The 57,671-nt window shown below is 44.8% G+C and carries 54 protein-coding genes and 1 pseudogene (1 of these 55 only partly in view); 48 read left to right on the top strand and 7 right to left on the bottom strand.

Annotated elements, in window-relative coordinates:
- The first annotated feature begins 505 nt into the window (after positions 1-505).
- The 6 genes from UQ64_RS06875 to UQ64_RS06900 all read left to right on the top strand — a co-directional run bounded on the left by UQ64_RS06875 (position 506) and on the right by UQ64_RS06900 (position 5,086).
- A complete protein-coding gene (locus UQ64_RS06875; RefSeq protein ID WP_060622721.1) occupies positions 506-925 on the top strand; it encodes a DUF2487 family protein in 420 nt (139 codons plus the stop codon).
- Between the two features lie 239 nt (positions 926-1,164).
- Complete coding sequence (locus UQ64_RS06880) at positions 1,165-1,719, top strand: QcrA and Rieske domain-containing protein (RefSeq protein ID WP_060622722.1); 555 nt, start codon at positions 1,165-1,167, stop codon at positions 1,717-1,719.
- Positions 1,720-1,725: 6 nt separating this feature from the next.
- Complete coding sequence (gene qcrB, locus UQ64_RS06885; protein WP_060622723.1) at positions 1,726-2,397, top strand: menaquinol-cytochrome c reductase cytochrome b subunit; 672 nt, start codon at positions 1,726-1,728, stop codon at positions 2,395-2,397.
- A gap of 26 nt (positions 2,398-2,423) precedes the next feature.
- The gene (locus UQ64_RS06890; protein ID WP_060622724.1) at positions 2,424-3,296 is read left to right on the top strand and encodes a menaquinol-cytochrome c reductase cytochrome b/c subunit; all 873 of its coding nucleotides are present in this window, start codon (positions 2,424-2,426) and stop codon (positions 3,294-3,296) included.
- Between the two features lie 93 nt (positions 3,297-3,389).
- Positions 3,390-4,031, top strand: a complete 642-nt coding sequence (locus tag UQ64_RS06895; protein WP_245237872.1) for a DUF1405 domain-containing protein — start codon at positions 3,390-3,392, stop codon at positions 4,029-4,031.
- A 155-nt stretch (positions 4,032-4,186) separates the two neighbouring features.
- Positions 4,187-5,086 (top strand): sporulation protein YpjB, encoded by a 900-nt coding sequence (locus UQ64_RS06900; RefSeq protein ID WP_060622726.1) that lies wholly within the window; start codon positions 4,187-4,189, stop codon positions 5,084-5,086.
- A gap of 57 nt (positions 5,087-5,143) precedes the next feature.
- On the opposite strand, the gene UQ64_RS06905 is transcribed toward UQ64_RS06900, so the two are convergent.
- Positions 5,144-6,013 carry a YitT family protein gene (locus UQ64_RS06905; RefSeq protein ID WP_060622727.1) on the bottom strand — a complete coding sequence of 290 codons (870 nt, stop codon included), beginning with the start codon at positions 6,011-6,013 and terminating at the stop codon, positions 5,144-5,146.
- 167 nt (positions 6,014-6,180) lie between these two features.
- On the opposite strand from UQ64_RS06905, the gene UQ64_RS06910 reads away from it, so the two are divergent.
- From UQ64_RS06910 to UQ64_RS07035, 26 genes are all read left to right on the top strand, one after another.
- The gene (locus UQ64_RS06910; RefSeq protein WP_036676271.1) at positions 6,181-6,510 is read left to right on the top strand and encodes a nucleotide pyrophosphohydrolase; all 330 of its coding nucleotides are present in this window, start codon (positions 6,181-6,183) and stop codon (positions 6,508-6,510) included.
- A gap of 59 nt (positions 6,511-6,569) precedes the next feature.
- Positions 6,570-7,091, top strand: coding sequence for a tetratricopeptide repeat protein (locus UQ64_RS06915; protein WP_060622728.1), 522 nt, complete (start codon positions 6,570-6,572; stop codon positions 7,089-7,091).
- Positions 7,092-7,124: 33 nt separating this feature from the next.
- Entirely contained in the window at positions 7,125-7,928 is an 804-nt protein-coding gene (gene dapB, locus UQ64_RS06920; RefSeq protein WP_060622729.1) for a 4-hydroxy-tetrahydrodipicolinate reductase, read from the top strand.
- Positions 7,929-7,943: 15 nt separating this feature from the next.
- Positions 7,944-8,366: a methylglyoxal synthase gene (locus UQ64_RS06925; protein ID WP_042129517.1), complete on the top strand. Its 423-nt coding sequence runs from the start codon at positions 7,944-7,946 to the stop codon at positions 8,364-8,366.
- On the top strand, positions 8,363-9,073 hold the full coding sequence (gene bshB1 / locus UQ64_RS06930) for a bacillithiol biosynthesis deacetylase BshB1 (protein WP_060622730.1): 711 nt from the start codon (positions 8,363-8,365) through the stop codon (positions 9,071-9,073). Before UQ64_RS06925 ends, bshB1 begins: the two co-directional genes overlap by 4 nt.
- A 20-nt stretch (positions 9,074-9,093) precedes the next feature.
- The gene (bshA, locus tag UQ64_RS06935) at positions 9,094-10,251 is read left to right on the top strand and encodes an N-acetyl-alpha-D-glucosaminyl L-malate synthase BshA (RefSeq protein WP_060622731.1); all 1,158 of its coding nucleotides are present in this window, start codon (positions 9,094-9,096) and stop codon (positions 10,249-10,251) included.
- 37 nt (positions 10,252-10,288) lie between these two features.
- On the top strand, positions 10,289-11,578 hold the full coding sequence (locus tag UQ64_RS06940; protein WP_342447582.1) for a CCA tRNA nucleotidyltransferase: 1,290 nt from the start codon (positions 10,289-10,291) through the stop codon (positions 11,576-11,578).
- Positions 11,568-12,368, top strand: a complete 801-nt coding sequence (locus UQ64_RS06945; RefSeq protein WP_060622733.1) for a biotin--[acetyl-CoA-carboxylase] ligase — start codon at positions 11,568-11,570, stop codon at positions 12,366-12,368. The genes UQ64_RS06940 and UQ64_RS06945 overlap by 11 nt, the downstream gene beginning before the upstream one ends.
- Positions 12,369-12,726: 358 nt before the next feature.
- Complete coding sequence (panB, locus tag UQ64_RS06950) at positions 12,727-13,593, top strand: 3-methyl-2-oxobutanoate hydroxymethyltransferase (RefSeq protein WP_060622734.1); 867 nt, start codon at positions 12,727-12,729, stop codon at positions 13,591-13,593.
- Between the two features lies 1 nt (position 13,594).
- Positions 13,595-14,485, top strand: coding sequence for a pantoate--beta-alanine ligase (gene panC / locus UQ64_RS06955; protein ID WP_060622735.1), 891 nt, complete (start codon positions 13,595-13,597; stop codon positions 14,483-14,485).
- On the top strand, positions 14,478-14,861 hold the full coding sequence (gene panD / locus UQ64_RS06960) for an aspartate 1-decarboxylase (protein WP_060622736.1): 384 nt from the start codon (positions 14,478-14,480) through the stop codon (positions 14,859-14,861). Before panC ends, panD begins: the two co-directional genes overlap by 8 nt.
- 111 nt (positions 14,862-14,972) lie before the next feature.
- The gene (locus UQ64_RS06965) at positions 14,973-15,614 is read left to right on the top strand and encodes a tetratricopeptide repeat protein (protein WP_060622737.1); all 642 of its coding nucleotides are present in this window, start codon (positions 14,973-14,975) and stop codon (positions 15,612-15,614) included.
- 136 nt (positions 15,615-15,750) lie between these two features.
- The gene (gene dinG / locus UQ64_RS06970; RefSeq protein WP_060622738.1) at positions 15,751-18,612 is read left to right on the top strand and encodes an ATP-dependent DNA helicase DinG; all 2,862 of its coding nucleotides are present in this window, start codon (positions 15,751-15,753) and stop codon (positions 18,610-18,612) included.
- A 131-nt stretch (positions 18,613-18,743) separates the two neighbouring features.
- Positions 18,744-19,397 carry a redox-sensing transcriptional repressor Rex gene (locus UQ64_RS06975; RefSeq protein WP_060622739.1) on the top strand — a complete coding sequence of 218 codons (654 nt, stop codon included), beginning with the start codon at positions 18,744-18,746 and terminating at the stop codon, positions 19,395-19,397.
- On the top strand, positions 19,384-20,685 hold the full coding sequence (locus UQ64_RS06980; protein ID WP_060622740.1) for an amidohydrolase: 1,302 nt from the start codon (positions 19,384-19,386) through the stop codon (positions 20,683-20,685). The genes UQ64_RS06975 and UQ64_RS06980 overlap by 14 nt, the downstream gene beginning before the upstream one ends.
- Before the next feature lie 169 nt (positions 20,686-20,854).
- Positions 20,855-21,373 (top strand): cell wall elongation regulator TseB-like domain-containing protein, encoded by a 519-nt coding sequence (locus tag UQ64_RS06985; RefSeq protein ID WP_060622741.1) that lies wholly within the window; start codon positions 20,855-20,857, stop codon positions 21,371-21,373.
- Positions 21,374-21,780: 407 nt separating this feature from the next.
- Positions 21,781-22,323, top strand: coding sequence for a hypothetical protein (locus UQ64_RS06990; protein ID WP_060622742.1), 543 nt, complete (start codon positions 21,781-21,783; stop codon positions 22,321-22,323).
- Positions 22,316-23,818, top strand: a complete 1,503-nt coding sequence (locus tag UQ64_RS06995; RefSeq protein WP_060622743.1) for an AAA family ATPase — start codon at positions 22,316-22,318, stop codon at positions 23,816-23,818. Before UQ64_RS06990 ends, UQ64_RS06995 begins: the two co-directional genes overlap by 8 nt.
- Before the next feature lie 133 nt (positions 23,819-23,951).
- Positions 23,952-24,824 (top strand): 3-hydroxyacyl-CoA dehydrogenase family protein, encoded by an 873-nt coding sequence (locus tag UQ64_RS07000; RefSeq protein WP_060622744.1) that lies wholly within the window; start codon positions 23,952-23,954, stop codon positions 24,822-24,824.
- Entirely contained in the window at positions 24,821-26,029 is a 1,209-nt protein-coding gene (locus UQ64_RS07005; RefSeq protein WP_060622745.1) for an acetate/propionate family kinase, read from the top strand. The genes UQ64_RS07000 and UQ64_RS07005 overlap by 4 nt, the downstream gene beginning before the upstream one ends.
- 21 nt (positions 26,030-26,050) lie before the next feature.
- Positions 26,051-27,349, top strand: coding sequence for an asparagine--tRNA ligase (gene asnS, locus UQ64_RS07010; RefSeq protein ID WP_060622746.1), 1,299 nt, complete (start codon positions 26,051-26,053; stop codon positions 27,347-27,349).
- 26 nt (positions 27,350-27,375) lie between these two features.
- The gene (locus UQ64_RS07015; protein WP_060622747.1) at positions 27,376-28,128 is read left to right on the top strand and encodes a DnaD domain-containing protein; all 753 of its coding nucleotides are present in this window, start codon (positions 27,376-27,378) and stop codon (positions 28,126-28,128) included.
- Positions 28,129-28,288: 160 nt separating this feature from the next.
- Positions 28,289-28,810, top strand: coding sequence for an RNA polymerase sigma factor (locus UQ64_RS07020; RefSeq protein ID WP_245237906.1), 522 nt, complete (start codon positions 28,289-28,291; stop codon positions 28,808-28,810).
- Positions 28,807-29,289 (top strand): hypothetical protein, encoded by a 483-nt coding sequence (locus UQ64_RS07025; protein WP_060622749.1) that lies wholly within the window; start codon positions 28,807-28,809, stop codon positions 29,287-29,289. The genes UQ64_RS07020 and UQ64_RS07025 overlap by 4 nt, the downstream gene beginning before the upstream one ends.
- 21 nt (positions 29,290-29,310) lie before the next feature.
- Positions 29,311-30,414, top strand: a complete 1,104-nt coding sequence (locus UQ64_RS07030) for a hypothetical protein (protein ID WP_060622750.1) — start codon at positions 29,311-29,313, stop codon at positions 30,412-30,414.
- Positions 30,411-31,136, top strand: a complete 726-nt coding sequence (locus tag UQ64_RS07035) for a hypothetical protein (RefSeq protein ID WP_060622751.1) — start codon at positions 30,411-30,413, stop codon at positions 31,134-31,136. Before UQ64_RS07030 ends, UQ64_RS07035 begins: the two co-directional genes overlap by 4 nt.
- 68 nt (positions 31,137-31,204) lie before the next feature.
- Here UQ64_RS07035 and proC read toward each other — a convergent pair whose 3' ends face one another.
- From proC to proB, 3 genes are read right to left on the bottom strand one after another with little or no spacing between them, the layout of a single operon-like run.
- The gene (gene proC / locus UQ64_RS07040) at positions 31,205-32,074 is read right to left on the bottom strand and encodes a pyrroline-5-carboxylate reductase (RefSeq protein WP_060622752.1); all 870 of its coding nucleotides are present in this window, start codon (positions 32,072-32,074) and stop codon (positions 31,205-31,207) included.
- A 49-nt stretch (positions 32,075-32,123) separates the two neighbouring features.
- Positions 32,124-33,371 (bottom strand): glutamate-5-semialdehyde dehydrogenase, encoded by a 1,248-nt coding sequence (locus UQ64_RS07045; RefSeq protein ID WP_060622753.1) that lies wholly within the window; start codon positions 33,369-33,371, stop codon positions 32,124-32,126.
- 36 nt (positions 33,372-33,407) lie between these two features.
- On the bottom strand, positions 33,408-34,511 hold the full coding sequence (gene proB / locus UQ64_RS07050) for a glutamate 5-kinase (RefSeq protein ID WP_060622754.1): 1,104 nt from the start codon (positions 34,509-34,511) through the stop codon (positions 33,408-33,410).
- Between the two features lie 433 nt (positions 34,512-34,944).
- On the opposite strand from proB, the gene UQ64_RS07055 reads away from it, so the two are divergent.
- Positions 34,945-35,142: a hypothetical protein gene (locus UQ64_RS07055; protein ID WP_060622755.1), complete on the top strand. Its 198-nt coding sequence runs from the start codon at positions 34,945-34,947 to the stop codon at positions 35,140-35,142.
- 83 nt (positions 35,143-35,225) lie between these two features.
- On the opposite strand, the gene UQ64_RS07060 is transcribed toward UQ64_RS07055, so the two are convergent.
- Together UQ64_RS07060 and UQ64_RS32795 are read right to left on the bottom strand one after the other, a co-directional pair.
- Complete coding sequence (locus tag UQ64_RS07060; RefSeq protein ID WP_060622756.1) at positions 35,226-36,137, bottom strand: LysR family transcriptional regulator; 912 nt, start codon at positions 36,135-36,137, stop codon at positions 35,226-35,228.
- A gap of 201 nt (positions 36,138-36,338) precedes the next feature.
- Entirely contained in the window at positions 36,339-36,533 is a 195-nt protein-coding gene (locus UQ64_RS32795) for a BBE domain-containing protein (protein WP_425339575.1), read from the bottom strand.
- Here UQ64_RS32795 and UQ64_RS32800 point away from each other — a divergent pair.
- Positions 36,486-36,704, top strand: coding sequence for a hypothetical protein (locus UQ64_RS32800; protein ID WP_060622757.1), 219 nt, complete (start codon positions 36,486-36,488; stop codon positions 36,702-36,704). The genes UQ64_RS32795 and UQ64_RS32800 overlap by 48 nt on opposite strands.
- Here the strand turns inward: UQ64_RS32800 and UQ64_RS32805 are convergent.
- Positions 36,669-37,057, bottom strand: a pseudogene (locus UQ64_RS32805) (FAD-binding oxidoreductase). The gene UQ64_RS32800 and the pseudogene UQ64_RS32805 overlap by 36 nt on opposite strands.
- A 394-nt stretch (positions 37,058-37,451) precedes the next feature.
- Here UQ64_RS32805 and leuC point away from each other — a divergent pair.
- The 14 genes from leuC to UQ64_RS07140 form a co-directional block, all read left to right on the top strand.
- Entirely contained in the window at positions 37,452-38,876 is a 1,425-nt protein-coding gene (leuC, locus tag UQ64_RS07075) for a 3-isopropylmalate dehydratase large subunit (protein ID WP_060622759.1), read from the top strand.
- A gap of 29 nt (positions 38,877-38,905) precedes the next feature.
- Positions 38,906-39,508 carry a 3-isopropylmalate dehydratase small subunit gene (leuD, locus tag UQ64_RS07080; protein WP_060622760.1) on the top strand — a complete coding sequence of 201 codons (603 nt, stop codon included), beginning with the start codon at positions 38,906-38,908 and terminating at the stop codon, positions 39,506-39,508.
- Between the two features lie 186 nt (positions 39,509-39,694).
- Positions 39,695-41,257 carry an N-acetylmuramoyl-L-alanine amidase family protein gene (locus UQ64_RS07085; RefSeq protein ID WP_060622761.1) on the top strand — a complete coding sequence of 521 codons (1,563 nt, stop codon included), beginning with the start codon at positions 39,695-39,697 and terminating at the stop codon, positions 41,255-41,257.
- Positions 41,258-41,404: 147 nt separating this feature from the next.
- Complete coding sequence (locus UQ64_RS07090; protein ID WP_060622762.1) at positions 41,405-42,844, top strand: N-acetylmuramoyl-L-alanine amidase family protein; 1,440 nt, start codon at positions 41,405-41,407, stop codon at positions 42,842-42,844.
- Between the two features lie 114 nt (positions 42,845-42,958).
- Positions 42,959-43,618: a GerMN domain-containing protein gene (locus UQ64_RS07095; protein WP_082651009.1), complete on the top strand. Its 660-nt coding sequence runs from the start codon at positions 42,959-42,961 to the stop codon at positions 43,616-43,618.
- Between the two features lie 87 nt (positions 43,619-43,705).
- On the top strand, positions 43,706-46,438 hold the full coding sequence (locus UQ64_RS07100; protein ID WP_060622763.1) for an S-layer homology domain-containing protein: 2,733 nt from the start codon (positions 43,706-43,708) through the stop codon (positions 46,436-46,438).
- A gap of 219 nt (positions 46,439-46,657) precedes the next feature.
- Positions 46,658-47,338, top strand: a complete 681-nt coding sequence (gene nth / locus UQ64_RS07105; protein ID WP_060622764.1) for an endonuclease III — start codon at positions 46,658-46,660, stop codon at positions 47,336-47,338.
- Positions 47,339-47,363: 25 nt separating this feature from the next.
- Entirely contained in the window at positions 47,364-47,630 is a 267-nt protein-coding gene (locus tag UQ64_RS07110; protein WP_042129455.1) for a hypothetical protein, read from the top strand.
- 310 nt (positions 47,631-47,940) lie between these two features.
- Positions 47,941-51,627 carry a dynamin family protein gene (locus UQ64_RS07115; RefSeq protein WP_060622765.1) on the top strand — a complete coding sequence of 1,229 codons (3,687 nt, stop codon included), beginning with the start codon at positions 47,941-47,943 and terminating at the stop codon, positions 51,625-51,627.
- A gap of 149 nt (positions 51,628-51,776) precedes the next feature.
- Positions 51,777-52,967: a formate-dependent phosphoribosylglycinamide formyltransferase gene (gene purT, locus UQ64_RS07120; protein WP_060622766.1), complete on the top strand. Its 1,191-nt coding sequence runs from the start codon at positions 51,777-51,779 to the stop codon at positions 52,965-52,967.
- Entirely contained in the window at positions 52,957-53,421 is a 465-nt protein-coding gene (locus tag UQ64_RS07125) for a GNAT family N-acetyltransferase (protein WP_231573317.1), read from the top strand. The genes purT and UQ64_RS07125 overlap by 11 nt, the downstream gene beginning before the upstream one ends.
- Before the next feature lie 639 nt (positions 53,422-54,060).
- Positions 54,061-55,713, top strand: a complete 1,653-nt coding sequence (locus UQ64_RS07130; protein WP_060622767.1) for a response regulator — start codon at positions 54,061-54,063, stop codon at positions 55,711-55,713.
- A gap of 2 nt (positions 55,714-55,715) precedes the next feature.
- Positions 55,716-57,545 (top strand): sensor histidine kinase, encoded by a 1,830-nt coding sequence (locus tag UQ64_RS07135; RefSeq protein ID WP_082651010.1) that lies wholly within the window; start codon positions 55,716-55,718, stop codon positions 57,543-57,545.
- Positions 57,542-57,671, top strand: partial view of a substrate-binding domain-containing protein gene (locus UQ64_RS07140; RefSeq protein WP_060622768.1) — the start only. It continues 893 nt past the right edge of the window; the window shows 130 of its 1,023 coding nt (coding positions 1-130); it begins with the start codon at positions 57,542-57,544; the stop codon falls past the right edge of the window. Before UQ64_RS07135 ends, UQ64_RS07140 begins: the two co-directional genes overlap by 4 nt.

The following is a 57,671-nucleotide window of genomic DNA, read 5'->3' on the forward strand; positions in this document are numbered from 1 at the left end:
GATGGTAACGTAAACGAGCCAAATGTATGCGAAAAATCGAACACAATGTGCCGATGGTAACGTAAACGAGCCAGCGCCGTTATCCGCCCTGAATCACCCGGGAAGGGGCTTGTTATTAGGGAGTAAGTGCAATAGCAATACGGTCCGTAAGCGGAACCTCACTACGAAGGTGTATATGAATACGAGTACGGAATTACGGAATTACGGATGTACTCAACTTGTAACTCTACCTCCAAGGACGCCGTCAGGCGTTTTTCTTGTTTATATGCTGTGAATTTTCTAATGGAGCAATGAAGCTCTCAAAGTAGGAATCCTACCTGTATAAATATGGAATTAGACAGGTGGGTACATGAAGCTCTCTGTATATTTGCGTGTGAAGGAAGACAAGCGAAAATCTAAATCTAGACGTTTATCCCCCTCTTTCAATATAATGGGGTTTATAACTTCGGGCAAATTTGTGAAAAGTGTAAGCGACGAAGGATCGTATATAGGGAGATGGACATAAATGAAATTCAGTGATTTTGAAGTTGAGAAATGGAAAGAAAATCGAAAGTTCTATGATACATGTCTCATACCTTTTACAGGATTAAGTGGGTCCGAGAGTCCTCCTGAGACGGTTCAAGCATTAGAAAGGTTACGTGATTTCATGGATTTGGTGGAAATACCGTTTAAGGGACGTATTGTAACTTACCCAGCGATTCAGTATGGAGGGGAAGGATATGTCGGTTTAATTAATGAGGTTTGCCGAAAAGTCAAATCCAGTGGTTTCCAGTATGCCGTGGTGTTGACAGCAGATATAGCACTTCAGGAACAAGAAATTATTGAAAGCGATTTAGTACTCTCTCTGCCTATCATTGAGGGCTCTCTGGAAGGTAAGATTAATAGTAATATTGGTATGAAAATTCAAGAGATGTGGCGACGGTGAGTCTCTTTTAAATGTGACAGAAAATCAACAATTCTAATGAAAAATCACTTTTTGGCCTGTCACAAATTAGACAATATTCTTGACGGGTTTTGGTGCCTAAGCTATTATTAGGTTGAATCGAAATGGTATGTGATGTATTTCATTGAAAAGATTTGAAAACGGATTATTTATAGTAAGGCATCTCTGATCGGACACCTTAGATACTTTCTTATATCTTGAGAAGGGGGTTATATAACAGTATGAGCAGCCATAATGATCAACAGGATATTTGGCCTGAACAACCACCCAGCCGTAAAGAGATGTCGCGCAGGCAATTTTTGACCTACACGCTAGGTGGCGCTACTGCTTTTATGGGGGCAGGTACAATTCTCCCAATGGTCCGTTTTGTCGTGGACCCAATATTACATAAGAAGGGCGCAGGGGATTTTATAAAGGTTGCTGAAATAAGTAAAATCACCGAAGAGCCCCAAGAGTTTACGTTTGAATTGAAACAGAAAGACGGATGGTACGACAGCACAGCGACGCTGACTGCGTGGATCCGTAAAGACGCAAAGGGTGATATTTATGCGCTTTCACCCATTTGTAAACATTTAGGATGCACGGTCGGATGGAACAATAATAAGGCGCATCCGGACGAGTATCACTGCCCTTGCCACGGTGCACGTTATACCAAACTCGGCAAAAATCTCGAAGTAGCTCCAAAACCGCTTGATCAGTATAAAACGAAATTTGATAACGGGTGGGTTCTTTTGGGTGATATTGTGCCTAATACAGTTGCTAGTGAGGAGGCGTAGGTTCTAATGTTTAAAAATATCTATAACTGGATTGACGAACGTTTGGATGTTACGCCAATTTGGAGAGACGTGGCCGATCACGAGGTTCCTGAGCATGTTAACCCGGCCCATCACTTCTCTGCGTTTGTGTATTGTTTTGGCGGGCTGACCTTTTTTATTACAGTGATTCAGATTCTATCGGGTATGTTCTTAACGATGTATTATGTTCCAGATATTATCAATGCTTATGCAAGTGTTGAATATTTACAATCTAGTGTTGCCTTTGGACAAATTGTTCGCGGAATGCATCACTGGGGTGCCAGTCTAGTCATTGTTATGATGTTCCTTCATACGATGCGTGTCTTCTTTACAGGCTCTTACAAAGCTCCGCGTGAGATGAACTGGGTAGTTGGAATGCTCATCTTCTTCGTAATGTTGGGGCTCGGTTTAACAGGTTACTTATTGCCTTGGGACAATAAAGCTTACTTTGCGACAAAGGTAACCCTCGAAATTGCCAACTCTGTTCCAGTGATGGGACCTGTACTGAAAGAGCTTATGCAAGGTGGTACGATTGTAGGTGCAGAAACGTTGACTCGGTTTTTCGCACTACATGTATTCTTTCTCCCAGCGGTGCTTCTTAGTCTGCTCGTAGGACACTTTATTATGATCCGCAGACAAGGGATTTCTGGACCGTTGTAAGTTAATCTGAGAGAGGAGGAATACGGATGGCACATGGAAATAATTCTAAGGAAAAGGTTGTATATGTCGGTGATACCAGAGTTCGTAAAGGCAATGGATTTATCACACCTCCAGACTATTCAGCCTATCCTGGTAAATCGGAAGCCTTTATCCCTAACTTTCTACTGAAAGAATGGATGGTTGGTGTCGTTGTGCTTGTAGGAATATTAGTGCTTACTATTTCAGAGCCTGCGCCGCTAGGGTTTCCAGCGAATGCGAGTGCAACGGTTATCCCAATTCCTGACTGGTATTTCTTGTTTCTCTATCAGTATTTGAAGCTTCCTTATGCTTCTGGTGATTATATCGTTCTGGGAACATTAGGAGTGACAGGTGTAGCTTTTGGTGCACTTCTGCTAGCTCCTTTTCTTGACACGGGCAGAGAACGTCGCTTCTACCGTAGACCGATCGCTTCATCTTTGATGTTCTTATCACTAGCGGCGATTGTGTACCTAACAAATACCGCTTGGACGGAATACAAACATGAAATGGCTGAAACTGGTCAAATTCCTGAAGATGTTCAACGGGAAGAGAAGGCGGCAGAGAATAGGGCGAAGGGGCTTCCAACCTCGAGTGCAGTTAAGGCAAAGGAAGTAGCGATTATAGATAAGGATGATCCAGCTATGGGGCTCTTTAAGCAAGCTACTTGCATCTCTTGTCATGCGGCGGATTTGAAAGGGGCAGGTGGACCTTCACTTCGCGGCGTTGGGGACACCCATGATAAAGAAGCAATCCTTACTATTATAAAAGAGGGTCAAGGGCAGATGCCGAAGATGTATGATACTGCTCTGGGAGCGGGGCTTTCGGATCAAGACATTGATGCCTTGGCAGACTGGCTTGCCAAACAAAAAAGCGAACAGTAAAATAATAATAACGCAAAACCTGATCGAAACTGCGGTCAGGTTTTTGTATGTCTAAATGTAAAGTTTCCACTACTTGGGAGGTTAATGATCTGTATGTCAGTTCTTGATAAACTGTTTAAGCACCGAGGAATCATTTGGTTGTTATTTATTGTGAATCTTCTCGGTACCCTTTATGGCTACATATGGTATGGCAATCAATTGGAGTTCACGGCGGCTAACTTTCCGCTTTGGTTGCTCCCGTTTGTACCAGATAGTCCAACCGCGAGCTTGTTCTTTACCTTGGCGTTGTTGCTAATGCTATTTCCTCCTAAAAGCTATACGGGAAACAACGTAAGGGAACTTATTGAGGCGTTAGCGGTAGTGACGTCTGTGAAGTATGGGATTTGGGCAGTAAGTATGATTTTTGCTGGAGGTTATCAAGGAGATATTCTAGTCTGGAAAGACTGGATGCTGGTGATCTCTCATTTGGGGATGGCGATAGAAGCTTTGATCTATGCACGATTCTTTTCTTTCCGCAAAATGATTCCGCTAGCGCTGTTCTGGACCCTTGCTAACGATATGCTGGACTATTCCTATGGAATATACCCATGGTTACCTTCTGTACTAAATGATGATATCACCCAGGTGCAATACTTCACGATGGGGCTTACGGTGTTTAGTGTAATTGCTGCTTGGTTGTTTAGTAGTAGACAAAGACCAGTAGACTCTATCTATCAGTTTAAGAACAGGTTCTAGTAAGCAGTTCTAACCCTTGTCCCCCTGCCATACATTTAGAATTATAAGAAGTATAAGTTTTATACTATACTTTATCCTTATAATTTTACGAGAAACGAATATCGTCTTTAAAAGATGACAACGTCGTTTCTTCTTAGGTAGGAGGGGGATGTCTTATGCTCCGAGGGAGATATTATGTGTTGGTTATTCTAGTATTCTGCTGGTTACTGACCAGCATGAGTGTTGAAAAAGCTTCAGCAGCGCAAGGGAATGCTGGTGAAGGTTCTGGCAAGGTTTCGAAGCAAAGCGCCGACGTTAGTTCGGGCAACGGTTTGGCAGTGATGAGCGGAAAGACTGGAGCACAGCAGCTAGAACAAGCCGCTGAGGCATTGTATGGGTATGTCTTGGAAGGGGATGTGATGAAGGTCCGACAAGAGACCGAACAGATCTCTAGGATCTTAGTGTCCTCTTCTTTTGAAGGAATGACCTCTGTAGAGGGCATTAATGCGTTATCAGGGGTCATTATGGACCTGAAGGCTGCTGTGGCAAGCGCAAAAGTATCGCAGCAGCAATTGGAGGCTACAGCCGCCAAATTACGGTTAGCAGCCAACAGTCTGAATCAACCCGGACAGCCCATTTGGCTTCAGTATTATAAGCTAATCCGCGAGGATTTAAATGCGATGGAGCAGAGTGGTGCTACAAATGATCTGGCAGGATGGAAAAAGGCTGTTGAGAGGCTACAGAGCAGGTACGAAAATATCCGGCCAGCGGTGATCGTCTCCCGGCAACCTGAAGTAGTAAATGCTTTTGATTCGTGGCTCTCTTATGCAGCAGGCATTCCTTCTTCCTCACAAAAGATCGAACGGACCCGGTTACTTGAAATTGTGTCTTACGGTCAGGATACGGTGCGGGTAATGTTCGGAAAAGAGAAGGATGAGCCAGCTTTGTCATTACCCCTGGCATCACAAGAATTTGGGATTTGGGGAGGGCTAGCCGCAAGCTTTATTATTGCAGTATTAGCTTATGCGGGCTACCGTAAGTATCGTGGAGAAAATCAGAAATTCAAGCCAATTTAGCGAAATTGGTTTAATGAATAACAAAAAGGAGCGGGGAAGAGTCCCCGCTCCTTTTTGTTATGTTTCTCTGAATCCCTCGCCTTGTACGTCGTGCACATCGCTAATAATTACGAACGCACGCGGATCAACCGATTTGACTAATAAACTAAGACGGCGAATCTCCTGCCTTGAGACTACACAGTACACCATATGTTTTGCTTGCTTAGAATAAGCACCGATTGCAGGAATGAGTGTTACCCCTCGTTCTAGTTCAGCGGTTATTAGATCAGCAATTTGGGGTGCCTCATCACTAATGATTGTAAAAGCTTTGGCGGCATAAGCGCCTTCCTGGATAAAATCGATGACACGCGAGGCGATGAACACTGCAACGAGTGTGTATAGAATTTTTTCTTTGGGAATATAGAAGATAGAAGAGCCGATAATGAAAATGTCGATGGCCAGAATAATCTGCCCCATGCTCCAGCCGAAATTCCGTCCCAGAATTCTTGCCACAATGTCTACGCCACCTGTAGTGCCACCAAAACGGAATACAATCCCAAGCCCCGTTCCAAGTGTTACCCCTGCGTATAGCGCAGCAAGAATAAAGTCATGTTCGGTACTGAAAGGAATAATCCATCCAGCAGAGATCAATCTTTCGAAGATCCACAAGAAAAGGGACAAGGATCCAATTCCTACACCTGTGTATACAATTTGGCGGCCGCCTAGGACTTTCCACCCCAGCAGAAACAATGGGAGATTGATTAGCAGTGTTGTTAAAAAGATTGGAATGTCAAAGGCATAATTAAGCAGCAGCGTGATTCCCGTAACGCCGCCTTCCATTAGTTGACTGGGAATGATGAAATACAGTAGTCCGAATGCATATACTGCGGTTCCGAGCATGATGGGGGCAACTGTTTTGCTGATTGAAATTACCTTGTTTGAATTCATGGAATCCCTCGTTAGGCCTTGTTAGGCAGTTTTTCTTTTCCTATAATAAGTATACCTTTTCTTGCAGGTGTTAAAATATTCAAAAAAGATTTGTCTTCAAAACGTCTTTACGATAACATAGGGGCAAACAGAAGGCAAGATATACAGAGGGGGCAAAGATACATTTTATGGATAAAAGTCTTGGTGACATTCAGCGTGAAGTAGACGCTTATATATCGCAATTCAAAGAAGGATACTTCAGTCCGCTGTCTATGTTAGCCCGCATGTCCGAGGAAGTCGGAGAGTTGGCGCGGGAAGTCAATCATGAATTCGGTGAGAAGCCGAAGAAATCCGATGAAGCAGAGAATTCTATAGAGCTTGAACTCGGAGATATTTTGTTTATTACCGTTTGTTTTGCAAATTCTCTTGGGATTGATCTGACTGAAGCACATAATAAGGTCATGCATAAGTTTAATACCCGAGACGCTGGGCGTTGGACACCAAAAGACACCGATTAGGCCTCTATAACATATGCTGTACCAAACGAACGGGATTTAGCCGTGAGGATGGTGAGTATATGGATCAAAGGGATTATGTAAGAGAAGCCTACCGCTCTATATTGCGTAGTGACTTTGCAGAAGCAATTGTTTGCTTTGAAGCCGCGATTGCAGCAAGTCCGGCTGATGCTGAAGTCAGATATCGTTGTTCCATAACGTATGCCCGCAGTGGTATGCTAGATAAAGCTTTAGTTCATGCTCAGGCGGCTATGAAGTTAGATGGCAGCAAACCTGAGTATAGTCTACATCTACAGCATCTTCAAGCTATGATGCATGTACAGGAAGCCAAGCGGTTGATAGAAGATGAAGATAACAAAACTCGTAACCCGTATCATCCGATTACGATACTTAAAGAGGCCATCACCCTGGATCCGTTATACGGGGATGCTTATGTATGGCTTGCCATCGCACATAGTCGGGTGAATGAACATATGCAGGCTATGGCTGCCTTGAAAGAAGTGATTTCTTTACATCCGGATGATTCTGGCTTGCGAGAATTGATGGTAGACCTTCAGAAATCCATACAATCGTATATGCAGTAACTATATAACTAGTGAAAGCGAGGATGAAAAGATATGAGCAACAAGATCAGAGTTATCGTATCCGGCGCAGGCGGGAGAATGGGTAAAGAGGTTGTTAAACTTGTGCTGCAGGACGAAGAGTTGGAGCTAGCTGCTGCGGTAGATCGTTCAACGATGGATATAGACGCAGGTCGTCTAGTAGGTATGGAAGACTCAGGAATTATTGTAACTTCAGATCTTGAGGCTGCCCTCGCGGGAAGCAACGGAGATGTTGTGGTCGATTTCACTACACCGCAATCAGCGTATACGAATACAGCGCTAGCCATTAAATATGGAGTGCGTCCGGTTATCGGTACAACCGGATTCACACCGGAGCAAATTTTGGAACTGGACAAGCAGTGTAAAGACCAGGGGATAGGTGGACTTATTGCTCCGAACTTCTCCATAGGGGCTATACTGTTGATGAAATTTGCGGCTCAAGCTTCAAAGTACTTTCCGCATCTGGAGATTATCGAGTATCACGGGGACCAGAAACTGGATGCTCCATCCGGAACTGCAATCAAAACAGCAGAGATGATTTCAGAAGTACGGGAAGAGCTTCGTCAAGGAAACCCTAAAGAAGAAGAAACGATTGAGGGTGCGCGTGGGGGTTACTATAACGGATTCCGGATACATAGTGTCCGTCTTCCTGGTGTGTTTGCCCAAGAAGAAGTGATTTTTGGTGGGTTCGGACAATCCTTGAAAATCCGGCATGATTCTTATGAGCGAGCAGGATATATGCCAGGCGTTAAGATGGGTATTCAAAAGGTAATGGGATACACTGGCTTGATCTATGGATTTGAGCACTTTATAGAATAGACAGGGGAGAACACCATGTTAAAGATCGCATTTATTGCACATGATCGTAAAAAAGATGAAATCGTAAACTTTGTATTAGCCTATGAGCATGTATTTGTAGGTCATGAACTGTTTTCTACGGGGACTACTGGCCAACGGATCATGGATGTGACTAGCTTGAAGATTCATCGCTATATGTCAGGACCATTAGGTGGAGATCAGCAAATTGGGGCAATGGTAGCACAGGATGAATTGGATCTTATTATCTTCTTGCGCGACCCATTAATGGCACAGCCACATGAACCAGATATTACAGCTTTACTTCGTCTATGTGACGTATATGGTATCCCTGTAGCAACGAATATCGCAACAGCTGAGGTGCTTGTGAAGGCGATTGATCGTGGTGACTTTGCCTGGCGTGAACTAGTCCATAAATACAAACCAGGTGTTGATGAATGAAGCTGGACATCCTTGTATTTGGAGCTCATGCTGACGATGCAGAAATCGGAATGGCAGGTACGATTGCAAAGCATACCGCTGCAGGACTTAAAGTGGGTTTATGCGATTTAACGGCTGCAGAAATGTCCTCGAACGGTACTGTAGAGCTACGCAAGGAAGAGGCGCAGCAAGCTGCTAATCTGCTTGGCGTATCGGTGCGGACGAATTTAGGTCTATCTGATAGAGGGCTTTTTATTACGGAAGATCATGTGGCCGCTGTGACAGCAGAAATTCGCCGGTTTGCTCCTGCGATTGTTTTTGCTCCTTATTGGGAAGATCGTCATCCGGATCATATTGCGTGCAGTAAGCTGGTAGAAGAGGCTGTTTTTAATGCTAAACTACGTAAATATATGTCGGACAAGCCGGCAATTTCGGCTCCACAGCTGTTTTTTTATTTTATAAATGATCTAGGCCGTACGGATCTAATTGTAGATGTTACTAAACAATATGGGGTGAAGGAGCAGGCGTTGTCCTGCTATCGCTCCCAGTTCACAAAGCCGCAGGGTGCCGATGCTGTATCCACACCGTTAACGGAAGGCTACATCGAGCGTGTCCGCTCCAGAGACATGTTGCTTGGACAGCGGAGACTCATTCCCTATGCGGAAGGGTTTGCAACAAAAGTTCCTTATGCAGTAGATCTGTTTACTCCGGGGGATCAAACTTTATAAAGTATAGAAGGGGACGGAATATGGATCGTTTGAAAATAGGCATCACTTGTTATCCGTCTCTTGGCGGCTCAGGCGTAGTAGCGACTGAATTAGGAAAGCTCTTGGCCGAGAAGGGACACGAAGTTCATTTTATTACACACAGTATTCCGTTTCGGTTAGGAAAATTTCAGAAAAATATATTTTACCATGAGGTTGAGGTTAACGATTATTACGTATTTAAATATCCTCCTTATGATTTAGCACTTGCTACGAAGATGGCTCAGGTTGCCAAAATGCAGAATTTGGATCTGTTCCATGTTCATTATGCCGTTCCGCACGCTGTTTGTGCTTTCCTTGCTAAGCAGATGCTTGGTAATGATATAAAAGTTGTAACGACCTTGCATGGTACTGATATTACGGTACTTGGACAGGATGAATCTCTAAAAGATCTAATCCGTCTTGGAATTAATGAAAGCGACGCTGTAACAGCTGTATCGAAGGATCTCATTAGAGAGACACGAGAAGTGCTGGATATCACGCGGGAGATCGACCTCACGTATAACTTCGTTGATCATCGTGTCTATTACCCGCGGGATGTATCGAATCTGCGGGATGATTTTGCTTCTCCTCAGGAGAAGATCCTGATGCACATCAGTAACTTCCGCCCAGTTAAAAGAGTCAGTGATGTTGTGGATATCTTTGCTAAAGTGAATCTTGAAATACCTTCACGACTGTTGCTTGTCGGCGAAGGGCCAGATCTTCCCAAGATTCAAGCTAAGATCAGTGAAATGGGACTGGAAGATAAAGTCCGCTTCTTAGGAAGACAGGATGAGATCGCTCAGGTCATTTCGTTGGCTGATCTGCTACTGTTACCGTCAGAAAAGGAAAGCTTTGGTCTGGTTGCGCTGGAAGCGATGGCCTGTGGCGTACCGACTATAGGTTCTCAAACCGGAGGCATTCCGGAGTTAATTGAGCATGGCAAGACAGGATTTATTGCTCCGATTGGTGATACAGAAACTATGGCGAAATATGCAATCAAACTGCTGTCGGATGATCGCATGGTGCAGCAGTTCAGTCAAGCTTGTCTGGAAACGGCCTGCAAAGATTTCTGTAAGGATTCGATTACAAGTCAGTATGAGGATATATATTACCGAGTGCTCGGGCGCAAGGTACCTAGACTGGATACAGTCAGGGGGTAAGGAGTTCGTAATGAAATGGAAAATGGCGCCATCTGCTATGGCTCTTGCGGCGGAAAATGTAATTTCTGAGCTAACTCAAAACGGCCATGAGGCTTTTTGGGTCGGAGGCTGCATTCGCGATGAGCTATTGGGTAGGCCAGTGCATGATATGGATATTACAACTTCAGCAGTGCCGGAGGAAGTGATAGCTATCTTCGCACGCAGTATTCCGACAGGGCTAGCACATGGGACGGTCACCGTGCTTCAGGATGGGCAAGGGTTTGAGGTGACGACATACCGAACTGAAAGTGGTTATGTCGATCATCGCCGTCCGGACCATGTTGAATTTGTTAGCGATGTGAAGGAAGATCTTCGTCGTCGTGATTTTACGATTAATGCGATATGCTGCGGGCTGGGTGGAGATTTGATTGATCCCTTCGGAGGCGAGAAGGATCTGGCTCTCCGTGTGATCCGCTGTGTGGGTGATGCAGAGGAACGGTTCGATGAGGATGCGCTTCGCATGCTTCGCTGCGTTCGTTTCGCATCGGTGTTAGATTTCTCCATCGCCAAGAATACGTGGAGGGGGCTACTGCGCCAGCGAGATAAGCTGGCGCATATTGCTGTGGAGCGTGTCCGCGCGGAGCTGGACCGCATCGTAGAGGGGCCGCATCCTCGGCGCGGCCTTGCTATGCTAGCGCGCTGCGAGCTGCTCGCTCGCGGCAAAGCCCCGTTCCCCTGGACCGGAACCGATCTGGCGACTGCTGCCGCCTTAACGGCCGGGATAGGGGAACTGGAGAGCGCCCACTTGCGGTGGGCGCTTCTCCTCCATGCCCTGAAGCAATCGGCCAAGGAGGCCGATGAACTGCTGCGGGCATGGACGTTCTCTGGGACGACGCGCATCTGCGTCGTCCAGGTGCTGCGGGTCCGCGAAGCTTGGACCGCTGCCCTGGAGGCAGTGCCGCAGGGGGAACCGGGCGGCACGGAAGCACTGCGGCGGCAATGGATCGCCGCAGTGTTGGCCTTCGGCGTGGAAGCCGCCGAAGGGTGGCTCTCGCTGCTGGCGATCCTGCCGGCAGCTGCCCTTTCCGCTGCGCACCCGCCAGCGGACTCGGAAGTTTCGGCCGCTGTCACAACCCCAGCGGCGTGGATCGCACAGATGCCGCTGAAGAGCCTGTCGGAGCTTGCTGTTACAGGCAATGAGCTGGCGGAGGCGCTTGGGAAACGTCCAGGTCCTTGGCTTGGCGATATGCTGAGTGCCCTTCTGCAGGCGACTGCTTCAGGAGATCTTCTTAACAATAAACAAGTATTGCTGCTTGAAGCAAAAAGGATGGATGGACATGAGCTATGATAAGGCACTGTCGCTAACCGGATTGAAGCAGGAAGCTTCCGATTCGAATTGGCTAGACAGAGTTCAGCTCCTGGAGTCTGTCGTATCTACTCAGGAGGAAGCCAAACGATTGGCAGAAAGCGGTGCGCCAGAAGGAACAACCGTAATCGCTGAAGAACAAACCGGTGCTAGGGGACGGATGGGTAGAAAATGGTTTTCTCCTCGTGGCAAAGGGATTTGGATGAGTATAGTATTGCGGCCGAAATTACCCTTGTTACAGACTCCTCAGTTAACACTCCTTGCTGGGGTTGCTGTCTGTAAGGCAATTCGCCGTGTAACCGGAGTAGACGCCGGCATTAAATGGCCAAATGATTTGCTTGCGGGCGGTCGAAAAATATGTGGAATTTTGCTCGAGTCATCACTAAGAGAAGGAAAGCTTCATTATTGCATCGCAGGGATTGGGATTTCTGCGAACTTGACTGAAGACGATTATCCTGATCATCTGAAAGAAGTAGCGACTTCTCTGCGGATTCAGCGGGGCGGTGTCCCTATTGACCGTTCGGAGCTGGTTAGAGCAGTGTTCGATGAGCTGGAGATGCATTACAATCTATATATGAAACAAGGTTTTAAGCCTATCAAAGAGCTGTGGGAGTCGATGTCAGTTACTGTGGATCGCCAAATCGCTCTGAATAGCCCTCAGGGACGCTCTGAAGGTGTTGTAGTAGGTCTGGATGACTTAGGCGGACTACTCCTTAAAAACAGCTCAGGAGAGATTTCTAGCGTATGCTCAGGTGAAATCGAGCTTTTATAAGTCTTTTGTTTATCTTCTAAAAGTCTTTTTAATATGGCAGGGGTATCATCCCTTGTCATATTTTTTTCGTGTAATTCCGTGTCCTTTTTGTTATACTATGGGTCGGAGGCGGTATCGTTTTACGAACTGTACTCTGGATCTAATGAATTTATAATGTTTTTGTTATTGGAATTACCTTCATAACTGCGTTAGACGGTTACGTTGGATTCTGCTCTGAGCCGTAAGGACCGAGACAGAAGGGACGATCGCGAGTGACTCTTTTTTGCCCTTCGGACCTTTTTAGCAAATCGTTGCTAAAGGGTTTTTTTGTTGCGATTTTTACGGGGATGTAATTTCAAAAAGGAGGACGAAGAGAGAAATGGCAAACAAACAAGCACTTAATATTGTAAAAATGAAAAAAATGAAAGCAGATGGTGAACGGTTGAGTATGTTGACCGCTTATGATTACCCATCGGCTCTACTTGCTGAAGAAGCCGGTATCGAACTTATTCTGGTGGGTGACTCCCTGGGAAATGTGGTACTTGGATATGATACAACTTTACCCGTTACAATTGACGATATGGTCTACCACACTCGTTCAGTAACTCGGGGCGCACAGAATACGTTCATTGTGGCAGATATGCCATTTATGACCTATCACGGAAGTATAGATGAAACCCTGCGAGGTGTGCGCAGATTGATGCAGGAAGGGCGGGCTCAAGCCGTCAAAATGGAAGGCGGTCTCGAGATTTGTGAGACAGTCGCTGCAGTTGTAGCTGCGGGAGTTCCTGTGCTTGGGCATATTGGACTTACACCACAATCGGTAAATATGATTGGTGGCTACCGTATTCAAGGTAAGGATGTCAAAGATGCAAAACGTCTGATGGATGAGGCTAAGGCCCTTGAAGCAGCTGGTGCTTTTGCAGTGGTACTCGAGCTGGTGACAGAAGAAGTAGCACAAGCGATTTCTGAGGCGCTGAGCATTCCGACCATTGGGATTGGTGCAGGTCGTTATTGTGACGGACAGGTATTGGTTTTCCATGATTTGCTGCGTTATGCCTCACCATACCGTGAGAAACGTTTTGTCAAAACCTATGCGGATGTGGGTAATGTAATTCGTGAGGGCATCAGCCAATATGTGCAAGAAGTGAAAGACCGCTCGTTCCCGGATGAAGGCCATGTTTTTAAGGCAGATGAAACCGTTCTGGAATCTTTATACGGCGGCGCCGGAAAGGATGGGGAATAAGATGAGAGTCGTCAGAAGCATTGAGCAGCTGCGCGAAGCTTTGGAATATATGAGGCAAGGTGGGCATGCCCCGATTGGGTTTGTTCCAACCATGGGATACCTGCATGAAGGACATGCCAGTCTGCTTCGGCGGGCAGGAGAAATGAGCAACACGGTCGTTATGAGCATATTTGTGAACCCGCTGCAGTTCGGACCGAATGAGGATTATGATTCCTATCCGCGCGATGAAGAGCGTGATTTGGAGCTGGCGGAACGCGAAGGCGTCGATATTGTATTTATCCCCAGCGTGGAAGAAATGTATCCGCAGCCTACCCGGACTACTGTCTCGGTATCAGAGCTTACCACTCGACTTTGTGGGGCTTCGCGCCCAGGGCATTTTAATGGCGTAACCACAGTCGTTAACAAACTATTCAATATCGTGCAGCCACATTATGCTTTCTTCGGGCTAAAGGATGCTCAGCAAGTAGCTGTGCTCCGCCGAATGGTGTCCGATTTGAATATGAATGTTGAAATTGTGCCTTGCCCTATCGTTCGTGAAGGAGATGGACTTGCACTTAGCTCACGTAACGTATTCTTGTCTCCGGAGGAACGTAGTCAGGCACTGGTATTATCTCGTTCCTTACGTGAAGCACGTCAGTCCATTGAAGAAGGAAAAGCAAGAACCGTTGCTGAAGTGCGGGAATTGTTGACATCGGTTATTTCGAGCTCTCCGTTGGCGGTCATAGATTATGCGGAAATACTGACATTCCCTAATCTGGAAGGCTTAGAGAACGAAGTTTTATTAACGGATGTAGATGGGGAAATTATTATAGCGCTTGCCGTGAAGTTTGGCAGAACACGCTTAATTGACAATAATGTATTTATTCCAAAGGAGGTTGCCGCAGTTGTTTAGACATATGATGAAATCCAAAATTCACCGCGCGACGGTGACAGAAGCGAATTTGAATTATGTGGGGAGCATTACCATTGATGAGAACTTAATGGAAGCGGCAGATATTCTTGAGAATGAAAAAGTACAGATCGTGGATAACAATAATGGTTCACGGTTAGAAACCTATGTTATTCCTGGGCCTCGCGGCAGTGGAGTGATCTGCCTGAATGGTGCAGCCGCACGTCTTGTTCAACCGGGAGATACAGTAATTATTATTTCGTATGCGATGTTGTCTTCGGAAGAACTGGAGTCGCATAAGCCAACGGTGGTATTCGTGGATGAGAACAACAGTCCCGTGAAGCTGGCTGATCATGAATTGCATGCTACAATCGCTTAAATACTGGACTTACGCCATGTAATGAATGGCAGGGATGAAAGACCCCGTTCTCGCAGAAAATGAAGTCAGGCAAACTGAACTGATTTCATCTTCAGTAAGGGGGGATAGCCCATGTTTCAACATTTGTTTGCTGAAATGAACAAGGTGCTTCAGGAGATCGTAACAGATTACCCTACAGCGGAGGGTGCCCGCCGGAATGAGCTTTTATGTAATTATAATATGCTGCATCGTCTTAGTGATAAAGTAATGGATGAATGGCTGGCCTTTGCAGAGAAGTTAAGTCACTTTCGTGAAAGTGTAGATTTTACGACTGTGGTCGAAGAGGAAGTGCCGGAGCAGGAAGCACCCGAGCTGTGCATGGATACTTTTGTTAGAGGTCAGGGGTATTATAAGCTGCTGATGTATGGGAAATGTATTGAGCAGTTTAAGGAAGTTATTGTGCAATATCCGGATAGCTTGGCTGCTCGGTTATATTTAGCAATCTCTTACCTGCAGGAAGGGGATGGAGAAGCTGCTTGGAGTCATCTGAACCATATGCTCGGCTTGATACGTGAAACCAAGTTGAAGGCAATGGTTTATAACGCTTTAGGCTGTATCCGGGCCTCTCAAGAACGTTTCAATGAAGCGCAGGAGCTGTTTGGCCTTTCTTTACAGCTTGACCCGGCACTTCCTGAACCAACCGTTAATTTGGAGGTTTGCCGCCGCCGTGGAGGTAAGCTTCATTTCGGAAATCAGCTTGTTTCATTATTGTAAATTATTACGTTTACGGTTTATTATTCTGCATTTTCATTCAAGCGATGCATCCCCTGAACCAGTGGTGTGCATCGCCTTTTTTCGCAACTTCTGTTATGCTGATTAAGAGTCTCAATTGAAAGGGAATAGAATTATAATGAAATTTGCCGTGCTTGATTTTGAAACAACGGGAACCCAATCCGTGGGTGAAATTATCCAGGTTGGCCTTGCAATTATAGAAGAAGACCGGTCCATCTCCCGGGTATATGGTTCCTACGTCAAGCCCGGAACGCCGATTCCTCCTTTTATAACTGGTCTGACGGGGATTACTGACGATGATGTAAAGGATGCACCTGAGCTGGATGAGATGATGATGGAGCTTGTCCCACTCTTGGATGATGTTGTGCTTGTAGGGCATAATGTCGCATTCGACTTCCATTTTTTACAAAATGCTTTAGACCGATGTGGGTATTTACCATTTCAAGGACGGATTTTAGATACGATTGATTTTCTGAAAATCTGCTTTCCTTCCCTCACATCCTATCAGCTAGGATCAGTTAGTGCGCATTTTGGAGTGACGCACGATCGTCCGCATCAGGCAGACAGTGATGCACTCGCAACTGCTCTTGTATTGTTGAAATGTCTGGAGGAGCTCTACGATTTGCCTCTGCTGACGATCCAGAGACTCTGTGAGCTGTTTACGGAAGAAGATAGTGATCTTGGTTGGTATTTTGATGGTCTGCTGCGTGAACGGGAAGCGGAGACGCTTCAGCCCGAAGGTGATCTGACTTTCTATCGTCAATTAGCGCTTGCTGTAGGAGACTGGAACGAATTAGCTCCACCTCGAGACGAGCATGCTGAGAATCCGCTACAGAATTTATCTTTTACAGATTATATGGATGAAGTAACGAAACGGCTTAAAGACACTTTGCCACAGTATGAAAGCCGAGAAGCTCAGGATATTATGATCAATGAAGTGATGACGGCACTTGCCGAAGACAAGCATCTATTGATCGAAGCAGGCACAGGAACCGGTAAGTCCCTTGGATATTTATTGCCTGCCATATACCAAAGCGTACGCACTAATGAAAAAGTTATGGTCAGCACTCATACTATTAACCTGCAGGATCAATTACGTGAGCGTGATATTCCTTTGTTAACGCAGGTAGTTCCTTTTCCATTTAAAGCTGCAATTTTTAAGGGCAGAGGGCATTATTTGTGTCTTCGTAAGTTTGAACATAAAATTAATAAAAAAGACTTTATAAGTCCGAGGGAAGATGCGCTTACTGCGGCTCAGATGATCGTTTGGCTGACACAAAGTGAGTCAGGAGATGACGAAGAGCTCAATTTAAGCGGGCGTGGCGGAGATTTCTGGGAGACGGTGGCAAGTGATACCGATTCTTGTCTGGGTCGTTCCTGCCCTTGGTTCCGTAAGTGTTATTACCACCGGGCAAAACATGAAGCTGGTATTGCTGACGTGGTCATTACGAACCACTCTAAGCTTTTCGCGGATGTTAAGGCTGGTCATCAGCTACTTCCAGCCTATGAGCATCTTGTAATTGATGAGGCCCATCATCTGGAAGACGTAGCTGGCAAGCATCTAGGTATGCATATGAAGCATTTCACGGTGGCGCACACGCTGTCACGATTATACAAGGATAGCCGAAACGGTCAACTCCCTACGCTTCGCCAAATGCTACAGTCATCAGGCAGTGAGGAAGCTTCTGAATGGAGCGGAGTGATCGATAGAATCTATCCGGATCTGCTTACCGTAAAAGAAACCTGGGATCTGCTTAGTGATAAACTATTCAGTCTCTTGCCGGAACGCAGTGATGCAGCGGCGGGAGAAGCTGGACAATTAGTCATGCGGTTACTTCCTGCCCGTAAACCGAAAGATTGGGATGAATTGGTTGCTTTAGATAATACTATGAATCTGACATTAAGCGAAATTATCCGTAAGGGTGATAAAATGCTTAATGAGATGCGTGATCAAGAAGGTCAATCATCCTCAGATAGTCTAGTTACCGATATTAGCGGCTTATTTAAGGATTTAGCTTCTATACGTGAGCAAGTACGTTTTTTTATGGGATTAAACGACGAGAATGTAGTATATTGGCTGGAGGCGAATGGAAATTATCGCAGTAAATCTCTGCAGCTGTATGCCGTCCCTGTTGATGTCAGTACTCAGCTTAAGGAGCTGTTTTTCGACAAGAAGAAAAGTATCGTGCTAACCTCGGCGACACTCTCTGTTGATAAATCATTCCAGTTTATGATTGATAATCTTGGATTAAATGAGGCTGCCGAAGAAGGAAGATTGATGACATCACTCCTTCCTTCACCTTTTAAGTATAGGGAGCAGGCACTGTTGGTTATTCCGCGGGATTTCCCTAGTGTGAAGGGCAGCGTGGGAGATGCACGTTTTGTGGATACTCTCGTGCAGTCGCTAGCAGAAGCAGCTATTACAACACGTGGGCGGATGCTTGTCCTGTTTACTTCTTACAAGATGCTGCGCCAGGTTTATGATCCTCTGAAGGAGGCTCTGGCCTCACAAGAGATCACAGTACTAGGTCAAGGCGTAGAAGGTGGCAGCCGCAGTAAGCTGATCCGCCGTTTTCAGGACAGTGCAGCCTCTGTTCTGTTAGGAACAAGCAGCTTCTGGGAGGGTGTAGATATTCCGGGTGAAGCATTAACATGCTTGGCCATCGTGAGGCTCCCATTTCAACCGCCGAATCATCCCCTTGCGGAAGCGAAGTCTGAGCTATTGCAAGCCCAGAAGAAGAATCCGTTCATGAAGTTATCTGTTCCTCAGGCGGTTATACGCTTCAAGCAAGGATTTGGAAGACTGGTACGGACAGCGCAGGATCGGGGTATTGTTATTGTATATGATACAAGGGTTATTGAATCTCATTATGGGAAGTATTTCCTTTATTCGTTGCCTGGCCCCAAAATGGAGCATATGCTTACGGATCAAATGGTTCCTCGTATAGCGGAATGGTTGGAAGATGGAGGCGTTTCTTGAAAAGGACGTCTCCAGTCTTATTAATCACTCTACAATGAAGGGCGGTATATGAATACCGCTCTTCATTGAGACGAGGTACAGGAATTTCGATAGGATTTGAACAGAATCTTACTTAAACTAGGAGGTAAATTATGAAATCGGATAAAATATCAGAGGCCGTCGTTCGCAGACTTCCAGTGTACTTGCGTTTCTTGAATGATCTCCAGAAACGTGAAATATTAACCGTTTCCTCGCAAGAACTAGGACAAAAACTAGATTTGAATCCCGCTCAAATCCGTAAAGATTTAGCGTATTTTGGAGACTTTGGCAGAAAAGGCATTGGGTATGATGTAACCTATCTTATTGAGAAAATCCGTCATATTCTGAAGCTGGATCAACAACTGAATGTAGCTTTAGTAGGTGCCGGTAACCTTGGACATGCATTATCAAATTACAATGCTTACCTGAAAGATACTATGAAGATTACCGCTATATTTGATTCCTATGCACCTAAGGTAGGGCGGAAAATCAACTCTCTTACCGTGCAACCGATGGAAGAGCTAGGTCAGACGGTTCGTGAACAAGGTATTCGTATTGGGATTATAACAGTGCCTGATTCAGAAGCGCAGAATGTTGCAGATATTCTCATTGAATCTGGCATTGAGGCGATTTTGAATTTTGCACCGATGATTCTAAAAACACCATCGAATATCCGGGTTCATGCTGCCGATTTTACAACGGATTTGCAAAGCCTTGCTTATTATTTGAAAGACGGAAAGGAAGAAAGCGGAAATGAAGAGCAGTAAAACGATTATTAAGGGCGGGCGTTTTCTTATTCCGGGAACGGATGAACCGGTTCTGAGTGGATATATGACTATTGAAGATGATTTGATCACTTACATAGGAAAAGAAGAGCCTTTAGCGGAAGATGGTGTGTTGGTTGTTGATGGCAGTCGTTTGCTGTTTATGCCAGGTCTGGTAAACACACATGGTCATGCCGCAATGTCATTGCTTCGTGGTTATGGAGATGATTTAGCACTTCAGGTGTGGCTTCAAGAGAAGATGTGGCCGATGGAAGAGAAGTTTACCGGAGAGGATGTATATTGGGGAACCTCCTTGTCGGTACTGGAAATGCTGAAAGGTGGGACTACAACCTTCTTGGATATGTATGATCATATGGACCGAGTAGCCGAGGTAGTCGAATTATCAGGCATCCGTTCCGTACTGATGAGAGGCGTAATAGGTCTATGTCCAGAGGAAGTACAGAATCACAAGCTTGCGGAAGCGATTTCTTTTGCACGCAATTGGCATGGTAAGGCTGACGGCAGAATTACGACGATGATCTCACCACACGCTCCATATACCTGCCCACCGGACTTCTTCGTTAAGTTTGTACAGGCGGCACATGATTTGGATTTACCGATGCATACCCATATGTCCGAGACAAAACGTGAAGTGGAGCAGAATGTGGTCGATTACGGAATGCGGCCTGTAGCACATTTAGAGAAGCTTGGAATGTTCACACGGCCGTCTATTGTTGCACATGGCGTTCATTTGACTGATGAAGAGATCGAGATACTGGCCCGCCATGATGTAGGTGTGTCTCATAACCCAGGAAGCAATCTGAAACTGGCTAGTGGAGTGGCTCGGGTTACGGATCTTCTAAAGGCTGGAGTAAAGGTGTCACTGGGTACAGATGGTGCGGCAAGTAATAATAACCTGGATATGTTTGAAGAAATGCGTCTTACAGCCCTCATCCATAAAGGTGTAAGTGGTGATCCGACGGCTGTTCCTGCTCCGGAAGCGCTGCGTATAGCTACGGAGTATGGCGCAAAGTCTATCTTTTTAAATGATGTGGGTAGACTCGCTGTAGGCATGAAAGCTGACTTTATCGCCATTGATATAGACCAGCCGCATTTACTCCCACACACAGACCTGTTGTCCCATGCTGTATACTCTGCCAGTGCCAAGGATGTTGAGCATGTATGGGTAAATGGTAAACAGGTTGTAAAACATGGACAATGTGTAACGCTAGATGAGGAAGCTATCCGTCGTAAGGCGCAAGAATCCTTTGATGGGCTGCTCAAGCGCTAGTCTAAGATCATAACGAATAACTGAAAGGCTGTGACTTTCTGCGTTTGCAAAGTTACGGCCTTTTGTGTTTCAGATAATTAGATCATTGAATTGGATATGAAACTTTGGATAAACACACGGGTGTGTTATATAATCAAAAAAGATATATTACTAGAAAGGGAGCTGCACCTTGAAGAAAAGGAAAAAATGGATCCTCCTGGGGTCAGTTCTGATTCTGCTCCTTCTGTTTGGACTTATCCAGTTCTATGCTTATATTATGAAAGATCAATGGAACGAGCGAGATATCGCTAAGGATGTCGCCAAAACCAACGCTGGTCTGACAGAGGTAACCAAAGCGCAGAAATCCGTGTGGGATGAAAATGCGGTGTACTGGGTCTTAACAGGGAAGAATGAAGCCGGGACCGAGTTAATGGTATGGGTACGTTTTACTGTAGACGGGAAGTTTGCTGAGGGCACCGACGCAGTATATGCTGAGGAACTAAGTAAAGGGATCTCTGAAGCGAAAATGCGTAGCCTTATAAAAGCGGATCTTCCGGACATCAGCATTGAGCGGTTGTTGCCAGGAGTATATAACGGAGAGTATGCTTGGCAGCTTTTCTATAAACAAAGCGGTCGGTATTATTATCAATTTTATCGGTTCTCAGATGGGGCCAGAATGGGTGAAGGATACAGTTTACCGAGCCGCTAAATAGACAAAAACACTATAGGAGAAACAAGCGGACCACTTATGGTTCGCTTGTTTCTCGTTCAAATGACATGCTTTATTGATATACAAAAAGTATACGAAATATGATATACTATAAGAGTGATTTTAATACATTATATTTAAATATACATGTGAAATAAGCCTGTTAATTAGGATTAACAGCCCTTTTTTTGTCGGAATAAATCAATATATTTAATAAAATGGAAATAAAAAAAATAAAATTTTAAATATCTTCACACTTTTTTAAAATTTGGTATATACACCTGTGATATACTACTGTTTGTGATTAGAACAGTATTAGTAGAACGTTAGGCTCTGATGAGCTCTTAACAGCTATGATTTTGGATCATACTGTTTACATTTTGTCATCTTTGAGAGGAGGACGTTTCTTGAAATTACGTCTTGTACCTGTACTGATAACGTCTCTACTGTCCGCTACGCTATTATTCGGAGGATTCTTTTTATATCATCAATTTGCTTTACAGGAACCGCTCCAAAAGATTGTATCCGGATTTGAGGGAGTAAATGATTCACATATTAGTATTAACCGCGATGAGGTCACATTGAAACTTGATTTGCAGCCGGGCACGAATTTACGTGATCTGGTAACGTATGTTTCCAAAGAAGGAAAATCCGTGATTGATGGACGTAAGCTGAAACTGGATGTGGAGCAAAATTCAAGTGAACTATTGGATGATTATTGGGATAAAGCGATGTTCTCTGTAGCTGAAGCCATGGAGAGCCGTAAATATACGATTATACCTACTGAACTTGATAGATTGAAAGTGCAAAATCCGGAATATAAAGATGTGATAGCATCTACTGAAATAGACGACAACAATGTGTACGTAAGCTTGAGTAATGGGAAAGAAAGTAAATTTATTATTTTGCCGCGAAAACCTGCGACCTTGGGGGTATGGAATAATGCCTAAGTATCTTAAAGAAATTTTGCTCGGATTTATTCCTGTGCTGTTTATTTTCATGGCTTTTTTAGGTATTAATATATTCCCAATTGTTATAGCAGCTGGAATGCTTACTGCATTACTTATAATTGCTCATTTACGTGGCGGGCTTACGGTGAACGCTGGTGCTGATAAGAAACGCAAAAAGGTAGGACCTTCAAAGCTCACTTTTGAAGAAATTGGTGGGCAAGACAATGCGAAGCAAGAACTTCGTGAGGCACTGGATTTTTTGATCCGGCATGAAGAAATCAGTAAATTTGGGATTCGTCCTTTGAAAGGGATTCTGCTCACTGGCCCTCCAGGAACAGGTAAGACCCTTATGGCAAGAGCCGCGGCACATTATACAAACTCTGTATTCGTGGCAGCATCAGGTAGTGAATTTGTAGAAATGTATGTTGGTGTCGGGGCCGGGCGGATCCGCGATTTGTTCAAGGATGCTCGTAACCGTGCGGTTAAGGAAAACAAACAAAGTGCTATTATTTTTATTGATGAAATTGATGTAATTGGCGGTAAACGTGAAGGCGGCCAGCAGCGTGAATATGATCAGACCTTAAATCAGTTGTTGACTGAGATGGATGGTATTTATAATAACGAAACACCGCGTATTCTACTGGTTGCTGCAACAAACCGGAAAGAAATGCTTGATTCGGCATTGCTGCGTCCTGGACGCTTCGACCGTCATATTCAAGTGGACATGCCTGACAAAAAGGGCCGCAAATCGATTCTCGAATTGCATGCGAAGAATAAACCTCTTCATCCAGATGTGAGTCTCGACAAAATTGCTGAAGAAGCCTATGGCTTTTCCGGTGCTCAGCTTGAAAGTGTCATGAATGAAGCCGCGATTTATATGATGCGTGAGGACTTGACGAAAGTTGAGCAGCGGCATCTGTCGATGGCGATTGACAAGGTAATGATGGGTGAAAAAACGGATAGAGAAACAAATCACGAAGAGAAAAAGAGAGTCGCTATTCATGAATTGGGACATGCCATCATGGCAGAGCTCCTTCGTCCCGGAAGCGTTAGTCAGGTTACGCTCACTCCACGTGGACAAGCCCTTGGATATGTGCGACACAATCCTCAGCAAGAGCAGTATTTGTACACCAAAGATTATTTGGAAGATCAGATTATGATTGCACTTGGTGGAGCGGCGGCTGAAGAAATGTATTATGGTGGACGAAGCACAGGTTCACGCGGTGATTTCGATCAGGCGCTGAATATCGTGGAAACGATGATGAAGTCTGGTTTAACTTCGCTGGGTATCGCCAAACTGGAAATGGTTACCACTGAAGAGCTTATGAAGGAAAATAGTAAGATATTGGATGAGTTGGTGACGCGCACTCGTGAGCACCTTGAAAAGCAACGAAATGTATTTGATTACTCTCTTGACATTTTAATGAAGGAAGAAGTACTCTCTGGAGAGCAATTTCGATGTCAATTTCGTGACAGCGTCCTTTTACCAGCATAAATATTTATGCTGGTTATTTTTTTTTACTTTTCAGGCATGCTAAGATATCATTATATGTCGGGCTTTATAAATTTTTGCGACAGACAAGGTACAATACAAAAGTATAGATACCTGAAAGGATGGAGACTTTTTTATGAATTTCAAAAAAATAGGTGTCATCGGCGGTGGCACAATGGGACAAGGTATTGCTGAAATGTTAGCAGCCAAAGGCCTGGATGTATTACTGGTGGAGAAAACCGCAGAGAAACTGGACTACTCTTACGAAATGATCGAGACAAGTCTAGATAAGCAACTGGAGAAATGGGCGATCACTCAAGCAGAGAAGAAGCTGATTCTTAGCCGCATTCAAAAAGTGACACATTTCGCGGAGCTCAGTTCTTGTGACATGGTTATCGAAACAATCGTTGAGGATTTGGAAGAAAAGAAAAAAATATTAAATCAACTGGATCAAGTATGTCCAAACCACATTATTCTTGCCAGTAATACGTCAACACTTAGCTTGACTGAACTTGCAAGTTCTACAATATATCCGGAACGCGTTATCGGCATGCATTTCATATATCCTGTAGCTAAAGTAGATCTTGTTGAAATTGTACGTGGTCTGAAAACTTCAGATGCTACTTTTGAAGATACAAAATCCTTTGTTGATGAGATTGTTGAGAAAAAAGGTGTAATGATTTATGAATCCCCAGGATTTGTAACATCACGCCTCATTTGCTTGTTTATCAATGAAGCTATGCATGTGCTGCAAGAGGGCGTTGCCTCCGCACAGGATATTGACGATGCTATGCGTATTGGTTATCAATTCCAATATGGACCGCTTGAAATGGCTGACAGATTTGGCCTGGATTCGGTACTAGCCGCACTCGAAAATATGTTCCGTGAATACGGAGAACTGAAATACCGTCCTTCTACAATTCTTAAGAAGATGGTACGTGCAGGACAACTGGGCATGAAATCAGGAGAAGGCTTCTTCAAGTACGACAAGGATGGTGACCGTGTATGAATATTTTAGTTATTAACTCAGGTAGTTCTTCTTTGAAATATCAGCTGTATAACATGACAGATGAATCGGTTTTGGCTAAAGGTTTGGTTGAACGTATTGGAATGGATTCCTCCATTCTGAATCATAAACCGACTGGCAAAGCGGAAGTGACAGAAGTAAGCGAAATTCTGGAACATAATACTGCGATCCGCAAAGTCCTTGCTTGTCTTACAGACAAAGAGCATGGTGTAATTGAATCTATTAAAGAAATTGATGCTGTAGGTCACCGCGTAGTACATGGTGGTGAGTTCTTCAAAGCCTCTGCACTTGTGGATGCTGACGCAAAGACGAAAATTCGTCAATTGTTTGACCTTGCACCACTGCATAACCCAGCAGCAATGATGGGGATTACGGCTTCTGAAGTAAACATGCCGGGTGTACCGCAGGTTGTTGTATTCGATACTGCATTCCACCAAACCATGCCTGAAAAAGCTTATATGTACGCTATTCCTAGAGTACTGTACAATAAATATAAAGTTCGTCGTTATGGCGCACACGGTACATCACATGACTTCGTAAGCAAGGCTGCTGCGGAGTACTTGGAGCGTCCGCTGGAAGATCTGAAGATCATTACTTGTCATATCGGTAACGGCGGTAGTGTAACTGCAGTTCAAGGTGGAGTGTCCGTGGATACTTCCATGGGTATGACCCCTCTGGAAGGTTTGATGATGGGTACTCGTAGTGGTGACCTTGACCCAGCAATTGTCCCTTACGTGATGAACAAGGAAGAATTGTCCGTAGGCGAAGTTAACTCCATGTTGAATAAACATAGTGGTCTCTTAGCAATTTCGGGCGTAAGCAGTGACATGCGTGATATTATTGAGGGTATGGAAAAAGGTGAGCCTAATTCCACGCTGGCTTTTGAAATGTATGAGTACCGTTTGCGCAAGTATATCGGTTCATATACGGCTGCCATGAACGGTGTAGATGCGATCGTATTTACTGCCGGTGTTGGTGAAAATGCTTCATTGCTTCGTGAGAAACTGCTAAATAACCTTACTTTCTTGGGTATTGAGTTGGATGCTGAGGCTAACAAAGTTCGTTCCGGCGATCCACGTCGTATCTCTACGGTAGATTCCAAGGTACAAGTGCTAGTAGTTCCGACAAACGAAGAACTTGTCATTGCACGTGATACACACCGTATTGTGCAAGGAATTAACGGCTAAATTAGAGGAGAGATTGAAGGCATGGCTAACAAGAGTGTAATTAAGAACGTGAATGAACATGTTGGAGAGAGTGTTGTTATCGGTTGTTGGGTAAACAACAAGCGCTCCAGTGGTAAAATTCAGTTCCTGCAGCTTCGCGATGGTACAGGTTATATTCAGGGAGTTGTAGTGAAATCAGAAGTGCCTGAAGAGGTATGGGATGCAGCTAAGAGCCTCACACAGGAAAGCTCTTTGTATGTGACCGGAATTATTCGCGAGGAACCTCGCAGTCAATCTGGTTTTGAAATGACTGTAACTGGAATTGAAGTCCTGCATCTTACAGAGAATTATCCGATTACTCCGAAAGAGCATGGCGTAGATTTCTTGATGGATCACCGTCACCTCTGGCTGCGCGCCTCGAAGCAACGGGCTGTTCTGGTAATTCGTGCGGAGATTATTCGTGCAATCCAACAGTTCTTCAACGAGAGTGGATTTACAAAGGTGGATCCTCCGATTCTGACGCCAACGTCAGCAGAAGGAACTACTAACTTGTTCCACACGAAGTACTTCGATGAGGATGCCTATCTAACACAAAGCGGACAGTTGTATATGGAAGCAGCGGCAATGGCACTAGGCCGTGTATATTCCTTTGGACCAACCTTCCGTGCAGAGAAATCTAAGACTCGTCGCCACTTAATTGAGTTCTGGATGATTGAGCCAGAGATGGCCTTTACAGATCACGAAGAAAGCTTGAAGGTTCAAGAAGAGTTTATTAGCTTCGTAGTGCAATCCGTGTTGAAGAATTGCCGTGCGGAATTAGAAGCGGTGGGTCGCGATATTTCCAAGCTGGAGAATATCAAAGCTCCATTCCCACGCATTTCTTATGACGATGCGATTAAGTTCTTGAATGATAAAGGCTTTGAAGATATTGCTTGGGGTGATGATTTCGGTGCACCTCATGAAACGGCAATCGCAGAAGCATACGATAAACCTGTATTTATTACTCATTACCCTGCTTCTTTCAAAGCGTTCTACATGAAGCCAGATCCAAATCGTCCGGAAGTTGTTCTATGTGCGGATATGATCGCTCCAGAAGGCTACGGAGAGATTATTGGTGGTTCACAGCGGATCGATGATCCTGCACTGCTTGAAGAGCGTTACAAAGAGCACAATCTTTCGATGGACTCTTACAAATGGTACATGGATCTGCGTACTTACGGATCTGTACCTCACTCTGGTTTTGGACTTGGACTTGAGCGTACTGTAGCTTGGATCTGTGGCCTTGACCATGTACGTGAGACTATTCCATTCCCACGTACACTGTACCGTCTCTACCCATAAGTTCTTATATTTGAAGGGGGACGTTCATGGACGGCAAAGGATGGAGTACCTGGGGCGAAGGCGTCTCCTTCGGTCTGGAGAACGGAATGGCCGTCATACCTTACGCATTACTGAAGTATTACCGGAAGCTGAATTTAAGCGGAAGTGAAGCTATGCTGCTAATACATCTGCTTTCTTTCAGGCAGGTGGAAGGGATTGACTTCCCTTCTCTCGAGGAGCTTCAGGTTGTAACAGGCCGTAGCATATCTGTTCTAGCAGGAGAATTGCAGAAGCTTATGAAGGAAGGTTTTATTAGCATCGATGGAGACAACGATGAGCTAAGAGACATCCATTATGAACGCTACAACTTCTCAGGGTTATACGGAAAACTTGGTGCTTATCTAGCGACAGTTGTACAAGAGCATGAGCAAGATAAGCACGTAGGTGGCTATGCAACGTCGGCACCGCGGGCTGCTTCAGGGGGTGGATTCGGCGGAAAGCCCCCCTCATCTCCTTCTCAACTTGGGGCTGAAGAGGAAAGCCGAAATCTGTTCAGTATTTTCGAAAAGGAATTCGGACGTCCGCTATCTCCAATGGAGTGTGAGACGATATCTAGTTGGGTGGATCAAGACCGGTATCCCGAGGAGCTGATTCTGTTAGCGCTGAAGGAATCTGTATTTGCAGGAAAGGTTCATTTCCGTTATATTGATCGAATATTGCTGGAATGGGCCCGTAACCGGGTTAAGAACGCTCAGGATGTTAAGAACTACACACAAAAATTCCGCAATGGTGGAAGATAGATTGTTCAGGAGAGAACCGCATTGCTTTAGCCCATCGCTAAAGTCAATGCGGTTCTTTTTAATATTTTTATAAAAAAGTGCAGGGGTAGTTGTAATCGGAGGCGTCTATTGCTGTGGGAAGGAGGGGAGAGTCATTGAAGAAGAGGTATTAATCCAGCAGATTTGCCAGGGAGACGAAGATGCGTTCCGCCAATTTGTAAATACATACAGTCAGCAAATTTATAAAATTACTTATTCTGTATTACGCGATGTCAAGATGGCTGAAGATGCTGCTCAGGAAGCTTTTTTACAAATGTACAAATCTCTCCCTGACTACCGTTATCAAGGCTTGAAATCATGGATTACACGGATCGCCTTAAATAAGGCAATCGATGCTAAGCGTAAACGTGATCGACTTAGAGAACTACCTGTTGACTATGAGCTTGTGCTGAGCCAGACCGCTTCCAACGAAGAGGATGTGTTGTCAGGTGTTGTACGCCGTGATCGGATGGATCGGCTGCTCGGTGAAATTAATAACCTGCCTGAAACTCATCGTGAAATTATGATGGCTTATTATCTGGAACATAAAAAATATGATCAGATTGCTGCAGAGCAGGGGGTTTCCCTGAAGACGGTGGAGTCCAGATTATATAGGGCGAGACAATGGATTCGAAATCATTGGAAGGAGGACGAATGGCTATGATGAAGCGTGGAGACGATCCAATCCAACGTGAACAAGCAAAAGCTTATATTGAAGGCCACATAGACGAGGCGATCAGAGAAGATTGGGAACGATTGCTGATGGAAGATGAAGAAACGTTTACTTCTTACATGGAAATGCTGGATGAGCTACAGGAGGATCTGCCTTCATTGGAGAATTCGTCTGTTTTTACAGAGAGAGTTATGGCGGATTGGGCTAAAATGACGGAATCTTCAGCAGCATTGGAACATGTGACGGTTGAAGAAGGGGGACGGCGATATCGCTGGTATGAAAAGACGATTTTTCATTATGCGGTTGCCGCGTCACTTACGCTGTTGATAATGTCTTCTGGTATGTTTGATAAGCTTCACACAGGTCAAATGGAGCTTATGATCCCTAAAAAAGATAATTCCCCATCATTTAGCGAGCAAGTCATACAGGCTACTAGCGGATGGTTGGATCAGCTAATGGGCAGCAGATAGTGATGAGAGGAGAAATGAAACATGCAACAGCAGCGTAGTAAATTAAAGGCTTTTTTTCTTAATTTGATTCCTGGAGCAGGTCATTATTATATCGGAAAACGTCCACAAGGAATTGTTTATCTTCTGTTAAGCTTTGGCTTCTTGTTTATGTCATTCTTATTAGCTGTGGCTGAAGGTGCTGAGGAAATTCTATTAATGGGTGTGATGGGGTTCCTGCTCATCGGGATGGTTTCGATGGTGCATCTGGTGGTTAAAATGCTGCAGATGCCTACTCCGGCAATGGCTCCAGATGGATCAAAGTTTGAGTTTTCTTCAATGCCCGTTAAGACTGAGGATAATGAGCGTGTACATGTAATCTTATTATCGTTCATCCCTGGTTTGGGTCATTTTCATATGGGGCTGATGCAGCGAGGGTTGTCCTTCCTCATTTCTTTCTTCGGTTTCATGACCGTGATGTTATTCCTGGCAGGGATTACGTCAAGTGACGCTTTCCTTCTCCTATTTGGTGTATTACCAGTGATTTGGTTATATTGTATGTTTGATGCGGTTCAGTTAATCCATCGCAAGCAAGCTGGAGAAGAGCTGGTAGATCGCACTTTGTTCGAAGAGATGGAGGCTGGTCGTGAGGAGGGGCGCCGCAGCAAAGTTTTGGCAACACTGCTATCTGCTTTTCCGGGGGCCGGACAAATGTATCTGGGGCTGCAAAAAAGAGGACTACAGCTCATGCTGCTGTTCCTTGGAAGCATTTATGTCATGGACTTACTGCGATTAACGTTACTCTTCTTCCTGATCCCAGTCATTTGGTTTTACAGTTTGTTCGATGGTTTACAGCTTGTCAGCCGACATGGACGTGAACCCTTGCAGGATAAGCCAGTCATAGAAGGATTCTTAAATCATCAAGGGTGGCTTGGAGCTGCACTGATGTGTTTAGGACTGTATTACATTGTAGTTAATGTCGCAGTTCCCGCGCTTGATATCAGATTTCCTGAATGGCGCTTGGAGTATAGGGTCAATGAATATTTCAGGACCATTATCGTATCTGTGCTATTGATTGGCGGTGGTCTGAAGCTGATGGCGGGAAGCAAGAACAATAAAGGGAGAAAAGGGACAGGTGGTCATTCTTGAATAATCCGACAGAATTACAGCAAGGCGTTATTGTTCCGAGTGAGCATCCAGTCACTGAAGATAAATCAAGACGGTGGCGTGTAGGAACGTTGTCCATGGGATTGAGCCTTTTATTTTTGGGAGCACTAATTATGGTCTCGCAGTGGAGGGGCGCAGAAGTGTTTGAGACGACGCTTGCTTGGTGGCCGATCATTTTTATATTATTAGGCTTAGAAATTGTGATATACACTTTATGGTTTCGTGGAAAAGGAAAAATGTATTATGACGTGCTAAGCGTTCTGTTCGTTGGGTTTATAGCTGTATGTTGTTTGGTTTTTGCGGGATTTAGTTCTTTAGGATTAACACAGGAATTTCGCCGTACCGTTTCAGCTGTGGAAGAAAGTTATGCATTGCCAGATTGGAAGGGAGCCGTTCCAGAAGGCGTTAGTACCATCATTATCCAAGCTTCTGAGCCATATGGAATTAAAGTGGATCAAACGGGTGGAAACGAGCTGAATGTATTTGGAAGTTATTCTTCAAATAAAGGGAAGCTACAAGAAGCACAAGAGCAACAGTTGCTTCAAACTAAGCATGTCGGGAATACGCTATATATCATTTTAGGTGAAACGCCTAGAGATCTGCTATTCGATAATTCTAGGAACACGCTGGACGTGACTGTTGGGGCTCCGGCTAATGTTAAAGTGATTGTTCGAGATACTTATGGAAATGTTGTAACGGGCTAATCATAGTCTTAACTTGAAAAAAAGATCGCTCCCAGACCTATGTGGTATGGGAAGCGATCTTTTTAGTTTTACGAATGTAGCTCTTTCTCAAGCGCAGCACCCATTTCACGGGAACGTTCAGCACATCGGTTTACTGCCGCAATAACAGTTTCAAAGAATTCTCCTTGCTCGAGCACTTCTATTGCTGCTTGTGTAGAGCCATTCGGGGATGTCACCTTCTTACGAAGTGCAGCTGGCTCCTCACCCGTTTGTTGTACCATTCTGGCAGCGCCTAGAACCGTTTGAACGGTTAACTGCGTGCTTTGATCAAGCGGCAGCCCGCCCCGTATACCAGCAGCGATCATTGCCTCCATCATGTAATAAATATAGGCAGGTCCACTGCCGGAAATACCTGTCAAGGTTTCCATGCGTTCTTCATCAATGACTGTCGTAAGTCCGACAGCTTCAAAGATGTTGAGTGCAAGGCGTCGGCCTTTCTCATCAACTTCTTTGGAGAAGGCAATGCCGGTGGCACCAAGACCAATGGAACTAGAAGTATTCGGCATGGTACGAACGATAGGTTGCTCTTTGCCAAGCAGACCTTGCATCGTTCGAATTGACAATCCAGCAATTACAGAGACTATGATCTGATCTGGAGAAAGAAGTGGGCCGAGTCCCCGAAGCGCTTCTGCAGCGTCTTTTGGTTTCATAGCTAACACAATTACTGGTGAGTTCCGTAGGTAATCTGTTTTTTGTTCAGGATCATTTGTACCCATTACGCCGTATCGGCTTCTTAGTTCTGCCAGACGTTCATTACTGCTACGGTTAAGCATAATAACATTATCGGATTTCACGATACTACGGCTAATCATCCCGCGAACGATGGCTTCTGCCATAGAGCCTGCGCCATAAAATACAATATTATGATTCATAAGTGGTATGGAAGGTTGCTGACACATGGCTAAAATCCTCCTAAAAGTAGTGTGATTAAAAACAGATGTATGGACACTAACCCCGAATTTGACCTGTTCCGTAAATCTTATATTTGGTTGAAGTAAGAGCAGGCAGACCCATCGGTCCACGGGCATGGAGTTTCTGTGTACTAATGCCGATTTCTGCACCAAATCCAAATTCAAAGCCATCAGTGAAGCGGGTTGAGGCATTGTGGTAAACGGCTGCGGCATCAACCTCCTGTAAGAAGCGTGAAGCGTTCTCCGGATTTTCTGTTACGATACATTCCGAGTGCTTCGTGCCATACTGGGCGATATGCTGCATAGCTTCGTCTAAAGCGCTGACGATTTTGATATTCAAGATATAATCGTTATATTCTGTAGCATAGTCCTCTAATGCTGCAGGTAATGCCCAAGGGACAAGAGATGTTGTTTCTTGGCAGCCATGTAATTCAACGTTAACATCACGGAAAGCTTCGGCCAAAGAAAGCAGATACTCGTTTGCGTAATCCCGATGAACGAGCAGCGTCTCCATGGCATTGCAGACTGAAGGGCGCTGTGCTTTGGCATTTAAACTAATGTTCTGAGCCATTTCTGGCAAGGCGCTTGCGTCGAGATAAGTATGGCAGATGCCTGCACCTGTTTCAATGACGGGCACGGTTGCGTTAAGCACAACATTTTGAATGAGAGAACTACCTCCACGAGGGATAATTACATCAAGTAGTCCGTTGAGCTTGAGCATTTCATCAACGGAGGTACGGTTGGGATCTTCGATCAGCTGTAGCGCATTTTTAGGCATTGAAGTTCCTCCTAGAGCATTGTGAAGAACCTCGACAATTTTTCGGTTAGAGGACAGAGCGGAGGAGCCACCGCGCAGCAGGGCAGCGTTGCCAGTCTTAAGACACAGGCCAGCGGCATCAACAGTTACGTTTGGACGTGCTTCGTAGATGATACCGATGACACCGAGTGGAACACGGAGTTTCTGAATGTTGAGACCATTTGGACGTTCAATGGTTTCTAGCGTGTCACCAATCGGATCAGGCAATCCAGCGATTTGTTGAAGTCCTTCAGCGATACTATTAATTCGGCCTACATCTAACGCTAGTCGATCGAGCATGGACTCAGGAGTACCGCTTAGGCGTCCGCGTTCCAAATCTTCCAGGTTGGCGGCAATGATGGCTGGAGCTTCACGGCGCAGCGCATCAGCCATAACTAAGAGTGCTTCATTTTTTTGGCCAGTAGTTAGACTAGCTAATACTCCAGTGGTTTCCTTGGCTAATTTTGCTTTATTTACAACTTCACTCATGACAATTCCTCCTTAAATTTATATGGACAAAATTTCTTACCTCAATGTAATCCATTCGTCACGGTGAATGACCTCCAGCCGGTGTACTTCACCCAGCTTCGGTACAATCTGATGGCTTGGTAACCCTTGAATACTGCGCAGCTGAGCGTCATCGTAATTCACAATCCCGCGTCCCAGCAACTTGGAGTCAGGGCCAAGGACTTCTACAACATCACCAGCGTGGAAGTTACCCTCGATCTGCTTGACGCCGACAGGCAGCAGACTATGACCGCCATGAAGTAGCGCCTCAACGGCGCCTTCATCAACATATAAGGAGCCGAGTGGGGTGGACATGAACCCAAGCCATTGCTTTTTAACGGGTAAAGAAGATAACTTGGTTGCAAAATAAGTACCTCGGCCCGAGCCTGACGCTGCGAGTTGTAAATCCCCGGGCTCGGTAGCTCTCCCGACAAAGACGGGCACACCGCCTCTTGTAGCGATCTTGGCAGCATCGATTTTTGAACGCATGCCACCTGTCCCTACACTAGAGCCGGCTCCACCAGCAATAGCATAAATCTCCGGCGTAATATCATCAACGAACTGATAGCGAATAGCGTCGGGATGTTTCCGAGGATCTCCACTATATAAGCCATCCATGTCGGTTAAGACGAGCAATCTGGTGGCTTTTAGCAGGTTAGCTACGAGCGCGGACAAAGTATCGTTATCACCGAATTTTAACTCATCAACGGAGACGGTATCATTCTCGTTAAATACCGGTACCGCTCCTTGGCGAAGCAGCTCTTCTACCGTCATCATAGCGTTGTTCATAGCTCTGCGACTACAAAAGTCGGTACGGGTTAGTAAGATTTGTGCAGTGGTTATTCCATGCTCGGCAAAAGCTTCCTGATACGCCTGCATGAGCAGTACTTGGCCTACAGCTGCCGCTGCTTGCTTCTCATGTAGCAGCTTCGGACGTGTAGGATAACCGATACTGCGAAAGCCTGCGGCTACAGCACCGGAGGTTACTAATAACACCTCGCAGCCGTTTCTCTTCAATTCGGCAATCTCTGATGCGAAGAAGGAGACGGCTTCGCGATTCAATCCGCCTTCCGTTCCAGTCAGTGAGCTGCTGCCTATTTTGACTACGATTCGTGTCGTCATTTCTGTTCACTTCCTCAGTATTTTTATAGATCCTGAAAACGACAAAAAGCCCCCATCCTTAGACTTAGCAAAGGACGAAAGCTTGTAAACTTCCGCGGTACCACCTTCATTGATGAGGTATCATCCGACTTCATTCTCATAACGGGAGGATCCGTCCTGCTTGACACAGGCCGCTCGGGGGTAGGATTCGGAACGAAAACCGCGGTAAATTCTTTCAGCCTGTCGGAATCTACTCTCTAGGCGCGGTTAGACTCATTCTTACTGGTCCCGTCTGCACGTTTCACTTATTTTCAATAGAATACCATGGAGCTCGTTGCATTGCAAAGGAAAAACGAAGGATATAACTCTTCTTGCAGAAAGCTCTAAATATTATGTTTAACCTCAAAGAGAAGGGGTAAAGTACTTATAATCTGTTACCAGGAGGTGGATTAAATTGACTAAAGACAACAATGCCGAGCAGGGACAGAACCAAGATTCAAACGAAGTTGCAGAGTTTCAAAATAGTGTGACTCGTGAATTTGTGGAAGAGCACACCGGTACTCCAGTTGATAAGGGATTGGTTGATCCAAGTAAAGCACGTGTGTCGGATGATCAGAACCGCCTAATTACACAGCGTAATATGCGTAAATGAAGATGTTTAGAAGAGTTATACTCAAATAAAGTGCCCCAATAACCAAGAAGATGGTTAACTGGGGCACTATATTTGAGTATATTCTATTCTTCAGTTAATTCAGATACGGTTGATTTGAATGTTTCTACAAAAGCCTTTGCGGCTTTGGATAAATAACGTCCACGTCGATAGGCTACGACTAGTGTACGGCTAGGGGCAGGATCAGCGAGAGGTAAGTAAACAGGGACGAATTCACTCCGTGGTGCGCGAGCGATAAAATGAGGCACAAGAGTTACTCCCATGCCAGTAGCCACCAGTGACTGAACCGTTTCCATGTTGTTGCTCTCAAAGACAATTTTTGGCTCGAAGCCAGCGTTTCGACATAGATCCATAGTCATTTTACGGAATCCTTGACCTTCTTTAAGTACGATAAATGGCTCGTCCTTTAGTTCTTCCAAAGAGGTCTTAGTTCCATCTAAGCTACGTTTAGCGAGTGGATGCTCAGGTGGGACTGCAAGATCAATTCTTTCCTCTCCCAGTTCTTCGTAAGCTAGAGCTGGAATTTCGAGCGGTAATGAGAGCAGGCTTAAATCAGTCTGACCACTAGCAGTGAGTTTCTCTAGATTCATGGAGGAGTCTTCGAGCAATGTGATTTCTACTTCGGGATAATTCTGTTTAAAAACCGGAAGCACATGCGGTAGTAAATGTGCACCTGTGATCGGCATACTGCCTACGACGACACGCCCGGTACGTAGCTCGGAAATATCAGACATTTCTTGTCGCAGCAGTTCTACGCCATCAATGATGATTTGCGCTTGTTCTACGAATTTAGATCCGGCATAGGTCAGTTCAACGGAGCTGGTATTTCGCTGGAACAGCATTACACCGAGCTCTTTTTCCAGCTTGGAAAGCTGCTGACTAAGTGATGGTTGGGCAATGTGCAGCTTGTCCGCTGCACGGGAGAAGTTTTTTTCGGCTGCGATTTGCAGTACATATTGTAGTTGTCTCAGTTCCATGCATAAACTCCTTAGGAGATCATTTTTACTTATAAGTATAGCCTATGAGATTGAAGTTTTATATAGGTTCGCATGTGAGTTCGTGCACGAACGTACTGACCGGCAAGTGGGAAGGTGTGGTATACCAGTATTCGCTGGAGTTCTTTATGTTTGCCGGTCTAATTTCGATGCTACCCAATTACGTGCAGCATTGGAACTCTACTATGCATTACGGGCCGGAGCGATGCTTTGAGGGTTGTTGAATATATTTCCCGGGTCATATTTAGCTTTGACTCTCCGTATTCTAGGATAGTTCGCTCCATAATATACCGGTCCGGAATTTTTAATTCCTTGGTCTGGAGCCCAGATTTGCCAAGCTTTGAATACCTTCTCGAACTGATCCCAAGGCCAGGTGATGCGAAATACGGTAGCGGAAGCTGGAGCAGGACGTACTTTGAATTTGTAACTGGTGTAAACTCCGAAATTACCCCCGCCACCTCCGCGGGAAGTCCAGAGGAGATCAGCGTTACTATTCTTACTGGAACGAATAATTCACCCTTTGGCATCAACCATTTCGAGTTCGATTAGATTATCACTAACAAGGCCAACGGTTCGCTGGAGCGGTCCGATACCCCCGCCTAGGGTGATGCCTCCGATTCCAACCGTAGGGCTATCGCCGAATGGAGCCATATATCCTTGCCCAGCAAGCATGTGTGCAATTCTCCCCACTGTCTTCCGGTACCCACAACAACAGTTCCTGATTTTTTATTTAGTTTGATTTTCTTCATTTCACTTACATCGATGACAATTCCTCCGGTGACTTGTGAAAGATTAACCTCCAGAGAATGTCTACCGCTTCTTGCACGGATGGGGACTTTATTCTCATTAGCCCATTTTATGGCGTTCGCAACATCTTGTGTTTTTTGTGCGAAGACAAACACTTTCGGGTATTTGTCGGTATGCGGATCCCAATTCTTACGTGCCGTTTCATACCCTTGATCACCTTTGAAAATAACTCGTTCCAACTCCTTTTAAGCTACTAACACGTAATATAGTATGAAGGGCATTGGTCTATGGAGTGGGCTGACGCGGTGTGAAACTTTCCTAGAGGTCAATTGTAAGAGAGAATGATCATATGCCTTTAAGAACAATAAAGAGGATCCACATAAACAAAACGAGTAGTATAACATACTTTAGTTTATCTTATAGGTTCAACCTATCAGTTCTATAGATATCATATCTTGGAATTATAAAGAAGGTGATGTTATATTTAGATCATTCAAGAGAGACTCCACGCTCTCTTCCAATGAACGATTCTATTAATGAGGTGAAATTATGAGCAACAAGACAATGTTTGAGAAAATTTGGGATAATCATGTTATTCATCAAGAGGAAGGTAAACCTAGCATTATTTATATCGATCTGCATTTGGTTCATGAAGTAACTTCTCCACAAGCATTCGAAGGCCTTCGCCTCAGTAACCGTAAGGTTCGCCGTCCTGAGCTAACGTTCGCTACGATGGACCATAACGTTCCTACCAAGGATCGTTTTAACATTAAAGATCCAATTTCCAAACAACAAATTGATACACTTTCCAAGAACTGTGCTGATTTTGGCGTGAGATTGTTCGACCTGAATGATATCGATCAAGGCGTTGTACACGTAATGGGACCTGAGATCGGCTTGACGCACCCTGGCAAAACTATCGTTTGCGGCGACAGCCATACCTCCACACATGGAGCATTTGGTGCGCTGGCTTTTGGTATCGGAACTAGTGAAGTTGAACATGTAATGGCTACCCAATGTTTGCAGCAATCCAAAGCTAAGACTATGGAGGTGCGTTTCACAGGTAAACGCAATCCTGGTGTAACAGCAAAGGATATGATCCTTGGTGTTATTGCTAAGTATGGTACTGATTTTGCAACAGGTTATGTAATTGAGTACACAGGTGAAGCTATTCGTGAGCTGTCGATGGAAGAACGTATGACCGTCTGCAACATGTCGATCGAAGGCGGAGCAAGAGCAGGCTTGATCGCTCCTGACGAAACTACTTTTAACTATCTGCGTGGACGTCAATATGTGCAGCAAGGTGAAGCTTATGACGCTGCTGTTGAAGGATGGAAGAGTCTTGTTAGTGATGAAGGTGCTCAGTATGATACGGTAGTTGAATTCGATGTGGAGACATTGGTTCCACAAGTGACTTGGGGTACTAGCCCGGGCATGGGTACAGATATCAACTCTAGCGTACCCAATCCGGCTGACTTCACCACTGAAAATGAACGCAAAGCTGCTGAAAAAGCGCTTGAATATATGGATTTGACTCCTGGAACACCTATTTCAGAAATTCCAATTGATTATGTATTTATCGGTTCTTGTACTAACGGACGGATCGAAGATTTGAGAGCCGCAGCCGTGGTAGCAAAAGGCCATAAAGTCTCTGACAAGGTTACTGCCATTGTTGTTCCTGGATCTGGTCGTGTTAAAATGCAGGCTGAGAAGGAAGGGCTTGATAAAGTCTTTACTGACGCGGGTTTTGAATGGCGCGAAGCGGGATGCAGCATGTGCCTTGCGATGAACCCTGATGTACTGCAACCTGGGCAACGCTGTGCATCTACCTCGAACCGTAACTTTGAAGGACGTCAAGGTCGTGGTGGACGTACGCATCTGGTATCCCCAGCTATGGCTGCTGCAGCTGCGATAAAGGGTCGTTTCACTGATGTACGTGATTGGAATTATAAGACGGAAGCCGTCAGCTCATAGAACTAGAGAGAACACGGGAGGATAAAACTATGGATGCTTTTAAAAAATTAACAGGAATTGTTGCACCAGTTGACCGAGTGAATGTAGATACGGATGCAATTATTCCTAAGCAGTTCTTGAAACGGATTGAACGGACAGGATTTGGACAATTTTTGTTCTACGAATGGCGTTTTGATGAAGCTGGTAACGATAATGCTGCCTTTGAAATGAATAAACCACGCTATAAAGGTGCTTCTGTCTTGATCTCACGTGCTAACTTTGGCTGTGGTTCCTCACGGGAGCATGCACCCTGGGCAATTATGGATTATGGGTTCAGAGTTGTCATTGCACCTTCTTATGCAGATATCTTCTACAACAACTGCTTTAAGAATGGCATTTTGCCGATCAAGCTTTCGGAAGAGCAAGTGGATGAGCTGTTTAATCGGACAGCCGAGCATGATGGCTACCAGTTGACCGTGGATCTTGAGAGCAATACACTTCACGATGAATTTGGACTGAGCATCAGCTTTGAGCTGGATGAGCACCGTCGTCAGTTCTTGCTGCAAGGTCTGGATGATATCGGATTAACCCTTCAGCATGCGGATGAAATTGCTGCGTATGAAGAGCGTCATGCGGCTAAGTTATTCTCTTAATAATAGGATATAACTGGTTTCATTCTTAACTTTTACAAAGATTACGCAAAACTTCTATTTCCGGGTGTCGGAAATAGAAGTTTTTTTGCTATAATCGAAATATTGATTGGTGATAAAGGAAACATTTGGTGATTTCTGTCGTCTTAGTACTTATCTAGATCTATTACTTGCAGAAGGAGCGGGAAAATGAGAAGAGTTGGGTATCGAACGTTGCTACTATTGTTGCTGCCATTATTATTACTATCATTCACTGGACGTGAAGCTGCCGCAGCTGGTAGCAGCTCAGGCAGAATTATTATGGACAATCAAGAGCTTGCTTTACCGAAAGGAATTAAACTTGAGAACGTCAATGGTAGTGTTATGATTCCCGTCAGAGTGGTAGTGGAGAATCTTGGATTTGAGGTATTATGGGAGCAGCAGGCCCGCAAAGTAACGGTTCTCCAGGATGGAAAAAGCATTGAGCTGGCTGTAGGAAAAAAAACAGCTGATGCGGATGGAGTAACGTTTGATTTAAACGCAGCACCCAAGCAAAGTGGTGGTACAGTTCTCGTTCCAATTCGCTTCGTAAGTGAGCAGTTCGGTCTAAAGGTTGGCTGGGATAATAGCGATAAAACGGTCTATTTGACGGGTGGACAAGCTTCGGTGGCTACACCTGAGGGAACCGTTACTAGTCCAACAGCAACAAGTACTCCTTCTCAGATTAATACACCCGGCATGGATAATGGCACAAGCGCTGGAAGTATTTTGCCCTCACCGACACCACAATCATCCTCAGTACCAGGGAGCACTGGTGTGAATGTAGCAGGTCCGCTTGTAAATGGGGCAGCCTTCACTGAGAATCGCTTAATTATCGCTGTTTCTGGGGCTCCTAAACCTAGCATCACAAAAATGAGCAGTCCAGATCGAATCGTCATAGATTTTCCCGGTGCGGCTTTTGCTCCTGAGTTCGTAGGAGGCCTACCGAGTGTTACCGCAAACGGAAGTCCGCAAGGAAAGCTAGATGTTACTGGTTACCCTCTAGTTTCTGAGATCCGGTATGCGTTGTTCAGTGTAAGTCCTTCTACTGTTAGGTTCGTGATTCAAACGATCGGTAGCCAGCCTTATCAATTAAGTACGGATGAAAGTACTGGACTGGTGACACTAGATTTGAATGTTACAGGCAGTGAAGGGAACACCTCAGGTGGTAGCGGGATGACTGGAAAGCCAGTTGTAGTTCTCGACGCGGGTCATGGAGGGACACAATCTGGAGCAGTCAGTCTCACGGGTAAGCTGGAAAAAGACTTCAATCTGGCGGTTATCCGTAAAGTACAAACTCTACTAATACAGGAAGCTTTAGTTGACGTCGTATTTACTAGGACTGAAGATATTACGTTGGGTCTTCAGGATCGTGTAAATATCGCAGAAGCGGCTAAGGCTAATCTATTTATTTCAGTGCATGGGAATTCACTGGAGCTGGGTTATCCGAATAGAGACAAAATAAATGGCAGTGAAACGTACTATTCACGAAGTGAGAGTCTGCCGCTTGCTCAGATCATGCACAAACATCTGATAGCAGGTACTGGATTCAAGGACAACGGAGTAAGAACGAAAAGTCTGCATGTTACAAGAGAGACTCGTATGCCGGCAGTACTTCTAGAAGTGGGGTATCTTACTAATTCAGGAAATGAATCAGGGATGTATAGTGAGCAGCTTCAAGACAAATTAGCGAGAGAAATTGTAGCCGGTATTAAGGAATATCTAGGACTTTAATGCTTGATGTTGGTGAGATTTCTCAATTTTTATGGAATATATTCGCAACCTTTATAGATTATTAGCGTCTAATAGAGGTCTGAGGTTGACGTAGACAGGCCATCACGATCGCCATTCACAGGCGAATACTAGATTTAGAGGTGAAGAATGAAGAAATTCAGTTTGATGTTGTTTTTGTTGCTCTTAGTATTTGTTTTGCCTGAGAACGGACAAGCTGCTGCCGGGAATAGCAAGATTTATCTGGACGGCAAGGAGCTGACCGCAGGGCAAAATGTCCCGGTTGAGAATGTGAATGATACAATCATGGTGCCGTTAAGGTTGATCTCTGAAAGCCTTGGATATAACGTGGGTTGGGATCAGAAGAGCAAGACGGTTACGATTGAACAGCAAGGAAAGGTCATCAAACTGGTCGTGAATCAAAAGATAGCCTCAGTTGATGACAAGACAGTAACACTTACTACGGCACCGATCCTTCGTAGTAATACGACACTTGTACCGATTCGGTTTATAAGTGAACAGTTTGGATTAAATGTCTCGTGGGACAACGTGAAGAAGAGTGTGTATCTTATTACCCCAGGATCCTCAAATGATAACGGTAGTTCAGGTGGAAATACTGAAAATGGTGGATCTGAGGTTGTACCGCCAGTAGATCCTTCTAAGAATTTAACGATGGTAAATGGTGTGAGCTTTAGTGAAAATCGTTTGAGCATTGCCATGGAGGGTAATTCAGTACCGAAAGTGACAGTGATGACTGGGCCGGATCGGTTAGTTGTTGATTTGCCTAATGCCACCTTCTCAGACCTATTTGGCACAGGACAGATCCTTGACCCTGACCTTAACGGTAGCTTGGAAGTGAAAGATTATCCCGATGTCTCAGGAGTACGTTACTCTCTTTATAGCACGAATCCTTATACAGTGCGTTTTGTAATCGATTTGAACTATGCCAAGAATTACAACGTTAGCGTTACTGGAGACGATTCTAAGCTGGTTGTAATCGATCTAAATGCGGAAAGTACTGATGATACTACAACACAACCAGGAAATAACGGCAGAAAGCTAGTAGTATTAGATGCAGGACATGGAGCTAAAGACTCTGGAGCAGTGGGTGTTACAGGTAAATATGAGAAGAATTTTAATTTGGCCATCGTACTTAAGACAGCTGAATTGCTGAAAAAAGAAAGTAATATTGACGTCGTATTAACACGAAGTAATGATACTTTCTTGGAGCTTAAAGAAAGAGCAGCTATGGCTAATAATTTGAAAGCTGATATATTCATATCTGTACACGCCAATAGCTCAGGTTCCTCTTCAGCTAGTGGAACAGAAACGTATTATCAACGGGAAGCCAGTAAAACATTGGCGAACGTGATGCATAAATATCTTGTTCAAGCTACAGGGCTTAGCGATCGCGGTGTACGTTATGGGAATTTCCATGTTATCCGTGAAACGAAAATGCCTGCAGTATTACTTGAAGTGGGATACCTTAGCAACAAAAAAGATGAGGCATTGCTCTTTACAGATGCACTTCAAAACAAAGTTGCGGCTTCAATAGTGAGTGGGATTAAGGAATATTTGGGTATAAAATAACAGACCAGTGGCAGACGAGCGCCGCAAAGTCAGCTTTCTGCTTTTATTTTAAAAGGCAAGAAGTGGTTTTGCGGTACCTGTCTGCCCGTATTCATCTAGAGGAGGCGTTTATTAATGATGAAACAAAAATGGAGTACAATTGGGATCGCAACAGTGCTTCTGCTAGTAATTGCTGGCTGTGGAGACAAGCCTACTGCGGCACCAGCAAATGGTGTGGAGCAAGATACTTCAAATGTTGTAAGTGGTGCGGGAGAAAGTACACCGGCTCCAAGCGATGATCCAGGAAACGAAGTGGCTAGCACTCCGCAACCGACAGCAGATAATAACAACACAGAAACTCAGGCAACTGCGAAGCCAGTAGCAGATGAGAAGCAAAAACGGAGCCAGAGTATCGATGCATATTATACGGATTCACAAATTATGGATCTGATTCCTGCTAAGACCAGCATTAGCTTCTCTGACGATGTTGAGAAATATACAGAGACGTTCAAAGCATTGCGAAGCAACGAGAATACTGACCTTGTATCGTTATGGGGCAAGATTGAACTGAAATCGTTAAAGTTTGTTGATGGTCAAATTGTGATGGATATTCATAAACCGGATGAAGCACAGCTGGGTGCTGGTGGGGAGTCCTTAGCGATTTCATCACTTGCAAAAACCTATTTTCAATTTGAAGAAGTAAAAAGCATCGAAGTTTTAGTGGATGGTGAAAAGGTTGAAAGCTTGATGGGTCATGTTGACCTAATGCATCCTATGACTAGAGATAATAGCTAATTGTTATTACAACAAAGGATAAAAGAATCTAACTGACGAACTTTAAACTATACTATTTATTTGAGTCATAGAGAGGGGAATAATCTATTGTCCGCGCAAAAAAGGTCAAAACGTCCATTGAAGGCTTATTCTACTAAAGCAGTATCGGCTGTTATGGCTGGAGCCATGATTTTTAGTGGCGCAAGCGCAGTATTTGCAGATACAACCGCTACAACAGCAGCAACAACCAATACACAATCTGTAGGCATTTTTAGCGATGTGAAGACAGGCTTTTGGGCTGAAAAGCATATTTATAAATTAGCATCACAAGGAATTGTGGTTGGAAATAATGGTTTGTTTCGCCCGGGAGATTCTGTAACTCAGCAGGAAGCCGTGCTTATGGCATTACGTTTTATGAAGTTACAGGATAAAGTGGATAATTCTTCAGCTGTGGCCTTGCCTACTGATTTTAAGGTTACGAATTATTACAAGGATTATGTAGTGTTGGCCTTTCAACAAGGCCTACTTGATAAGGCGACCGAAATGGCTCCAGATAATCTAAAGACTTCTTGGGGAGAGCGTAAAGCTTCCCGTGAATGGATTGCTGAACTCTTAATTCGTGCACTAGGTAAAAGTGCAGATGCAGCCGTAGCAGCTAGTGCGCCGACAGGCTTTGCGGATGATGCTAAAGTGTCTGTAAACAAAAGAGGGTACATCAACGTTGCTGTTAATCTGAAACTAGCCAATGGTCTTGACGGTAATCGCTTTGATCCACAAGGGGCTGTGACCCGTGCTCAATTGGCGACCTTTTTCAGCCGTGCGGAAGCTCACAATACGGTTGAATATGACAACACAGTATCAGGAACAATCAGTCAATTATCAGATGGGAAACTATCCGTTTATAACAACGGAAAGACTTCTACATATACCCTGGGAGCGAGCACCGCTTATTACACAAGCGCTTCTGAAAGTAGAATAAATCTAAGTGATATCCAACCTTACACAAAGGTTACTGTAATTGGAGCCACATATAACGCTGCCTATGTTGAAGTGACTGACCCTACACAACAAGTGGAGAGCCTTTCCGGAAGCTTCGCAATGGTAGCACCTGGTAATAAGCTATGGCTGAAATCAGCTACTGGGTTCACTGAATATTACTACGATGAAACGACTACCTTTGTAGATGCGAATGGGACTTCAATTGAACCTGCTTCGCTTGTAGCAGACAGCATTGTTACGTTACAGCGTGAAACTTATAGTGGTTCACATAAAGTGGTCAAGGTTCAAGTGACTTCAGGCGTTGTTAACAAAACGACAACAGGTACAGTTCAAAGTATAGATCTTACTGGGAAAAGCATTACGTTTAAAAATGCTGCTGGTACGGTGGAAACCTTTAAATGGGAAGATGGAACTTCATTATTCACTTATCAAGCATCCGTGTTGCAGCCTGCAGAATTGAAGACAGGTTCTGCTGTCAAATATACAGTTAAAGATAATGTGTTACGGTCTGTAGAAGTGACAGAAGGTATTGAACGGACCGTTCAGGGTGTACTTACAGAACTGACCAGTTCAACTGTTGTTTATAAAAAAACGGACGGAACTCGTGAAGTTAAGTTACTGGCCACGAAGCCAGCAATTGTTATACCGAACATGAATAGTGCTGTGGCCGATGATCTTATAGCTGATACAGTCGGTGGGGACAAGATTCAGCTTACGCTGAACAGCAGTGATCAAGTTATAAAGATTGAAGTGTTAAGCCGTCAAATTGATCAGTTTAGTGGAGCGACAGTTATTGATTATAATAGTAAAACGCAACTTCTAACGGTTATGGACACTGATAAAAAAGCCCATGTCGTTCAGTTGGATGAAAAAACAAAGCTCACCTATGAAGGTGTATTACCTAACTTAACTAGTGTTGGTGCAAGACTGACCGAGAATCGTAAGGTGAATATAAAGGCAATCGGACAACGAGCATTGTCTCTGGAAGTTGTTACGAAGTATGAAGGAACCGTTACTGCTGTCAATGTTTCAGCAAGAACTATAGTTCTGAAGCTAAATGACGGACAAAGCTTGACTCTGCCTTCTCCGCAGCTTATTGATCTCTTTGGTAAAACGAATCCAACCGTAACAGATATTCCTGTTGGTAGTTATGTGACAGCCTCGTTAACGGCTGGTCAAGATTTAATCGCTGTCCTGAAAGTTAAGACCGTTCTTCAGGTTGAAGCAGCAACAGTAAATTCTGGAACCAACCGTTTGAGCATTAAATGGAATGGGGGGACCAGTGAAATTAATCCTTATGCTATTCCATTAACAAATGAAGCTGGCGAGAGCATTAAACTTTCAGCTGTGAAATCGGGAGATTTTCTTAATGTGACCTTTGATGGAAGCACTCCGCTCGCTATTCAGCTAGTTAAGCTTACTACTGGCCAGATTAGTTCAGTCGATACTGCAGCGAATAAATTGGTTGTAAAAGAGTATGCTGGATCAGCACAAAACTTTGTTGTAAGCGGTGGGGCTAGAATCATACGTGATAGCGCCACAACAACTGCTCTTAGTAACTTAACAACAGCGGACAGAGTGGAGATTCGTAAAGACACGGATGGAGCGACAGTCATTCGTGTGTTGCCACAGTTAACTCGTTCATTCTCTCGCTATGATAGTACGACGAACTCATTGGTGACTAAGAGAGCTAATCTGAACGATAAGTATCAGTTCACTCTTGCTTCAAATGTATATATTCATCAAGGAGATACGACATTGTCCGTGCAATCTCTGAAAGAAAATGATAATATTATAATGTATTTCAATAATGATATCGTGGTTGAAATTGTGAAACAATAGTAGCAATGGTGGATTTCTGAGTGAATCACCGTCTTGACACAGGAGCTTTGCCTGCGTCAAGACGTTTTTTTTGAAATATAAGAAAGTATAAGAGTTGTATTTTCTTGAAATGTATGAAACCATACGTTATAATACAGACTTTGCTTATATTTCTTTACATTAGAGAGGACACGCTCATGTGAGTTTTAATGAGCGTAATCGCTCCGTGGAGGGGACACTATGAAAGTTGCAGAGGTCCGCCACATTTTGGATACGATTGGAGACTTGTTCCCTGATGCTCATTGCGAGCTAAATCACAGTAACGCTTTTGAATTAACGATAGCGGTACTGTTATCAGCCCAATGTACGGATGCAACGGTGAACAAAGTGACCGTGGACCTGTTCCAAAAGTACAAAGCCCCCATCGATTATATTTCTGTACCACTAGAGGAATTAGAGGGGGATATCCGGCGCATCGGCTTATATCGTAACAAAGCTAAGCATATCCAAAGCCTATGCTCTATACTCATAGAACAGTATGGTGGCGAGGTACCTGAGGCTCATGACTTGCTTGTAACGTTACCGGGTGTAGGTCGTAAAACCGCAAACGTAGTAGTATCCAATGCTTTTGGAGTTCCTGCCATAGCAGTGGACACGCATGTGGAGAGGGTTGCTAAACGACTTGCATTAGCAGGCTGGAAAGATTCTGTGCTGGAAGTGGAAAAAAAGCTGATGAAGGCTGTGCCACGTGACGAATGGACGATCACTCATCACCGGCTTATCTTTTTCGGACGATATCACTGCAAGGCACAGAACCCGAAATGTCAAGTTTGTCCGCTCCTTGATGTATGTCGAGAGGGCAAAAAGCGTATGAAAACAGCTGTTGTCAGGAAAGCTAAAGATCATACGTCAATAAGTTAGAGTTGAAGAAGAGGATGGGATAGAGATGAAATGCATTTCTGTATACACAGATAATTTTGAAGTGTTCTCGGATATTTTTGATCGCGTAGTGGAAAGTCCACTCGAAGAGAACGAAGAGCAAGAAGTAGAAGGTATCACGATCAGTCATTCCGGTGACGTTCCTGAACATTATTTTGAGCGTATGTCAGTGAAACCTGAGGTTGTTGTAATGAGAGATAAATCTCGTGGTTTGACTATTCTGCAGCACGGAAAAGTATTCGAAATTCTGTTGCCTGTTTCGGAAACTGCATAAATTTAGAAGTGTTAGAAGGAGTCGGCCCTAGGGCTGGCTCCTTTTTTGCTTCTTACTATTCTAGCGATAATAGCAGAAAGATGTTTGAATAATCGCATTTCGTAAGAGATGATAGGTTATTTTGGAAGTAGTGTGTATTTAATTTGTGTCAAACTGGTGATAAACTGTAATTATTATTTATAAAAAAGGTTTCGCGCGACATCACAGAAATTACACCTGTATAAACATTTAAAAATGAGTCTGATTTCGTATTCTTGAATGGGTTATATTCAAAGCATGATTAGATGGTAACAGTGGAGGTGGAGAGTCAGTGAGAGCGGAACAGGTTAGCATCCAGAAAGAGATATTAAATGAAACAGCATCGCTGCTTTTCCAGTTGCGGGGATTAATGCATCGCTGGGGTGATGAGGGATCTGAACGTATATATGAAGATTTACAACATAAAGAGGGTGGGAATGAACTGACCCTTGCTTTTTGCGGACATTTTTCGGCAGGGAAATCCAGCATGATCAATCTTCTTTGCGGCAGTTCAGTGCTGCCTTCTGGACCTGTGCCGACTAGTGCCAATATTGTTTCGATTCGCAGTGGAGTTCCACGAGTGCTTATTTATCCTAGGGTTGAAGGAAGTAAAAATGATCCTGCTCCGATAGAGACAACTCCAGAAAGATTACAGGAATACTGTCGAAATGGTGGTGAATATTCCGCGATTGAAGTGTGGAATGAGATACCACTGCTAGGCAAGGATGGCGTACTATTGGATACACCTGGTGTAGATTCGACGGATGATGGTCATCAGGCGGCGACCCGCTCCGCGCTGCATTTAGCTGATGTCGTATTTTATGTAATGGATTATAACCATGTACAGTCAGAGAATAATTTGGCCTTTGCTAAAAATCTTAGTGACTGGGGTAAACCTTTGTATCTGATTGTTAATCAGATCGACAAGCACAGGGAACAAGAGATTTCCATTGAGGAATATAAACGTCAACTTGAACATGCCTTTGAACAATGGGGGATTCACTGTGCAGGAATTCTGTTCACCTCTCTTAAAAAGAAAGAGCATCCACTTAATCATTGGGATCATCTACTCAGCCTTATAACCGAACTTTTGGAACAAAAGGAGCAGTTACTTCAATATAGCTTGTCTCGTTCCATTCATCATACAGCGGATTCTTCTCTAAGTGCATTCCGTGAAGATCAGCAGGAGGAAAGAGCAGCTCTCCTTGAAGAATTAGAAGGTACGAATGCAGAGACAGTGACGAATGAATTGAAGTCACTCGAAGAAGAGAAGGAACGACTTGAGGCGTTGCCTCAGCAGTCACGAGTGAGCTTGCGAACCGGCCTCGACACCTTACTTAATAATGCTAATCTAATGCCTGCGGATGTAAGAGAGGCGTCGGGAAGCTATATGGAAAGTGCCAGCACAACGTTTCGGCTAGGGTTTTTCTCTACGGCTGCACGGCGGGAGAAGGAACAAAGTAAACGACTGGCAGTCTGGCAAGGATTGTTGACCCGAGAGGTTTCCGCCCAGCTGGAATGGCATTTGATTCAGCTGGTTCGTGATTGGGCGGAGAGTCTCGGGCTGTGGGAGGAGGAGGCGGAGACGACTCTGAAGCAAAGCTTCCCGGCGGTGAGCCAGGAGTGGCTGGCGGCTGCAGTTAAGCCGGGAACGGGGTATAGCGGCGAGGCGCTGCTCAATTTCTGCCGCACAATTGCGGCTGATATTAAGAGCCAGTTCCGCCGTGCCGCGTTAGCGGTGAGCGATGAGCTATTAGCGAAGCTGCCATCGCTCATGGATGAGCGGCGCGCGGAACTCCAGCGCCGCGAACAGGCCCTTGCGCAGCAGGCGCGCGCCGTAGCCACGCTAGCCGCGCTGGACCGCGCGGCGGACGCCCGCGCGCACGAGCTCGCGGCGCTGCTGCCGCCGCGCCGGCCCCTCACCCCCGGCATCCTGCCGGAGGTGAGGGTAACCCCGCGTGCGGCCGCGCAGAGCGCCGCACCGCGGGAGGCCCAGCCGCCGCAAAGCACCGCGGCTGGAAGTGCTGCCGCCGCAAGCTGGGCGGCGGGCACGGCTTCGCCGGCGGGCGGACGCCGCCGGCTATCCGCAGCCGCTGATGCGCTGGCGGCTGCGGCAGAGCTGCTGCACCGCGAGCCAGCGATGGCATCGGCTGCGCGGAATCTGGCCGCACGAGCGGAGGATCTCGCCGGCGGCCGCTTTACCCTTGCGCTGTTCGGTGCGTTCAGCGCGGGTAAGTCCTCCTTCGCCAACGCTTTGCTCGGCGAAGAAGTACTGCCCGTGTCTCCACATCCCGCCACGGCTGCGGTCAACCGCATATTGGCGCCGGAAGGAGACTTCCGTCATGCCAGCGCGGTTGTAACGATGAAGACCATGGCAGATTTCTGGGATGACATCTGCCATTCCTTCAATGTGCTGCAGCTAGGCGAACCACAGCAGAATTCATGGACAACAGTTCTAGCAAGCTTGCCAGCAAGAGGAATTCATCCCTCTGCGTTGCCGCACGCTGGATTTCTAAGGGCAGCAGCGGCTGGCTGGGCAGAAGCAGAGCCCTTGCTGGGAACGGTGCGAACTGTTGATTTAGAAGAATACCGAGGCCTTGTAGCGGAGGAGACCCGAGCCTGTTTTGTGCAGGGTATTGATTTGTATTATGCCTGTCCATTGACCGAAAGCGGGATTATACTCGTGGATACACCAGGAGCCGATTCGTTGCATGCTCGTCATACTGGCGTAACCTTTAATTATATGAAAAATGCAGATGCGATATGTTTTGTTACCTATTACAACCATGCCTTTTCAAAAGCAGATCGAGGTCTGCTTGCACAGCTGGGCCGAATTAAAGATAGCTTTGCACTTGATAAAATGTTCTTTATTATCAATGCTTCCGATCTTGCTTCTGGAGAAGATGAATTGGAAGAGGTACGAGAGCATGTCGCTCAGAATTTACGTGCAGGTGGCTTACGCTCACCGAGAATTTATGCGCTCTCTAGCTTACTAGCTCTGGAAGGTAAAACTCAGCATAATTATGAACGGTATGAGGCTTCCCGTTTCAATCATTTTGAGCAAGCTTTATCAAGCTTTGCGGGAGATGAACTTCCTCAGCTTTCACTTAATGCAGCTGCAGAGAGTATCGCATCTGTTCGCCGCAGGGCGGAAGAGTGGCAGAATCTCGCTTCCATGGCGGCAAACGAGCGTGAAGCAGGAATAAAAGAAATGCAAGAACGTCGTCAGTTAGCTATGAAACGGCTATCCCTTTTGGAGATAGAAGAACGTCCAAGCAGGGATCTTGTTCATGAAGGTGAGGAGCTGATCTATCATGTCTGTCAACGGATTAGTTTCTCCTTCACCAGAAATTTTCAGGAATCCTTCCACCCCTCATTGCTGCGTGAGGATGCAGGAAATTTAAAAGCTATCTTCGCAGCGTGTGGTGCAGAGCTGATGCGTACCACTCAGCGTGAATTGGAGCAAGAGCTATGGGCGACAACGCTGCGATTAGAGAGCACCGGGCGCAGACTTGTTCATGAAGCGGCTGAAGCGGCTGCTACTGAACTACACTTCTCTACTCAGGAGTTTCATCTGATGGAGAATGAAGAAGCAGCATGGCCTTCTCCTAGTGAACTGGAATGCCAGCTTCAGTCCGTAGAATGGTCAACCTTATGGGGTCATTTCAAATCTCCTCGCTATTTCTTTGAAGGCGCTGGCCGGGAGCAAGTCAAAGGTGTGGCGGAGCCTCTTGTGAAAGAAGCTGTTAATGTTGCGGCGGCAGAGCAGAAGAAAAAATTGCTTGCACATTATGTCGAATGCATATCCAGTGAGTTAAAGGTTGCTGCTGAACGTCTGCAAGAAGGACTAGCGGAGCAAGAGAGAGCAATGTTAGATCTCCTTAAAGGGGGTGAATCAGCAGATCATTGGGGTCAGTTAGGTCACCACTTATCTCTATTGGAACAATCATTTGTTGATAGATTGGACAAAAATCTTTGAAGTTTGTAGGAAATTGTCGAAGAACACTTGCAATCTGGCGTATGATGGATGAAAATAAAGAAGCCTGAAAATATACAATGAAACTGTTTCGTTTTCAGAAATTTTTGGAAACAAGATAGTCAATTTGCCGAAAGAGGTTGAAATCGACAATGTGGGGAGCTCCTTTTTCAGCTCAAAGCCGCAAGCTGCTGCTGCTGGGCAGTGGGGAACTGGGTAAGGAAGTCATAATCGAAGCTCAACGTCTTGGCGTAGAGACCGTAGCTGTAGACCGTTATAACGATGCACCAGCGATGGGTGTAGCTCATCGTTCACATGTTATTGATATGCTGGATGCAGAGGCGCTTAAAACGCTTATCCGCTCAGAGAAACCGGATATTATTGTTCCGGAGATTGAAGCAATCGCCACTCATGCTCTTCAAGAGCTTGAAGAGGAGGGTTTCTTCGTTGTTCCGACCGCGCGAGCGGCTCGTCTGACCATGGACAGAGAAGGCATTCGCCGACTTGCTGCTGAAGAACTTGGATTGCCAACAGCAGATTATCGTTTTGCAGATAGTCTGGATGAACTGCGTCAAGCCGTTGCAGAACTAGGCACTCCTTGTGTCATCAAGCCGATTATGAGTTCTTCCGGCAAAGGACAGAGTGTTTGCAAAAGACCGGAGGATGCGGAAGAATGCTGGAATACTGCTTTGGATGGAGCGAGAGCTAAAGGGACCCGTGTTATCGTGGAGGCTTTCGTTACCTTTGAGAGCGAGATTACACTCTTGACGGTAAGGTCTGTGTCTGGCACGATATTTTGTCCACCTATTGGGCATATTCAGAAAGATGGGGATTATGTCGAATCATGGCAGCCTCACTTTATGAACCCGGAACTTCTGGATGAAGCTCAGTCTATTGCCAAAGCAGTTACCGATCAGCTCGGAGGTTTCGGTATTTTTGGAGTGGAACTTTTCTTGACAGATCGAGGCGTATTGTTTAGTGAAGTGTCACCTAGACCTCATGATACGGGGATGGTGACGATGGCGACGCAGGATTTATCTCAATTTGCAGTGCATGTCAGAGCTATTCTTGGTTTTCCAGTCCAGTCAGTACAATTACTGACACCAGGTGCCTCAGCTACGCTGAAGGCTGAAGGAGAAGGACAAGCTTTTGTTGTGACCGGAATTGGTGAAGCTTTGGAGTTACCTAGGACTCAGGTTCGGGTATTTGGTAAACCAGAAGTCCGTCCTGGGCGACGGATGGCAGTGGCGTTAAGTGCGGCGGAAAATGTGGAAATCGCGCGGACGGTAGCCAAGCAGGCAGCGTCTATGCTAAAAGTGGAGGTAAATGAGGATGAACAGTAGTACTATGGCACCTGTACTGGAAATTCGCAAATGCGGCTTGAATGATCTGGAGAGAGTTACAGCGCTTCTGCGGGAATTCGGCTATCCAACAACGCTTAGCGTGATGAAAGAGAGACTCGAAAGCATGGAGAATAACCATCTCCAATGCACGCTTGTTGCAGAACTAAACAATGAAGTTGTGGGAATGGTCGGTCTTAGACAGGTTATCTCGTATTACAAACAAACAGATTGTATCACTGAGATTACTGCACTTATCGTATCAGAAGAACTCAGAGGAAACGGACTCGGTAAAAGACTTGTGGCCGCAGCAGAAGAATGGGCACGTGAGCAAGGTTGCTGTCAGCTTTTCTTGAGAAGTGGTAACCGCGTAGAGCGCGCACCGGCACATGCTTTTTATCGTCATCTAGGTTTCGAAAAGACAGCAGGCTATCGCTTTAACAAAGCGTTGCTATAATACTTATAGGTTCCGATCATCCCCATCCCAGCTACGGCGGGATGGTTTTTTTTATGAAAATATAAGGAACGATAAAGGATGAAAACCTGCAAAAATACATTATTTAATGATGCCGAAGAATATTTTCATTGTGGGATGTGAGCGGAGAGACTCATATAAGTTTTTGAAGGAAATGCCTTAAAGTGGATCGTTTATGATATGTCCATTTGTGCTATTGTGATAAGAGGCTTTATCAGGGTCCTTGTTAATAATAAGCAAACGTTATAGGGAATGTCTCCGTATAAATCGCGTCAGTTATCGTGCTCAGTGCATGAATAGAGGGAAAACCTCCCATTATAAAAGAACCAATTTCATCATAAATACATCTTTCAGGTAAATTTAAAGGTAGTAAATCCCTCTAATTTTCATATAGCAAGAGATAATGATCAATTATTGGAGGCTTTGCTGTCAAACCCCATACTACCTTCAACCCAATCAAATCATGTACCACCAAATCATATTTCTGATTCACTTCACTATCCCGACCTTTCAGTTTTTAGTAAATCGATTTAAATAACTAAACATAGATGGAATAGTTTGAATCATATAGAATGAATTTTATGACAGTTAAATAAATCATTTTCCAAAGAGGGATGAGAAATGTACAAGTTAATTCTTGCTGAAGATGAAGAGGATGTTAGAGAAGGGGTCATCGGCCAGATTGATTGGGAGCACTATGGTTTTGAAATTGTAGAACAGGCAGAGAATGGACGGGAGGCAGCGGATGCGATTGATCGTTTGCTCCCAGATGTGGTTGTGACGGATATTCAGATGCCTTTTATGAACGGGCTCCAGCTGGCGGAATGGATTCGCGAGCGGCATCCCAATACCAAGATCATTATTCTGACTGGGTATGATGAATTTGAGTATGCACAGAAGGCGATTAAACTGCAAATCGATGAGTATATTTTGAAACCGTTCTCTTCACAGGAATTGATTGATGTTCTGCTAAAGGTCAGAGCCACCATAGAGGCTGAAATCGCAGAGAAAGAGAATGTTTTTGTACTCAGTGAGCATTATCGGAAAAGTCTGCCTGTGCTGCGTGAACAGTTTTTATCTTCACTAGTTTCACGCAAGTTACGAATAAATGAAATAGACGAGAAAAGTTCGGAATACGGAATAGATTTACATGGGAAATGGTTTCAGGCCTCAGTAATTAGTGTGGATTATATTCGTCCTGAGCGGGAAACGGTTGGTCTTACCGGAGGTAAGCAAATTTCTTTACGAGATACGGGAGAGAGAAATTTACAGCTATTCGCTGTGCTGAATATTGCAGAAGAATTATGTAACAAGCATAATTTTGGCAGGGTGTTTATCCATCGTGATGAGGTAGTGCTCCTTTCAATTTGTGATGCAGGTGAAGAAGCTGAAATTACGGGGAAGACCTTTGAGATACTAGAAGAAATACGCCACAATGTGCAGCGATTTCTGAAGCTAACAGTAACCGCTGGTTCTGGAACAGTTTGTCACTCGCCTGCTATGCTATTTAACTCTTTTGGAGATGCCATGCAAGCATTAGATTATCGTCTCATTCTTGGTAATAACAGAGTCATTTGGATCGAGGATGTGGAGTCACGTTCGAATACACTCTTGGCCTATGATGAACTGACCCAGCAGTCTTTAATCCGAACGATTAAGATGGGAACCGTACAGGAGCTCAAGGAGGTCGTGGAGGAGTTATTCGGCGGATTGGATGCTGAGCAGGTATCTACTCAGGATTATCAGATTTTTTTGCTGGAGATTATTACATCCATTCTGCGTGTAGCCAAAGAATCCAGTAGTGAGGCTGCCAAGTTCGTAGGATCTGGTATTTCCTCATTAACTGAGATCAACAAATTCAATAGTATGGGCGAAGCCAAGCAATGGATGATTACGATCTGTAGCCGACTAATGGACTCTATTGCTTTAGAACGTCAATCCAGCTATAAACTGCTCATTGATGAAGCCAAAGAATATATCCGTAGTCATTATGAGGAATCAGATATTTCTATCGGAAAAGTCTGTCAACATTTACACATTAGTACGGGTTATTTTAGCAGTATTTTTAAAAAGGAAATGAAGATGACATTCGTTAGTTATCTTTTGCAAATCCGATTAGAGGCAGCAAAGGAACTTTTACGATCCACGGAACTGAAGGCTTTTGAAATTGCCGAGAAAATTGGCTTTGCTGATCCTAACTATTTCAGCTTTTGCTTCCGTAAAAAATATGGTCAGTCTCCCAAAGAGTATAAAAATAGCTCCAGAGGAGGGTAGTCATGCGGCAAGAGAAGTCCTATTCTTTTCGACTGCGACCGCAGCATCCCAAAGGGGGGAAACGTCGATTATCCTCCAAGCTGCGGAGCATTCAAGTGACGATTACGCTCACTTTTACATCTGTAGCCGTTCTTGTAGCCGTCGTTGTCAGCCTTATGCTGTATAACAAGTTTGCGAAGACAGCAGAAGAGAATGCCAATATGAATATACAGCAGATTATTGAGCAAGTGAATTACAATTTGGAGCTTTATGTTAAAGGAATGCGAAATATTTTTGAAACCGCAGAAGATCAAATTACGAATAGTCCCTCCGTGGACTCCGCTTTACTGATGGAAAGAATGGCTATGTTAATGGGAAGTAGAGAGGATCTGGTTTCTGCAGCAGTTTTTACACCACAGGGGAAATACGTCGTGGGTACAGCAGGGCAGAAACTTCGCAGCAACACACAGTTAGAAACCCAGAGCTGGTTTACTACGGCCAAAAAAACATCTGAGATCTCTTACTCAGCGCCCCATATTCAGAACTTGTTTAAAGGTCAATATATATGGGTCGTATCGATTAGTAAACTCATTCAATATCAGGAGAAGGGAGAACTAAAAACGGGTATCCTCCTGATGGATTTTAATTTTCGCACCATAGATGAGCTGAGTAAGCAGGTTAAGCTTGGTAAAAGAGGATACGCTTACATCCTCGATCAATTAGGCAACATTGTGTATCATCCGCAGCAGCAGCTTATTTATGCTGGCTTAAAGTATGAGAATGTGGAGCCGGTACTGGAATATGCTTATCGGAGCTATTTGGATGAGTCTACAGGTGAAAAACGTTTTATCACAGTGCGTACACTAGAACAGACCGGTTGGAAAATAGTAGGCGTTGCTTATTATGATGAGATTGTGACCACTAAACGGGATCTGAACACCTTTTTGTCCTGGTTTTTAGCGGTAGTTATTTTATGTGTAATTATCGTATCCGTCTTTTTGTCTGCGCGAATTGCTCGGCCGATTCGTAAGCTGGAACGGACACTTCAGCAGGTAGGAGAAGGGGATCTTAATACTCGAATCGATGTGAGCGGTGCGTATGAGGTGGAACAGTTGTCCAAACGATTTAACCTCATGCTGCAGCGTATCCGTCAATTGATGGATCAAATTATTTATGAACAAGAGACGAAACGTAAGGGTGAGCTTGAGGTCCTGCAATCCCAGATCAATCCACACTTCTTGTACAATACCTTGAACTCTGTGATCCGGCTTGCTGAACGTGGTAAGACGGAGGAGGTAGTTACAATGATTCAGTCTTTATCGAAGTTTTTCCGAATTAGCCTAAGCAAAGGTAATAATATGATTACCGTGCAGGAAGAGCTGGATCATATTCGTCATTATCTCGTCATTCAGAGCTTTCGTTTCAAAAATAAATTCCGCTATGAGATCATTGCGCAGGATGAAGTGCTACAATGTCAGACGATTAAGCTGATTTTGCAGCCAATAGTGGAGAATGCCTTGTATCACGGAATAGAAATGATGCCTGATGAAGGTTTTATCTCTATCCAAGCGGAACTGAAGGACAATCTTGTCGTCATACGGATTAGTGATAATGGACTAGGAATGTCTAAGGAGACTATGAAGGTTATTTTGACAGGTGGCAGTAAGAGTATGAGCGGTTCCGGGGTAGGAGTAAGAAATGTGAACGAGCGTATTGAATTGTACTATGGCCGTGAATATGGACTTTCTTTTGAAAGTGAAATTGAAGAAGGCACTACGGTTACCCTTATCTTCCCGGCACTAGCAAAAGGCGAAGGCAATGAAGGGCTTAAGGAGGATGAGACATCGTCATGAAAACCTTTCGTTTTTGGCTAACCTTGTTAATGTGTGTGGTGTTATGGACTACGGTTACCTCTTGTTTTAATTCAGCGCCGAATTACATTAATACAAATAAGACCCGTAATATTCATCTCATTGTGA

Origin of the sequence: Paenibacillus etheri (assembly GCF_001012825.1) — a bacterium.
Classification (GTDB): Bacteria; Bacillota; Bacilli; order Paenibacillales; family Paenibacillaceae; genus Paenibacillus_AQ; species Paenibacillus_AQ etheri.

Excerpts from the sequence above, each read along its gene's own strand:
- UQ64_RS06900 (WP_060622726.1), top strand. The coding sequence starts at position 4,187 with ATGCTCCGAGGGAGATATTATGTGTTGGTTATTCTAGTATTCTGCTGG.
- bshA (WP_060622731.1), top strand. The coding sequence starts at position 9,094 with ATGGATCGTTTGAAAATAGGCATCACTTGTTATCCGTCTCTTGGCGGC.
- UQ64_RS07005 (WP_060622745.1), top strand. The coding sequence starts at position 24,821 with ATGAATATTTTAGTTATTAACTCAGGTAGTTCTTCTTTGAAATATCAG.
- UQ64_RS06905 (WP_060622727.1), bottom strand. The coding sequence starts at position 6,013 with ATGAATTCAAACAAGGTAATTTCAATCAGCAAAACAGTTGCCCCCATC.
- dapB (WP_060622729.1), top strand. The coding sequence starts at position 7,125 with ATGAGCAACAAGATCAGAGTTATCGTATCCGGCGCAGGCGGGAGAATG.
- UQ64_RS06995 (WP_060622743.1), top strand. The coding sequence starts at position 22,316 with ATGCCTAAGTATCTTAAAGAAATTTTGCTCGGATTTATTCCTGTGCTG.
- UQ64_RS06945 (WP_060622733.1), top strand. The coding sequence starts at position 11,568 with ATGAGCTATGATAAGGCACTGTCGCTAACCGGATTGAAGCAGGAAGCT.
- UQ64_RS06975 (WP_060622739.1), top strand. The coding sequence starts at position 18,744 with ATGAAATCGGATAAAATATCAGAGGCCGTCGTTCGCAGACTTCCAGTG.
- leuC (WP_060622759.1), top strand. The coding sequence starts at position 37,452 with ATGAGCAACAAGACAATGTTTGAGAAAATTTGGGATAATCATGTTATT.
- proC (WP_060622752.1), bottom strand. The coding sequence starts at position 32,074 with ATGTGTCAGCAACCTTCCATACCACTTATGAATCATAATATTGTATTT.
- UQ64_RS06890 (WP_060622724.1), top strand. The coding sequence starts at position 2,424 with ATGGCACATGGAAATAATTCTAAGGAAAAGGTTGTATATGTCGGTGAT.
- UQ64_RS06925 (WP_042129517.1), top strand. The coding sequence starts at position 7,944 with ATGTTAAAGATCGCATTTATTGCACATGATCGTAAAAAAGATGAAATC.
- UQ64_RS07045 (WP_060622753.1), bottom strand. The coding sequence starts at position 33,371 with ATGAGTGAAGTTGTAAATAAAGCAAAATTAGCCAAGGAAACCACTGGA.
- UQ64_RS06940 (WP_342447582.1), top strand. The coding sequence starts at position 10,289 with ATGGCTCTTGCGGCGGAAAATGTAATTTCTGAGCTAACTCAAAACGGC.
- bshB1 (WP_060622730.1), top strand. The coding sequence starts at position 8,363 with ATGAAGCTGGACATCCTTGTATTTGGAGCTCATGCTGACGATGCAGAA.
- UQ64_RS07090 (WP_060622762.1), top strand. The coding sequence starts at position 41,405 with ATGAAGAAATTCAGTTTGATGTTGTTTTTGTTGCTCTTAGTATTTGTT.
- asnS (WP_060622746.1), top strand. The coding sequence starts at position 26,051 with ATGGCTAACAAGAGTGTAATTAAGAACGTGAATGAACATGTTGGAGAG.
- UQ64_RS07110 (WP_042129455.1), top strand. The coding sequence starts at position 47,364 with ATGAAATGCATTTCTGTATACACAGATAATTTTGAAGTGTTCTCGGAT.
- UQ64_RS06910 (WP_036676271.1), top strand. The coding sequence starts at position 6,181 with ATGGATAAAAGTCTTGGTGACATTCAGCGTGAAGTAGACGCTTATATA.
- UQ64_RS06880 (WP_060622722.1), top strand. The coding sequence starts at position 1,165 with ATGAGCAGCCATAATGATCAACAGGATATTTGGCCTGAACAACCACCC.
- UQ64_RS06965 (WP_060622737.1), top strand. The coding sequence starts at position 14,973 with ATGTTTCAACATTTGTTTGCTGAAATGAACAAGGTGCTTCAGGAGATC.
- qcrB (WP_060622723.1), top strand. The coding sequence starts at position 1,726 with ATGTTTAAAAATATCTATAACTGGATTGACGAACGTTTGGATGTTACG.
- UQ64_RS06875 (WP_060622721.1), top strand. The coding sequence starts at position 506 with ATGAAATTCAGTGATTTTGAAGTTGAGAAATGGAAAGAAAATCGAAAG.
- UQ64_RS06895 (WP_245237872.1), top strand. The coding sequence starts at position 3,390 with ATGTCAGTTCTTGATAAACTGTTTAAGCACCGAGGAATCATTTGGTTG.
- UQ64_RS07060 (WP_060622756.1), bottom strand. The coding sequence starts at position 36,137 with ATGGAACTGAGACAACTACAATATGTACTGCAAATCGCAGCCGAAAAA.
- UQ64_RS07125 (WP_231573317.1), top strand. The coding sequence starts at position 52,957 with ATGAACAGTAGTACTATGGCACCTGTACTGGAAATTCGCAAATGCGGC.
- UQ64_RS07130 (WP_060622767.1), top strand. The coding sequence starts at position 54,061 with ATGTACAAGTTAATTCTTGCTGAAGATGAAGAGGATGTTAGAGAAGGG.
- proB (WP_060622754.1), bottom strand. The coding sequence starts at position 34,511 with ATGACGACACGAATCGTAGTCAAAATAGGCAGCAGCTCACTGACTGGA.
- UQ64_RS07015 (WP_060622747.1), top strand. The coding sequence starts at position 27,376 with ATGGACGGCAAAGGATGGAGTACCTGGGGCGAAGGCGTCTCCTTCGGT.
- panC (WP_060622735.1), top strand. The coding sequence starts at position 13,595 with ATGAGAGTCGTCAGAAGCATTGAGCAGCTGCGCGAAGCTTTGGAATAT.
- UQ64_RS07025 (WP_060622749.1), top strand. The coding sequence starts at position 28,807 with ATGATGAAGCGTGGAGACGATCCAATCCAACGTGAACAAGCAAAAGCT.
- UQ64_RS07095 (WP_082651009.1), top strand. The coding sequence starts at position 42,959 with ATGATGAAACAAAAATGGAGTACAATTGGGATCGCAACAGTGCTTCTG.
- UQ64_RS07000 (WP_060622744.1), top strand. The coding sequence starts at position 23,952 with ATGAATTTCAAAAAAATAGGTGTCATCGGCGGTGGCACAATGGGACAA.
- dinG (WP_060622738.1), top strand. The coding sequence starts at position 15,751 with ATGAAATTTGCCGTGCTTGATTTTGAAACAACGGGAACCCAATCCGTG.
- UQ64_RS06980 (WP_060622740.1), top strand. The coding sequence starts at position 19,384 with ATGAAGAGCAGTAAAACGATTATTAAGGGCGGGCGTTTTCTTATTCCG.
- UQ64_RS06915 (WP_060622728.1), top strand. The coding sequence starts at position 6,570 with ATGGATCAAAGGGATTATGTAAGAGAAGCCTACCGCTCTATATTGCGT.
- nth (WP_060622764.1), top strand. The coding sequence starts at position 46,658 with ATGAAAGTTGCAGAGGTCCGCCACATTTTGGATACGATTGGAGACTTG.
- UQ64_RS07135 (WP_082651010.1), top strand. The coding sequence starts at position 55,716 with ATGCGGCAAGAGAAGTCCTATTCTTTTCGACTGCGACCGCAGCATCCC.
- panB (WP_060622734.1), top strand. The coding sequence starts at position 12,727 with ATGGCAAACAAACAAGCACTTAATATTGTAAAAATGAAAAAAATGAAA.
- leuD (WP_060622760.1), top strand. The coding sequence starts at position 38,906 with ATGGATGCTTTTAAAAAATTAACAGGAATTGTTGCACCAGTTGACCGA.
- UQ64_RS07085 (WP_060622761.1), top strand. The coding sequence starts at position 39,695 with ATGAGAAGAGTTGGGTATCGAACGTTGCTACTATTGTTGCTGCCATTA.
- purT (WP_060622766.1), top strand. The coding sequence starts at position 51,777 with ATGTGGGGAGCTCCTTTTTCAGCTCAAAGCCGCAAGCTGCTGCTGCTG.
- UQ64_RS07030 (WP_060622750.1), top strand. The coding sequence starts at position 29,311 with ATGCAACAGCAGCGTAGTAAATTAAAGGCTTTTTTTCTTAATTTGATT.